A 57,671-nucleotide genomic window follows, 5' to 3' on the forward strand; every position below is an offset into this window, starting at 1 on the left:
GCCGTTGTGCCGTGTCAGTGGAGGCGCATTATAGGGAGTTAATTCCCGCTGACAAGCATAAATTTAAAAAAAGTTTTCGTTCGCTTAATTTTCAGTCGCAACGGCCGCTAATCGGTCGATTTGCACTTTAATTGAGCGATTTCGCGGGCAAAACTCGCCACATGCTGCCAGTTGGTATAGACAACTTCCTTAGTGGGATCCGTTTCGCCACCGGTCATCTTCATAATCAGTTGAATCATCAAGCGGTCATACCAACGATAATGTGGATAACGCAACGCACCGGCAAATACCGCGCACTGATCTGGCTGCCACGGTGAAGAGAGCAAAAATTTACGGGTATAGTTATTGGTTTGCGGAGAGCTTTTCTCAGGCTTACGTGCAACAAGGTTAACGGAGTAGAACGCGCTCGGTAGCGCATTCAGCTGCTGCAGGTGCTTTTTCACGAAGCTCGCCAGCGCCGGGTGGAAATGGCCGTAACGGATAGATGCACCAATCACCACGCGCTCGTAGTTATCCCATTCAATATCTGGCGTACGGTTCAGGTTCACCACATCAGCATAGACACCAAGCTCTTTCAGCTCGGACGCCAGATAAGAGGCGATTTCCCGCGTTTGCCCATCCCGGGTCGAAAATAGAATCAATGTTTTCACGTCACACTCCCTTATTCGCGCCAGAAAGTTGGGGTAAACAGTACCAACAATGTGAAGACTTCAAGGCGACCAAACAGCATATTCGCGATGAGGATCCACTTCGCCACCGGGTTCATGCTCGCGAAGTTATCAGCAACTACGCCCAGCCCTGGCCCCAGGTTATTCAGCGTGGCGACAACGGAAGCAAAAGCAGAAAAGTCATCCACGCCTGTGGCGATAATCGCCAGCATGCTGACAATAAACACCAGCGCATAAGCAGAGAAGAACCCCCACACTGCTTCAAGAATACGTTCCGGCAAAGCGCGATTCCCCAGCTTAATGCTGTAAACCGCATTCGGGTGCACCAGACGTTTCAGCTCGCGGTTACCCTGTTTGAACAGCAGCAATATACGGATCACTTTCAAACCACCACCGGTAGAACCCGCACAGCCACCAATAAACGCCGAACACAGTAGCAACACCGGCAAGAACAGCGGCCAACGCGCAATACTGTCAGTGGTAAACCCGGCAGTGGTCGCCATCGACACCACCTGAAAGAAAGCCTGGTTCACCGTCGTTACCGCAGAGCTGTAAACATCGTGGAACCACAGCACCACGGTGCAGATCACTACCAGCGTCAGTTGCACGCCGATAAACATTCTGAATTCAGGATCGCGCCAGTAAACTTTCAGGCTGCGCCCGCTCAGCAAAGAGAAGTGCAGGCCGTAATTACAGCCGGAGATCAATAAGAAGATAGCAATGATGGTGTTAATGGTGGGGCTATTGAAATAACCCACGCTGGCATCATGTGTCGAGAAGCCGCCAATGGCGATGGTCGCGAAGCTATGGCCGATGGCGTCAAAAGCGGGCATCCCGGCAAACCACAGCGCCAGCGCGCACGCTACAGTCAGCAACACATAAATAAGCCACAGCGTTTTTGCCGTTTCGGCAATACGCGGGCGCATTTTGTTATCTTTCAGTGGCCCTGGCATCTCCGCGCGGTAAAGCTGCATCCCCCCCACGCCCAGAATCGGCAGTATCGCGACCGCCAGGACAATGATCCCCATACCACCAAACCATTGCAGCATCTGGCGGTAGAAGAGGATGGCATGCGGCAACGAATCCAGCCCCACCAGCGTGGTGGCTCCGGTTGTCGTCAGACCAGAGAAGGATTCAAAAAAGGCGTCGGTCACCGTCAGGTTCGGGCTTTCCGAGAAAATAAACGGTAGCGCACCCACACTCCCCAGCACGGTCCAGAACAGCACGACGATCAAAAAGCCTTCGCGGGATTTCAGTTCCTTTTTCTCCCGACGGTTTGGCCACCACAGGATGGAGCCAATGACCAACGCAGCGAAAAAGGTCTGGGTAAATGCACGACCCGCACCATCGCGGTAAATAAGGGCTACCAGTCCGGGTAAGATCATCGTTCCGGAAAAGAGGATAACCAGCAGTCCAACGATTCGGGTTATGGCGCGAAATTGCATCTCTGCCGCTTCCTTAGGTGTTCAGAAAATCAGGTGGGGGATTATTCTTCAGTTTTTAACAATTGCAATGCGCCACGACTAAAATCCGCAAGCCTTGCTGAAAATGCGTCCAGTCTGCTGTGAGGAAGCGCCACTCGCAGATGCACGGAGGCCTGATACTCGCTTGCGACAATTTTCCCCTCAAATTGCCCAAGCAGCGTTTCAACTCCGGCGAGCTGTGCGTAATCGCACCACAAAGTATATTCGGTTAATGGCATTTTGCGGACGGTGGTTAACAGGCTTAGCGCCTGCTGCACCCCGCCGCCATAAGCTTTCACCAGCCCACCGGTTCCCAGCAGCACGCCGCCATAATATCGCACAACTACGGCGGTAATTTCGCCGACACCGCTGCCCATTAACTGCGAGAGTATCGGTTTACCCGCCGTGCCTGCCGGTTCGCCATCGTCAGAAAAGCCTAACTGCTGCGAATCATCCGGCGCGCCAGCGACCCACGCTACACAGTGATGACGCGCGTCCGGATGTTCCGCCCGAACCGCGTCAACAAACGCTTTTGCTGCGTCAACACCGTCCGTATGCGCCAGCAGCGTAATAAAGCGGCTCTTTTTGATCTCCTCGCTAAAGGTGACCGGTGCCGCCGGGATCAGCCAGCTCTCCATTACGCCAGCTTCTGGTCCCGCGTCATGTTTTCAATACCGTTTTCGTGGATAACCACGTTATCTTCAATACGAATGCCGCCAAACGGTTTCAGCGCATCAATCTTCTGCCAGTTAAAGTGCTTGCTGAGCGGGCCCTCACGCCACGGCGCTAACAGCGACTCAATAAAGTAAATACCCGGCTCGATGGTCAGCACCATGCGCGGTTCCATCACACGCGTGCAGCGCAGATACGGATATTTCGATGGCGCAGCCAGATGCGTACCGCTGTCGTCTTGCATAAAACCAGCGACATCATGCACTTGCAAGCCAAGCGGGTGACCAATACCGTGCGGCATAAACGGCCCGGTAATGTCCTCCTCAACCATGGCTTCTTCACTGATATCGGTGATGATTTGGTGGCGACGCAGCAACTTCGCGATGCGCTGATGGAACTGCACATGGTACTCCACGTAATTGACACCCGCTTTCATGGTGGCAATCAGCGCCAGTTGTTCATCATTGACGTCTTTCACCAGTTGCGCGTAATCGGTGTCGCTGTTCGCCGCCCAGGTACGGGTCAGGTCAGCGGCATAGCCGTTGTACTCCGCGCCAGCATCCAGCAAGAAACTGCGCATTTCCGCCGGTGCGCGATGGTCGAGCCTGGTGTAATGCAGCACAGCGGCGTGTTCGTTCAGCGCCACAATGTTGCCATAAGGCACGTCAGTATCGCGATGGCCGGTGGCGGTCAGATAGGCGAGGTTGATGTCGAACTCGCTCATGCCGGACTGGAACGCCTCATGCGCGGCGCGATGACCAATCACCGCCGTCTTCTGCGCTTCACGCATGCACGCCAGTTCATAATCGGTTTTATACGCGCGGTAATAGTGCAGATAATCAATCACCCCTTTCGGGTTGATATTGCTTGCCGCGATATCAAGACTCAACGCGCGTTCCGCAACAGGCCCAATATAAGCGATGTTGCCACGTGCGGCTGGCAGTTGGTTGCCAATACCGTCCGCTTTTGGCAACGCAATAACGTCAATCTCTTCGGTCCAGAAACTGGTAGGCAGCGGCTCTACGTTGTGCCAGTAGTCCACCGGCAAGTAGAACCACAGCTTCGGTTTATTCACGCCATCAACCAGCAGCCAGCAGTTCGGCACCTGCGTTACCGGCACCCAGGCTTTAAATTGCGGGTTCACTTTAAACGGATAAGGGTGGTCATCAAGAAAGACGTTAAACAACTCGCCGGAGTGAATAAGTAATGCGTCGAGTTTAAACCGCGCCAGCACATCACGGGTACGTTCCTGCAAAGTAACAATATGATTTTTATAAAGTTCAGCCAGTGAGTCCATCGTTTTTCCTTCTGTTTCTTGTGACCTCAAGTTTTCGCATCTTAGCACACCTGCCCGCAACTGAGTGATTTCCGCCGAGCGTGATCGGCGCTGCATTTTTTTAATGAGTTGTTTGCATTTTATTAACATAAAAACCACACTCCGCTTCATCTGGTACGACCAGATCACCGCTGGATTCAGGAGACTGACATGCTCTACAAAGGCAATAACCTGTACCTCGACTGGCTGGAAGACGGCATCGCCGAACTGGTGTTCGATGCGCCTGGCTCAGTTAACAAGCTTGATACCGCTACCGTCGCCAGCCTTGGCGAAGCGTTGGGCGTGCTGGAAAAGCAATCAGATTTAAAAGGGCTGCTGCTGCGCTCGGAAAAAGCGGCCTTTATTGTCGGTGCCGATATCACCGAATTCCTCTCCCTGTTCCTGGTTCCGGAAGAACAGTTGAGCCAATGGCTGTACTTCGCCAACAGCGTCTTTAATCGTCTGGAAGATCTGCCCGTTCCGACGATCTCCGCCGTAAATGGCTATGCCCTCGGTGGCGGCTGCGAATGTGTGCTGGCAACAGACTACCGCTTAGCCACGCCGGATCTGCGCATTGGCCTGCCGGAAACCAAACTCGGCATTATGCCGGGCTTTGGCGGATCGGTGCGCATGCCACGTTTGCTGGGTGCCGATAGCGCACTGGAGATCATCGCCGCCGGGAAAGATGTCGGCGCGGAACAAGCGCTGAAAATCGGCCTGGTCGATGGCATCGTCAAACCGGAGAAATTGCGCGATGGCGCGGTGGCGATCCTGCGTCAGGCGATTAATGGCGATCTCGACTGGAAAGCCAAACGCCAGCCGAAACTGGAGCCGTTGAAGCTGAGTAAAATCGAAGCCGCCATGAGCTTTACCATCGCCAAAGGCATGGTGATGCAAACCGCCGGAAAACATTACCCGGCGCCGATCACTGCGGTTAAAACCATTGAAGCCGCCGCCAGATTTGGCCGCGAAGAAGCGCTGAAGCTGGAAAACCAGAGTTTTGTTCCGCTCGCACATACCAACGAAGCCCGCGCGCTGGTCGGCATTTTCCTCAATGACCAGTATGTAAAAGGCAAAGCGAAGAAACTCACCAAAGATACTGAAACGCCAAAACATGCTGCTGTGCTGGGTGCTGGCATTATGGGCGGCGGTATCGCTTACCAGTCGGCCTGGAAAGGCGTGCCGGTATTAATGAAAGATATTAATGAGAAATCCCTCGCGCTTGGCATTAATGAAGCTGGTAAGTTGCTGAATAAGCAGCTTGAACGCGGCAAGATCGATGGCCTGAAGCTGGCGAACGTGATTGCCACTATTCAGCCAACGCTGGAATACGCTGGTTTTGAGCGTGTCGATGTGGTGGTTGAAGCGGTGGTAGAAAACCCGAAAGTGAAAAAAGCGGTGCTGGCGGAAACAGAAGACAAGGTTCGACCGGATACCGTTTTGGCCTCCAACACCTCCACCATTCCCATCAGCGAACTGGCAAGTGTGCTGAAGCGGCCGGAAAATTTCTGCGGCATGCACTTCTTCAACCCGGTGCACCGTATGCCGCTGGTTGAGGTCATTCGCGGCGAGAAAACCTCTGACGACACCATCGCGAAAGTGGTGGCCTGGGCGAGCAAAATGGGCAAAACGCCGATTGTGGTCAACGACTGCCCAGGTTTCTTTGTGAACCGCGTGCTGTTCCCCTACTTTGCCGGTTTCAGCCAGTTGCTGCGCGACGGCGCGGATTTCCGCAAAGTCGACAATGTGATGGAAAAACAGTTCGGCTGGCCGATGGGCCCGGCTTATCTGCTGGATGTCGTCGGCATTGACACCGCACATCACGCACAGGCAGTGATGGCGGCTGGATTCCCGCAGCGGATGCAGAAAGATTATCGCGATGCGATTGACGCGCTATTCGACGCTAACCGCTTTGGACAGAAAAATGGCCTCGGTTTCTGGCGCTATAAAGAAGACAGCAAAGGCAAACCGAAGAAAGAAGAAGACAGCGCCGTGGACGGTATGCTGGCGGAAATCAGCAAAGGCAAACAGGATTTCAGCGAGGACGACATTATCGCGCGCATGATGATCCCGATGGTCAACGAAGTGGTGCGTTGCCTTGAAGAAGGCATTATCGCCAGCCCCGCAGAAGCAGATATGGCGCTGGTTTACGGCCTGGGCTTCCCTCCGTTCCACGGCGGTGCGTTCCGCTGGCTGGATACGCTCGGCAGCGCGAAATACCTCGATATGGCGCAGCATTATCAGCACCTTGGCCCGCTGTATGAAGTGCCGGCCGGGCTGCGTGAAAAAGCGCGCCACAATGAACCTTACTATCCTGCGGTTGAACCTGCGCGCCCGGTGGGCGATTTGAAAACGGCTTAAGGAGTCACAATGGAACACGTTGTCATTGTCGATGCGATTCGCACCCCGATGGGCCGTTCAAAAGGCGGCGCATTTCGCAATGTGCGGGCGGAAGATCTTTCCGCTCACCTGATGCGTAGCCTGCTGGCGCGTAACCCGGCGCTGGACGCCACCGCCATCGACGACATTTACTGGGGTTGTGTGCAGCAGACGCTGGAACAGGGCTTCAACATTGCCCGTAACGCCGCGCTGCTGGCTGAGATCCCACATTCTGTACCCGCCGTAACGGTTAACCGTCTTTGCGGCTCCTCAATGCAGGCCTTACACGATGCCGCGCGCATGATCATGACCGGCGATGCGCAGGTTTGTATGGTCGGCGGCGTGGAACATATGGGCCATGTACCGATGAGTCACGGCGTTGATTTTCATCCGGGCATGAGCCGTAACGTCGCGAAAGCGGCGGGAATGATGGGGCTTACCGCGGAAATGTTATCGCGCATGCACGGCATCAGCCGTGAAATGCAGGATGCCTTTGCCGCTCGCTCCCATGCCCGCGCCTGGGCCGCGACGCAATCCGGTGCGTTTAAAAATGAGTTAATCCCTACCGGCGGTCACGATGCGGACGGTGTACTGAAACAGTTTACCTATGACGAAGTGATCCGCCCGGAAACCACAGTCGAAGCACTGTCAACGCTGCGCCCGGCCTTTGATCCGGTAAGCGGCACAGTTACCGCTGGCACCTCTTCCGCGCTGTCAGACGGTGCATCAGCCATGCTGGTGATGAGCGAGAGCCGCGCCCGTGAGCTAGGTCTTAAGCCGCGCGCGCGCATTCGTTCGATGGCGGTGGTTGGCTGCGATCCGTCGATCATGGGCTATGGCCCGGTTCCGGCTTCTCAACTGGCGCTGAAAAAAGCCGGATTGACCGCCAGCGATATCGACCTGTTTGAGATGAATGAAGCGTTTGCCGCGCAGATCCTGCCGTGTATTAAAGATCTGGGCCTTATGGAGCAGATCGATGAGAAGATCAACCTCAACGGCGGCGCGATTGCGCTTGGTCACCCGCTGGGCTGCTCAGGAACACGTATCAGCACCACGCTGCTGAACCTGATGGAACGTAAAGACGCACAATTTGGTCTGGCGACCATGTGCATCGGGTTAGGTCAGGGGATCGCTACGGTGTTTGAACGCGTTTAGCGCTTCAGGCAGGAAAAGTGCTATCTCAATACCATGAACGCCAGAGCAAGGCAGCAACAGAGCGGATCCCCAGCACGCAGCCGGGGTGAGCAAAAGCAGCCAGCAGTGCGGATGGCGATTAGGGCAAAGAGAAAAGATCTGTCAAGCCATTGGTGCCAGAGCAAAGCGGCAACTGAGTGAATACCCGGCAGCATAGTGGTATGTAACCGGGGTGAGCGAAAGTAGCCAACACGCGATGGCGTCAAGGGTAAAAGAAGGTTTAGTTGCCGTTCTTCCCGCCTGTCAGGGGCGGGTTTTTTATTTCTGTTATCCGGCAGGCAACCACCGCATAGAGTAAAGAGAAAAGGCGATATCAAAGCCGCTGGCGGCAGATCAGGGCAGGACTAAATCATTCCCCGGCAGCATAGTGAACTATGTGGCCGGGGAAAGCGAAGGCAGCCAGCGCGGCCAGAGTGACAAAGGTGAAGACAGGCTTAGATAAACGCAAACGCATCGCCAAACAGGCGATCTTCACGCGCACCGCGCTCATTACAGAACAGATCGCGGGCAATTTTCGCCATCTCGAAACGGCCTGCAATATAGATATCGTGCTCGGCCAGCGAACCGAAATCCTGCAATACCGCAGCCAGCACGGTGCCAGAGCGGCCGCGCCAGCCCGCTTCCGGCTGCTCAACGACGGGCACAACACGTAGATTCGGATGATCTACCGACAACGCTTCCAGCTCGCTTAAATCGTAGAGATGTTTCTCTTCGCGACCACCCCAGTAAATGGTGATGTCACGATTCGGGTTTTGCGCCAGAGAGGTCAGCAAAATAGAGCGGACATACGAGAAGCCGGTACCACCGGCAATCAGCACCATCGGACGCTCTTCATCGTCACGCAGCCAGGCATCGCCGTGCGGAATATCGATAACGATTTCCCGATCTTTCAGAATGCGATCCATCACCGCCATCGCGTAGAGATTCAGCTCAGACGCGCCAATATGCAGTTCGATAAAATCATGCTGATCCGGCGTCGAGGCCATCGAGAACGGGCGCTTGTCTCGCTCATCCATCACCACCATCAGATACTGGCCCGCGCGGAACGAAAAAGTCGCCTCCGGCACTAAACGGACACGATATACGGTATCAGTGATGGCCTCTACCGAGGTCACTTTACAGCTTAAGGTTGTCATGCGCTCTCTCTGTCGGGTCTATTTTCGTCGTTCAGTATGGCCAGTTCATCCCAGATGGCGTCGATTCTTGCCGTAACTTCCGGGTCTTTCTTGATGGGGCGGCCCCATTCACGCTGGGTCTCGCCCGGCCATTTATTGGTGGCATCCAGTCCCATTTTGGAGCCCAGTCCGGAAACCGGCGAGGCAAAATCCAGATAATCAATCGGCGTGTTTTCCACCAGAACCGTATCCCTCGCAGGATCCATTCGGGTGGTAATCGCCCAAATAACGTCATTCCAGTCGCGGGCGTTCACATCGTCATCGCACACGATCACAAATTTGGTGTACATAAACTGACGCAGGAAAGACCAGACGCCCATCATCACGCGCTTGGCGTGACCGGGGTACTGTTTCTTCATGGTGACTACCGCCAGGCGATAGGAGCACCCTTCCGGCGGCAGGTAAAAATCAACGATTTCCGGGAACTGCTTTTGCAGGATCGGCACGAACACTTCGTTTAGTGCCACGCCCAGCACTGCCGGCTCATCTGGCGGACGGCCAGTATAAGTGGAGTGGTAAATCGCATCTTCGCGCTGCGTAATATGGGTAACCGTAAACACCGGGAAATTATCAACTTCGTTGTAATAACCGGTGTGATCGCCATACGGCCCTTCCGGCGCCATCTCACCCGGCTCAATATAGCCTTCCAGCACGATTTCTGCACTGGCGGGAACTTCAAGATCGCTGGATACGCACTTCACCACTTCGGTTTTTGTGCCGCGCAGAAGCCCGGCGAAAGCATATTCAGAAAGCGTATCCGGCACCGGCGTTACTGCACCAAGGATGGTTGCCGGATCGGCGCCCAGCGCCACAGCAACCGGGAAACGTTCGCCAGGATGCGCTGCCTGCCACTCCTGGAAATCGAGCGCACCGCCGCGATGGGAAAGCCAGCGCATGATTAATTTGTTTTTACCGATCAGTTGTTGGCGATAAATACCCAGGTTCTGCCGCTCTTTGTGCGGGCCACGCGTCACGGTCAGCCCCCAGGTGATCAGCGGCGCGGCGTCTTCGGGCCAGCACTGCATAATCGGGATGTTGCGCAGATCCACGTCATCACCCTGCACTACTTTTTGCTGGCAAGGAGCACCGCGCAGACGCTTTGTCGGCATGTTCAGCACTTGCTTAAACTGCGGCAGTTTATCAAAGAGATCGCGAAAACCTTTTGGCGGCTCCGGTTCTTTGAGAAACGCCAGCAGTTTGCCCACGTCCCGCAACGCGCTGACATCCTCTTGCCCCATGCCCAGCGCTACGCGGCGCGGCGTGCCAAATAAGTTGCACAGCACTGGCATGGTGTAGCCTTTGGGATTTTCAAATAACAACGCCGGGCCACCCGCACGCAGCGTGCGGTCGGCTATTTCCGTCATTTCCAGATAAGGGTCAACCGGAAGAGTGATGCGTTTCAGCTCGCCCTGCTGCTCAAGCAGGGTCAGGAAGTCGCGTAGGTCGTTGTATTTCATGCGGTCTATTATCGCCTCCAGGTAAGGGCATATTATACGGTGTTCGCCCGGCGGTTGCTGTATTTTTGTTAAATCTGCGTGAATTACAACGACATCTTTTGGCGCAGGTTATAATCAACTTAGCCATCATGCTGCGGTTTTGATATTCTTGCGCCCGAACTTACGGAAAAGAGTCATTATGCGATCCTGGTATCTACTTTACTGCAAACGTGGCCAGCTCCAGCGCGCCCAGGAACACTTAGAACGCCAGGCGGTCAGCTGTCTGACGCCTATGATTGCACTGGAAAAAATGGTGCGCGGCAAACGCACAACAGTGAACGAACCTCTTTTCCCGAACTATTTGTTTGTGGAGTTTGATCCTGAGGTGATTCATACCACCACGATCAACGCCACGCGCGGCGTCAGCCATTTCGTCCGCTTTGGTATGCATCCGGCAACCGTTCCGCAATCCGTTATTCAGCAACTTTCACTCTATCAGCCAGAAGGGATTACCGACCCTGACACGCCTTATCCAGGCGATGATGTGGTGATCACCGAGGGCGCACTCGAAGGTTTACAGGCAATCTTTAAAGAGCCGGACGGCGAGGCGCGCTCCATGCTCTTACTCCACCTGCTTAACAAGCAGGTACTGCAAAGCGTCAAGAACACCGATTTTCGCAAGGCGTGAGCGTCGCGTTAAAAATCCACGCCGAATAATCGCCGCACGTTCTGATCCGTTACTGAACCCAGCCACTGAGCCTCTTCCCCACGAAGCCCGGCAACTGTGGCAAGAATATGCCCCAGCAGTGCCGGTTCATTACGCCGCGACGCAGGCTTTGGTTTGAGATCGCGCGGCAACAAGTAGGGCGCATCGGTTTCAATCAATAGCTGCCCGGCGGGGATCAGCGGAACCACTTCACGTAATTCCAACCCGCGACGTTCATCGCACACCCAGCCGGTAATGCCTAAGTAAATACCGCGATCGAGACACTCTCGTGCTTCCTGCGCCGAACCGGTGAAACAGTGCAGCACCGCACCGGGCAACTTATCCAGCCACGGATCCAGCAGCGCCAGGAACCGTTCATGCGCATCGCGGCAGTGCAGAAACACCGGCATGTTTAGCTCAGCGGCCAGCGACAGCTGCGCACCGAAAGCGTACTCCTGCTCCTTCGGCGTCGAAAAATTACGGTTGAAATCCAGCCCACACTCACCCACGGCAACGACTTCCGCTGTAGCTGCCAGCGTGCGGATCGTCTCTGCGGTTTCATCGGTCCAGCCACTACTGTCATGCGGATGCACACCGGCAGTGGACCAGCAATGACGATAGCGTTGAGCAAGTTGCTGTGCCTGCTGGCTTTCATGCAGGTTAGTTCCGGTAATGAGCATACCCGCCACACCCGCCGCTTGCGCCCGTGCCACGATCTCATCCCGGTCTTTTGCAAACTGGCTGCTGGTTAAATTCACACCGATATCAAACATGTTTTTTCCCATACAACAACCGCCCTGACGGGCGGCTGGTAATTACTCTTCGCTGGTTTCTGTTTCGTTCTCTTCATCCGGAATGCGGCGCTTGCCGACGTAGAAGCGAGCAAAAAAGACGCCGACTTCGAACAGGCAATACATCGGTATTGCCAGTAAGGTCTGCGAGAAGACATCCGGTGGCGTTAGCAACATACCAATAACGAACGCGCCAACCAAAACGTACGGACGTTTTTGCCGCAAGTCCGCAGGCGTGGTCACGCCCATCCAGCACAGCAGCACGATAGCAACCGGCACTTCAAACGAGACGCCGAAAGCCATAAACAGCGCCATCACGAAGCTAAGATAACTGGCAATATCGGTAGAAACCTGCACGCCTTCCGGCGCGGTGTGTGTCAGGAAACCGAAGGCCAGCGGGAACACTACGAAATAGGCGAATGCCATGCCGATGTAAAACAGCAGCGAACTGGAAACCAGCAGCGGCACCACCAGACGACGTTCATGCTTGTATAACGCCGGAGCGACAAACGCCCAGACCTGATACAAAATGACCGGCGCGGAAAGGATCAGCGACACCATAAAGGTCAGTTTGATCGGCGTAAAAAACGGCGAGGCCACGTCGGTGGCGATCATCGTCGCGCCCAATGGCATCTGCTTGATGAGCGGTGCGGAAACCAGTTGATAGATATCATTCGCGAAGTAAACCAGCGCGAGGAAAATCACGATAACGGCGATAATGCAGTTCAGCAGACGCTTACGCAGCTCAATAAGATGTGCGATCAGCGGTTGGGTATCGTCTACAGCCATGTTCAGGATTTATCACTTGAAGAAGGTGTGGAGTCGGAAACCGGCGAGGCCGTTTGCACCGTGGTAGTCACCTGCGGCGCTTTTTTCGTTTCTGCAGCATCGGGGACTTGCTGTGGCGAACTGGCCTGATTTTCAGCGGCGGCAGGCGTAACGCCTTCATGCTGCGCTTCGTTATCTTTCACCACCGGGTTATGGATGGTATGAGCTTCATCACTGGCTTTTTCGGCATCGTTAGCGCTATAGGAGCGCTTCATTGATTCCGCCGCCTGGCGCAGCTCATCCATCGACTGCTTTAACTCTGGCGTCAGGTTTTCCAGACTCGCTTTTTCCACCTTTTTCAGGCTGTCCTGGAACTCCTGCAGCTTCAGTTCCTGCGTCAGTTCATTCTGCACCGTCGTTGCCAGCGAGCGCAGCGCGCGGACCCAGCCCGCTACAGTGCGCACAGCCACGGGTAGCCGTTGCGGCCCTAATACCACGAGGCCAATGATGAAAACGAGTAACAGTTCGCCAAAACCTATATCAAACACGAATTACACCTGCTCTTTGTCGTGACGTTTTTCGTCTTTTTTAGCGTCGTCGGATGTCTTGCTGTCGGAAAGAGACGTTGCCGTAAAATCCGCATCTTGTGCCGATTTATCCTGCTTTTCCTCTTTATCGTCATCACCCATAGCTTTTTTGAAGCCTTTGATGGATGCGCCAAGGTCTGAACCTATAGAACCGAGCTTTTTGGTGCCAAACAGCAGCACCACGATGACCGCAATAATCAACAACTGCCAAATGCTGATACCACCCATACATAGTCCTCTGTAACAGATGATGTTAAAAACAGGCCCCAGTATACACTTTATCCATTAAGCTGCCTCTTTGTTGACAGCTTCTGTGCACCAGGCCCACCCGGGCGGCGTTTCGCTTAACGTGTTTTATACCAACCCACAAACCAGGCCAGAACGCCACCTACCATTAGCCATGCAGGCGTTAAACCCCACTCTGGTCGATTAATCAGTAACAGCGTACCGCTCAGTAAGAGCGTCGCGCCAATACCAAACAGATAGCGTGATTGCCCCTGGCGCACATGGTTTGCCTGTAATTCACTGGCAATCTTATCCACGCTTTGCTGCAAATGCTTGCCTTGCTGCAACCCGTTGTAGATCAGTTCAGGAATTTCCGGCATTTTCTCGATCCAGAATGGGCCTTTCTCTTTCAACGCTCTGACCAGCGCCGGAATACCCACCTGATCTTTGATCCACGTTTCAAGGAAAGGTTTCGCGGTTTTCCATAAATCCAGTTGCGGATAGAGCTGACGGCCGACACCTTCGATATAGAGCAATGTTTTCTGCAACAGGACCAGTTGCGGCTGCACTTCCATATTAAAGCGACGTGCCGTATTGAAGAGGTTGAGCAGCACATGCCCAAAGGAGATTTCCGCCAGCGGCTTTTCAAAGATCGGCTCACACACGGTGCGAATGGCAAACTCGAACTCTTCTACATTGGTATCCGGCGGAACCCAGCCTGAATCCACATGCAGCTCCGCCACTTTGCGATAGTCGCGGTTAAAGAAGGCAATAAAGTTTTCCGCCAGGTAGCGCTTATCTTCTTTGTTCAGCGAACCGACAATACCGCAGTCAATACCGATATATTGCGGATCTTCCGGGTGATCGTAGCTGACGAAAATATTGCCAGGGTGCATGTCGGCATGGAAAAAGCTGTCGCGGAAAACCTGGGTGAAAAAGACCTGCACACCGCGTTCGGCCAGCAATTTTAAATTGGTGCCGTTTTTCTCCAGCGCCGCCACATCGGAAACCGGAATGCCGTAAATACGCTCCATTACCAGCATATTTTGGCTGCAATAATCCGAGTAGATTTCCGGCACGTACAGCATTGGGCTGTTTTCAAAGTTGCGGCGCAACTGGATCGCGTTAGCGGCTTCACGCAGCAGATCCAGCTCATCAATCAGCGTCTTCTCATACTCGCGCACCACTTCACGCGGGCGCAGGCGACGACCGTCCGGTAACAGGCGTGGAACCCAGCCCGCCAGGCGGTAAATCAGTTTCAAATCCGCTTTGATCACCGGCAGAATGTCCGGGCGGATGACCTTAATCACCACCTCTTTTCCACTCTCTTTCAACCGCGCTGTATGCACCTGCGCAATGGACGCAGAGGCCAGCGGTTCGATGGCGAAGTCATCAAACCAGGTTTCCACCGGCAGATCACCCATCGCTTTTTCAATCTGCTTTTTAGCGAGATGACCATCGAAAGGCGCAACGCGGTCCTGCAACATTGCCAGTTGATCGGCAATCAGCGGCGGGAATAGATCACGGCGAGTAGACAACATTTGCCCGAACTTAATCCACACCGGCCCCAGTTCCTGCAAGGCAAGACGCAGGCGTTCCCCAAGCAATTTTTCTTTGTGCCGGTTTGGCATCCAGAACAGCGTCCGCCGCCATAACCGCAGCGGCAGAGTGATACGCATTTTGGGAATGAGCTCATCAAGCCCGTAACTTAAAAAGGTTTGGATGATGAAATAGAGGCGCCGTAATTCTCCAGGCGTCATTTGCCCTCCAGTTTATCCAGGCGTTTGGCTAAGGCATCCGCAGCCCTTTCCACAGCAGCCGTTTCTTCAGCAAACCAGGCAACTTCCAGTGCGCCCGGCGCAAGGCGCCACTCTTCCGTCAGCACTTCAGCGACATAGCGTTGCTGGCGTTGAAAACCGTGTTGCAGAAAGCGTGCCCCGCCGCGAAGGAATTTACTGATCCCCTCAGCGGCGATATCGCCTGTCCATGGTGCGAGGATCTCGGCAGGATCGAATTCCGCCAAATCCATCAGCGAAACCAGGTTTTGCACCACCTGGATATCGCCCTGCACTTCCAGCTCGCCGCTGCGAATAAGCGCAGTCAGCTGCTGGCGGTCACGCAGCTTCGGCAGTACCCGCAGTTGCGTAATCACGGAACAGTCGGCCTCACCTTCCCACTCGCCTAATACATCAATCTGGCGCTCACTGAACACCAGCACAAAGGGGGAAGAGAACTCTTGCAGCACTACGCGCAACACCTTGCCATGCAAACGCTGGCGCGCGGGTTTCAGCGCGCCTTCACGGTATAAAAACGTATTCAATACACGTTCAATTCCGGCGGCAACCATCGGCTTAAAAGGCATACGCACTCCTGTCAGAATTTGTAGCCACGGTGCAGAGCAACGATACCGGCCGTCATGTTGTAGTAATCGACGTTTTCGAAACCGGCGTCCTGCATCATCGCTTTCAGGGTGTCCTGATCGGGGTGCATACGGATGGATTCAGCAAGATAGCGATAGCTTTCCGCGTCGTTTGCTACCAGTTGACCAATACGCGGCAGGACGTGGAAAGAGTAAGCGTCATAGGCTTTGCTCAGCGGTTCAATAATTGGCTTGGAAAATTCGAGCACCAGCAGGCGACCGCCCGGTTTCAAAACGCGGAACATGGAGCGCAGCGCTTTCTCTTTTTCCGTCACGTTACGCAGACCAAACGAGATGGTGATGCAGTCGAAAGTATTGTCCGGGAACGGCAAGGCTTCAGCATTTGCCTGCACATACTCTACGTTACCAATCACGCCGAGGTTGCGCAGTTTTTCGCGCCCCATTTTCAGCATCGAGTCGTTGATATCTGCCAGCACAACCTGGCCGGTTTCACCCACCAGGCGGGAGAACTTCGCCGTCAGATCGCCCGTACCACCGGCCAGATCGAGAACTTTCTGACCGCGACGCACGCCGCTGCAATCAATGGTAAAGCGCTTCCATAAACGGTGAATGCCCATCGACATCAGATCGTTCATGACGTCATATTTTGACGCGACCGAATGGAAGACATGCGCCACCATGTCGGCTTTGTTTTCTTTGGCGACGGTCTGAAAACCAAAGTGTGTTGTCTCTTTTGAATCTTCCGCCATCTTAGTGCCTGCTATTCAAGAAATTGTTTGTGAAGTGTATCAGATTGGAGGCGATTGCCCTACGATTCAACCACCCGAAGAAGCCTTCGATTCGGGCTCCTCGTCCGCGGCCATGCTCTCTAATGCATTGTCTTCAAAGCAATCGAGGGAATCGTTTTGCCCGGAACGCAAACGAAACTCTTCGTCCTGATCCTGTGCTTGCGCCGCCAATTCCGGATTAATCTCGCGTTTGATTTCGACACCGAGCCCGCGAAACGCCTCGGCCTGGGCCAGCAGATTGCCGCGCCCGGAACTCAGTTTTTTCATTGCCTGACGATAATTGTCCTGCGCTTTATCCAGACTCTGGCCAATGGATGACATATCGTCAACGAACAGGCGCATTTTGTCATACAGGCGGCTCGCCCGCTCCGCGATCTGCTGCGCATTGCGGCTTTGGTGTTCATAACGCCACAGGTTGGCGATGGTGCGTAGCGCCACCAGCAGTGTCGTCGGGCTGACCAGCATAATATTATTTTTCAGCGCTTCGGTGATCAGTTCGGGTTGCCTGTCGAGCGCAATCAAAAAGGCCGGCTCCACCGGGATAAACATCAACACATAATCCAGGCTGCGCAACCCCGGCAGTTGCTGGTAATCCTTACGACCAAGCAAGCGAATATGGTTGCGTACCGAGGCGATATGTTCCTGTAACGCGCCTTCGCGCGTAAAGTCGTCGTCGGCATTGAAGTAACGTTCATAGGCGACCAGCGTCATTTTGGCGTCGATCACCACGTCTTTGCCCTGCGGCAGACGCACGATCACATCCGGCTGCATTCGCGCGCGATGGTCATTTTCAATACTGACCTGAGTTTCGTATTCATAACCTTCACGCAGACCAGAGGCTTCCAGCACGCGTGTCAGCACCACTTCCCCCCAGTTACCCTGGGTTTTGTTATCGCCTTTCAGCGCGCGCGTCAGGTTAATCGCTTCCTGCGCCATCTGGGCATTGAGCTGTTGCAGGTTGCGAATTTCATGCGCCAGCGTATGCCGTTCACGCGCTTCCTGACCAAAACTCTCCTGCACCTGGCGACGAAAGCCATCAAGCTGCTCGCGCAGCGGCGTTAGCAGACCGTTCAGACTTTGTCGGTTTTGTTCATCGACGCGGCGATTGCTCTGCTCAAAGATGCGGTTAGCGAGATTTTCGAACTGCTCGCTCAAGCGCTGCTCGCTGCTGTGCATCTGGCGCAGCTTCTCTTCGGCATGTAACTGGGTAGCTTCCAGTCGGGTCGTCACTTCGCGCAAATCAGCTTCCAGCGAGCTATTGATATGTTGCAGGCTGCGCAGCTCGTTATTGAGCAGCTCGCACTCTTCGCGCCAGTGTTCGTTTTGGGTTATCTGCTGCCGGGCGGCGCTCAGTTCGCTAAAGACATCTCGCTGCTCCGCGAGCAGATCCGCCTGCTGCTGCGCCCCGCGCCAGCTTGCTGCCAACCAGCCGACCAGTAAACCCGCCAGCGCAACGGCTGCCATGACGATGATTGAAGTGTCCACCACGTCCCCTTAGTGATAACGCATATAGCGGAGGATTGTGCTGTATAAACGTCCAGTTTGGAAGGGGTTTTCCTGCGAAGCAGTACGCAAAAAGAAAAGGCCGAACGCGTCGGCCTTATCAAACGGGAAGGTGAATTACAGAAGACGACGCGCCGCTTCCACCACGATTTTCACCGCGTGGCTTTCGGTCTGCTTCATGGTTTCCGCATTCGGGATCTCTTGCTGGGTGCGGTTTACAATCACACCGGCAACCATACCGGCACGCAGCCCCTGGCTTGCGCACATGGTCAGCAGCGTGGCGGATTCCATTTCATAGTTCATCACGCCCATGGATTGCCACTCTTCCATGGAACCTTTAAAGCGGCTCACCACGCGGCCAGAGAAGGTGTCGTAACGCTCCTGGCCTGGGTAGAAGGTGTCAGAAGAGGCAGTCACGCCGATATGTTTCGTTGCGCCAATCGCATCCGCTGCGGCAACCAGCGCGGTAGTGCACTCAAAATCCGCCACCGCCGGGTACTCCATCGGCGCAAAGTGCAGGCTCGCGCCATCAAGGCGCACGGACGCGGTGGTGATCAGCACGTCGCCAACATTGATGTGCGGCTGAATCGCACCGGTGGTGCCCACACGCAGGAAAGTGCGGATGCCAAGCTGCGCCAGTTCTTCTACGGCGATAGAGGTTGACGGGCCGCCGATGCCGGTGGAACAAACGATAACCGGTTTGCCATCCAGCTCTGCGCGCCAGCTGGTGAATTCGCGGTGGGATGCCAGTTTGACCGGCTTATCCATCAGCGCGGCGATCTTTTCCACACGCTCCGGATCGCCAGGGACGATGGCCAGCGTAGCCCCTTGTAAATCGTTTTTGGTGAGGCCGAGATGAAAAACATCAGACTTGGACATAACAGACTCCTCTGTGGTCGGTTTTATCAGTAGAGGCAAAAAGATACTTTACAGAAGGCACGGGCATAATTTCGTGACTGACATCACCATGAATGAAACTGATTGCAGTTCATTTCCAGAAATTAGTGACTTACATCACATTAACACGACACATCCCACAACTCAGCAGCAAAGATAGTCTACGGCACGGTGATTTGCGCGCGCGGCAGGCCTTCCCGTCTATAGTTATTGAAGCGCTAAAAAAGGTATGGAGAATGCCATGACAACCAACAACACACCAGGCTTTGCACCTGCGGCTTCACCCCTTGCTTCAACCGTTGTTCATACGTCGGAAGACGCCTTAATCGCAGGCGAAACGTCTATTCCGACCCAGGGCGAAAATATGCCCGCTTTTCACGCCCGACCGAAAAATGCCGAAGGTCCCTTGCCGATTGTCATTGTGGTACAGGAAATTTTCGGCGTGCATGAGCATATTCGCGATCTGTGCCGACGTCTGGCGCTGGAAGGCTACCTCGCCATCGCGCCGGAGCTCTATTTCCGTCAGGGCGATCCGAATGATTTTGCCGATATTCAAACCCTGCTGAGCGGCCTGGTAAGCAAAGTACCGGACGCGCAAGTGCTTGCCGATTTGGATCACGTCGCCAGCTGGGCGGCGCGTAACGGCGGGAACGCTCACCAACTCTTAGTGACCGGTTTTTGCTGGGGCGGGCGTATCGCCTGGCTGTATGCCGCGCACAATCCGCAGTTGAAAGCCGCCGTCGCCTGGTATGGCAAGCTGGTGGGGGAAAAATCACTTAATTCTCCGCGCCATCCGGTGGATATTGCCACTGAACTTACCGCGCCAGTGCTCGGTTTATATGGCGCGCAGGATACCGGCATTCCGCTGGAGAGCGTGGAAACCATGCGCCAGGCGCTGAGAGCCGCGAACGCCAAAGCGGAAATCATCGTCTACCCCGAAGCGGGCCACGCGTTTAATGCGGACTATCGTCCGAGCTATCACGCAGAATCCGCCGCTGATGGCTGGCAGCGGATGCTGGCATGGTTTGCGCAGTACAGTAAAAAGTGACGGTGTGCGCCGGAGTAAATGCCCGGCGCACCTCATGCTGTTTCGAGACGCCAGCCCTGGGTCAAACGTACCGCCACGACCTGTTTGCATTGCAGCGGCGCATGATGAAAGGCACTCAGCGTTTGCCCATCGCGCAGGCGTAAATCAAGCAAATAGCGCTCGCCCTGATAAATGCAGCTTTGGACCTCAGCGCTCAGTCCCTCACTCGTTACCTGTACATGTTCGGGGCGAACCAGCACTGGCTGGTGAAGATCCGCGCCAGTATGCGCCAGCCCAGCATGCATTTGCGCGCCATCCAGTTGCTGTACCCCGGCGGGCGTCGCCAGCATCAGCACACTCCCCTTACCAATAAAACGCGCCACCCAGCCATTCTGCGGCTGCTGATACAGCGCCTGCGGTGCGCCCCACTGCATCAGTTCGCCCTGGTGCATCACCGCGATATGGCTGGCGAGCGCCATCGCTTCCGCCTGATCATGGGTGACATAGACAAACGTTGCGCCAGTGCGGCGATGAAAATCACGGAAAGTCTGTTCCATGGTGGCACGAAGATGGCGATCGAGGTTTGCCAGCGGTTCATCAAGCAACACCACTTGTGGCTCCGCGACCAGGCAGCGCGCCAGCGCCACGCGTTGACGCTGACCGCCGCTTAACTCTTGCGGCGAACGTGCGGCGTAAGCACCCAGTTCAACCACCTCCAGCGCGTCCATCACCTGCTTGTGACGCGCAGCGCCGTTCACATTGCGCAGCTTTAGCGGGTAGCCCACGTTCCCGGCAACCGTCATATGCGGCCACAGCGCATAAGACTGAAAGACCATCCCCATATCGCGCTGCTCCGGCGGAGTGTGCAGCGTTTTATCTGCCAGCAGACGATCGCCCAGCCATAAGCGCCCTTCGCTCAAGGTCTCAAGCCCCGCAAGAATACGCAGCGTGGTGGTTTTGCCGCAGCCGCTTGGCCCCAACAGGGCGGTAAACGCCCCCTGTGGAATGGTCAGATTGATATCCCGCACCACGGTCTGGCCGGCAAATGCTTTGCTTAGATGTTCCAGTCTCAGCTCTGCCAAGGGATCACTCCTTTTGGTAAATAGCGGCCAAGCGCGCTGAGTAGCAGCATCACCAGTGCCACCAGAATGACAACCAGCACGGAAAGCGCAGATGCCAGCACCTTATCGCCGCTCTCATCAAGGTTAAAAATCACCACGCCCAGCGTCTCTTTCCCGGCGCTCCACAGCAGCGCCGAGACGGTGAGTTCATTCACCGCTGTGAGGAATACCAGCAACGCCCCGGCAAACGCCGCCGGTGCCAGCAACGGCAGGACGATATGGCGCAGTCGCCGGGAGAAGTTCGCCCCAGCCAGGCTGGCGGCTTCTTCCATTGCGGGATCCAGTTGCAGCATGCTGCTGTGCACCGGCTTCAGGCAAACCGTGAGGAAACGTGCGAGGTAGGCGAAAAAGATAATGCCCAGCGTGCCGCTAAGGCTGATATCGATCAGCGGCAATGGGCGAGCAAACAGCAGAATACAGGCAATCGCCAGCACCACGCCGGGCAAGGTATAGGGGATGTCGATAATTAAATACAGCCAGCGCAACGGCCGGTTCGGGTAGCGCACCAGCAGCCACGCCAGCGGCAGGCTGAGCAACATCAACACCACAGCCGCCGAGATCGATAAAAACAGGCTGTTGCTGAGCGCGCGTAACGTGGCGCTTTGCGCATCAAAGATCCCTCGCCAGGCGGCAAAGGTAAGCGTTTCACTATTCAGCGCGACGCCAAGCGTCGGCACCAGCGAGGTGGTAATTAGCGCCACTAGCGGCGCGAGCAGGATGGCACACAGCATTGCCGCCAATAATAACTCGACCGCCAGCCGCCATTTGCCGAGGGTGAAACCCAGCGCGCGCCCCGCCATGCCAATCAACGGCAGCGCATAACGCCGCTGCATGTGGCCTTGCAGCGTGACAATGCCAATTGCCAGCATCCCCATCAGCACCGACAGCGCCGCCACGTCGTTCAGCATCGCCGGGCCAAAGCTGGAAAGCGTCTGATAGATATACACAGGCAGTACAAAGTAGGAAATCGGGATGCCCAGCATCGCCGGAATACCAAAATTACCGAGCGCCGAAACAAACGCGATCGCCGCCCCGGCCCACAATGCAGTACGGCACAGCGGCAACACAATGTCGAAGAACACCCGCCACAGCGATGCGCCGTGTAATCGTGCGGCTTCAATATGCTCTTTTGGCAAACACTGTAGCTGGGTGCGCAGCGCCAGAAACACCAGCGGCGCATGCTGAATGCCGAGCAGCAATGCGATGCCTTCTGCCGAATAGAGCGGGTTGCTGCTGCCAAACCCCGGCGCAAGACCAATGCTATTAAGCAAGATGCTGCCCGGCCCCAAAAGTTGCAGCCAGCTTAACGCGGTGACCTGCGGCGGGATCATCATCGGCAGCATAAACAGAAATACCCACAGCTGTTTGAGGCGGATATTGGTCAGCGCCAGGCAAAAAGCGAACAGGCTACCCAGCAGCAGTGACAGCAGCATGCCCAGCCCACTGGTATACAGGCTGTGCCACAGCGCAAGCCAGGTGGAAGGGTTGCTCATCACACGCCACAAACTGCTGTCGCTGCCGTGGCGCCCGTCAACCAGCGCAGAGACCAGCAACCGCAGGCTGGGCAGCAGACTCAGTAGCGCAACAAGAAACAATAACAGCCAGAGCAGCCCTTTTGCCGGGCCGCCGCTGGCGTGCTGGCGCAGCGTCATACTGGTCATCAATTAGCGGTTTCCGAACAGGTCGGCAAAACGCTTTTTATTGGCTTCCGTCTCGGCCAACGCTTTTGCTGCATCAAACGGCATCAGCTTGATGCTGTCGCGCGGCGGGAACCCGGCCGGAACCGGCAAGGTGGCGTCGGCGGGCAGATAGCCCTGCTGGAGCACCAGTTTTTGCCCCTCATCCGAGAGCACAAAGTCGATAAACGCTTTCGCCGCCTGCGGGTTTTTCGCGTTTTTCATCATCGCTACCGGCTCGGTAACAATGCTGACGCCCTCTTTCGGGAAGACGAACTCAATCGGTGCGCCTTTGGCTTTTTCGCGGATCGCCATGTAATCCACCAGCACGCCATAGGCTTTGCTGCCGGACGCAATCGCGCTCATCACCGCGCCGTTACCGCTTTGCGGCATCGCACCGTTCTCTTTTAGTTTCTCGTAGTATTGCCAGCCGAGCGCCGGATCGTTCATCAGCGTCGCCTGATGGATTTGCGCCGCGCCGGAATAGAGCGGGCTTGGCAGGGTGGTCATGTTTTTCAGCTCCGGTTTGAGCAGATCCTGCCAGGAGCTTGGCTTAACCGGGGCTTTGCTGTGATAAGCAATACCAGTGGTGATCAGTTTGGTGCCGTAGTAGTAGCCCTCTTTGTCATACAACTGCGCATCAAAACGCGTCGCTTGCGGTGATTTATACGCCGCCAGTAGATTTTGCTGTTTCAGGGATTCCATGGTCACGCTGTCGGCAATCAGCAGCACGTCCGGGGCGGCGCCACCGGCGGCTAACTCTGCCTGCAAACGCGCGGTCAGCTTGGTAGTTCCGTCGCGGATCCATTTCACTTCAATGTCCAGGTGCGCTTTTTCAAAGGCGCTGACGGTCATTTGCGCATCTTCATTGGGCTGGCTGGTATAGAGCGTCAGAGTGGATTTGGCGAAAGCTGACGTACTGATGATGGCCAGCAGTACCGCTGCCAGCACACTTTTCTTACTCATGGTTCAGTCCCCTGTGTTTTCGTTGCGACGATTTAAACAAGGGAGTTTGACAAAAATGTTACCGAAGCGATGTTGGCTTGTTACAGAAGAATGACGCGCCGCCGGTTTCATACCGGGCGGCGCGGTAAGGCTTACTGCTGACGCAGGTTCTGCGCGGCTTTCACCATATTCGCCAGCGCGCTACGGGTTTCCGGCCAGCCGCGGGTTTTCAGGCCGCAGTCCGGGTTCACCCACAAACGTTGTGCCGGGATACGCTGCGCGGCTTTTTGCAGCAGTGCTTCGATCCACTCGACACTCGGTACGTTCGGCGAGTGAATATCGTACACACCCGGGCCGATTTCGTTCGGGTACTCAAACTCTTCGAACGACTCCAGCAGTTCCATATCCGAGCGCGAGGTTTCAATGGTGATCACATCGGCATCCAGCGCGGCGATGGAATCCATGATGTCGTTAAACTCGCAGTAACACATATGGGTATGGATCTGCGTGTCATCTTTCGCCACCGCCGCGTTGATGCGAAAAGCTTCCACGCCCCAGGCCAGATAGGCGTCCCAGTCGCTGCGACGCAGCGGCAAACCTTCGCGCAGAGCCGGTTCATCAATCTGGATAATGCCAATCCCTGCCGCTTCCAGATCCGCCACTTCATCACGCAGTGCCAGCGCAATCTGTTTGGCGATGGTTTCGCGGCTCACGTCTTCACGCGGGAACGACCAGCAAAGAATGGTCACCGGGCCGGTCAGCATCCCTTTCACCGGTTTATCGGTCAGCGACTGCGCGTACTTCGCCCACTCGACGGTAATCGCTTCCGGGCGGCTGACGTCGCCGATAACCACTGGTGGTTTTACGCAGCGGGAGCCGTAGCTCTGCACCCAGCCGTTTTGTGTAAAGACGAAGCCATCTAGGTTTTCACCGAAGTACTCCACCATGTCATTACGCTCGGCTTCGCCATGCACCAGCACGTCTAAGCCCAGACGCTCCTGCTCGACAATCGCCTGTTTGATATGTTCGGCGATACCAGTGCGGTAATTACCCGCGTCGAGATTGCCTTTTTTGAAATCCAGCCGCAGGCCGCGAATCTCAGTAGTCTGCGGGAAAGAGCCGATAGTGGTGGTCGGCCAGGCAGGCAGCTTAAAGCGCTCGCGCTGGGCTTTCGCGCGCTCGGCGTACGGGCTGTTACGCTGGCTGTCCTGCGCGGTGATCGCCGCCAGACGCTGCGCTACTGCCGTGTTGTGAACGCGCGTAGAGTGGCGACGCGCCTGAATCGGGGCGCTCCATTCCACCAGTTTTTCCGTATTACCGCTGTTCAGCGCATCGCGCAGCAGCGCCAGTTCCTGGCATTTTTGCAGGGCGAAGGCGAACCAGCTTTTCACTTCCACATCCAGACGCGTTTCGACACTCAGATCGATCGGGCTGTGCAGCAAAGAACACGAAGAGGCAACCCACAGCGGACGTTTACCGACCACTTCGTTGATTTGCGCATATTTCTCGGTGAGATCGGCGCGCCAGACATTACGACCATTCACCAGACCGGCAGAAAGCAGCCAGTCAGCAGGCAGACGCGAGTGCAGCTCGGCCACGTTGTCCTTGCCGTGTACTAAATCAACGTGCAGCCCCTGCACCGGCAGCGCAGTGATCACATCAAGGTTCGGCGTCACGCCTTCAAAATAGGTGGTCAGCAGCAGCTTCAGCTGGCCGGAAAGCGCGTCGTAAGCTGGTTTAAACGCATCCAGCCAGGCTTGTGGCAACTCCAGCACCAGCGCCGGTTCGTCGATTTGTACCCACTCAATACCGCGTTTTGCCAGCTCGCCGAGCACCTGTTTGTAGACCGGCAGAATGTCGTTCAGCAGGCTTAAACGATCAAACTGTTCGCCTTTCACTTTACCCAGCCACAGGTAAGTGACCGGGCCCAGCAGCACAGGTTTCACCTTGTGGCCGAGCGCCAGCGCTTCGTCTACTTCGTCCAGCAGTTGCGTCCAGGTCAGTTTGAACTGCTGGCCTTTGCTGAACTCCGGCACCATGTAGTGGTAGTTGGTGTTGAACCATTTGGTCATTTCCGCCGCTGCCGCCGGTTCGCCGGTTGGCGCGCGGCCACGGCCAATGCGGAACAGGGTGTCGATATCTACGGAACCGTCGTTGTTCTGATGACGAGCCGGCACATTGCCCAACAGCAGGCTGGTGGTCAGAACATGGTCGTACCAGGCGAAATCGCCCACCGGCAGCAGATCGATACCGGCCTCTTTTTGCTGCTCCCAGTGGCGGGCGCGCAACTCGCGCCCTACCGCCAGCAGCTCTTCACGGGAGCTGTTGCCCGCCCAGTAGCTCTCTTGCGCTTTTTTCAGCTCGCGACGCAGGCCAACGCGAGGGAAACCGAGGGTGTGATTAAAAATTGTCATTTTTAGCCTCTTCAATTGGGTTAATCCAAAGGATTTCGGATTAAGGGAAGGCGGCAAGTTCATGAATCCCCAGGAGCTTACTGAAGTAAGTGACTGGGGTGAATGAGCGCAGCCAACGCACCATTAATTCGAAAGACACAGGATTTTTAGACGTCCAGATGTTTACACATCCATATTGTGTAGGTACTGTATATTCCTCAAGCGCAAAATGTTCATGCCGGAGTGAAGGACTTTCATGATCGAAATTAAACACCTGAAAACGCTACAGGCGTTACGAAACAGCGGGTCGCTGGCGGCAGCGGCGGCAACGCTGCATCAAACGCAGTCCGCGCTTTCCCACCAGTTCAGCGATCTGGAACAGCGCCTTGGCTTTCGTCTGTTTGTGCGGAAAAGCCAGCCGCTGCGCTTTACGCCGCAGGGTGAAATTCTGCTGCAACTGGCGAATCAGGTGCTGCCGCAGATTAGCCGCGCGCTGCAGGCCTGCAATGAGCCGCAGCAAGCCACGCTGCGCATCGCTATTGAGTGCCATAGCTGTATTCAGTGGCTGACACCTGCGCTTGAGAACTTTCGCCAGAACTGGCCGCAAGTGGAGATGGATTTCAAATCCGGCGTCACGTTTGATCCGCAACCTGCGCTGCAACAGGGCGAGCTGGATCTGGTCATGACCTCCGACATTTTGCCGCGCAGCGGTCTGCACTATTCGCCGATGTTTGATTTTGAAGTGCGTCTGGTGCTCGCCCCCGATCATCCGCTGGCGGCGAAAGCGCGCATCACGCCGGACGATATCGCCAGCGAAACGCTGCTGATTTACCCCGTACAGCGCAGCCGCCTGGATATCTGGCGTCACTTCCTGCAACCGGCGGGCGTGAGCCCGTCGCTGAAAAGTGTTGATAATACGCTGCTGCTGATTCAGATGGTTGCCGCGCGGATGGGCATTGCGGCGCTGCCGCACTGGGTGGTGGAGAGTTTTGAGCGCCAGGGTCTGATAGTGACCAAAACCCTGGGCGAAGGATTGTGGAGCCGGCTGTACGCCGCCGTGCGCGACGGCGAGCAGCGTCAGCCAGTAACGGAAGCGTTTATTCGCTCAGCGCGGAACCACGCTTGCGACCATCTGCCGTTTGTGCGGAGCGCGGAGCGACCCAGCGGCGATGCACCCACAGCGAGGCCATTATCACCGCACCACCAATAATAAAGCTCGGCCAGTGCGGTTGTTCCTGCCAGATCGCGAGGTTAACCAGTAACCCGGCGGGAACATGCACATTGTTCATGATGCCGAGCGTCCCGGCGTCCACCTGTGTGGCGCCGTAGTTCCACATAAAATAACCCAACCCGGATGCCACCACGCCAAGCCACACCAGCACGCTCCATTGCAGCGTCGTGGTCGGCAATTTCTGCGGATTACCCATCACAAACCACGCCACAACGGCGACCACGAATGCGCCAAGATAAAACCAGGCGAACGCGTTGTGTTGCGGCATCGGGCGCGTCTCCATCAGGCGTTTGTAGCCGACCATACCAATGGCAAAGCTGATATTCGCCAGTTGCACCAAAATCAGGCCAATCCAGAAGTGATCGCTCACTTTGTCGTAGCGAATAATCGCCGCGCCAATTACCGCCAGCCCGGCGCTCAGCGCGTAGCTCCAGCGCAGCCCGCGCTTACTGAGCAGATCGTAAATCAGGGTGACATACAGCGGCGTGAAAACGGTAAACAACAGGAATTCAGACACCGTCAGGTAGAGATACGCCTGGAAGCTGAACAGGTACATAATGCCCAGCTGCAGCGCGCCCACCAGCATATACAGGCCAATGGTCTTGAGGTTATGCCCACGCGCACGCAGAAACGGTAAAAAGACCAGCGCCGCCAGCCCCACGCGCATCAGCACGGAGAAGTAGCTGTCGACATGGCCCGCAAGGTATTCGCCAATCAGGCTAAAAGAGAAAGCCCACAAAATAGTGGTGATGATGAGTAACGCCACAATGAATGTCTCTTCGATGAGTGGACAGGCATTGTAGCGAACTCAGTTGCGCAAAGTTTGAGTATTTAGTTGACGAGTGGTTAATTTAAGACCACTCGTCAATCTTATTCGAGGAACAGCTTACGCAGGTAATGCGGTACGGCGTTATCGGCGTTGGTGCCAATCACTTCCAGCTCCGGGTGCAGTTCTTTCAGGCGCTGGTGAGCGTTACCCATAATGCAACCTTTGCCCGCCATCGACAGCATTTCCGCGTCGTTCATGCCGTCACCAAAGGCGATGCACTCTTTCAGGCTATAACCCAGCGCGCCGGCGACCGCTTCCAGCGCATGGCCTTTCGACACGCCGCCCGCCATCACTTCCAGGCAGGTTAAGGTAGAGAAACTGACGTTCACGCGATCGCCCCAGCGGGCGTTGATGGCCTGCTCCAGCGGCAGCAGTTTTTCATGGCTTTCACATGTGAAGAAGACTTTGCTGATCCCTTCCGGCTCAAGCAAACCCGGCTCATACAGCGAATACTGGAACACCGCTTCTTTAAAGAAACGCATCTCATCCGGGCGGTGGCGGTTCATGAACCACTCATCGTTGCGGTAGACATTGGTAATGATATCCGGCTCGTTATGCACCACGCCGAACAGATCGGTGGCGATGTCGCGATCCAGGTTATGGGTGAACACCAGATTGCCATCGGTGTCGTGTACCCGCGCACCGTTGGAGGTGATCATATAGGCTTTAATGCCCAGATTGTCGCGGATTTGCCCGACATCCACATGGTGGCGGCCGGTGGCGAAGACGAAGTTGACGCCGCGCGCGGTAAGCAGTTTTAACGTTTCTTTGGCAAAGGGCGACAGTGTGTGGTCGGGGGAGAGCAATGTGCCATCTAAATCAGATGCAACAACCTGGTACATAAGAAAATTTAACCTCAATAATTCATCAGTTATGCCGGTCGAAGAATTCGACGATGGCGTTGAGCGCGACCGAGCGCATGGCGTCCTTTTCAAAAAGGATCTCATGGTACGCGCCTTGTATGACCAGCGGTTTCCCCCCTTCACAGGGGTGGCCCGCTGCGGCGCGTCGTTCACAGAAGCGTTGATGCATGCGGTTATCCACCACGTGCTCCTCTTCTGCCTGAATAATCAATGTCGGCGTGGCGTCTTTTTCCGCCCCCGCCAGCGCGTGTTCACCGGCGAGGATCCCTTCGCGTACCCAGTGCCAGGTGGGCCCGCCAACGCGAAGCTGCGGTTCATCGGCATAAAAACGCAAATTACGGCGATAGCGCTCGCGGCTGTGGGTTAACACGTTTATCGCGAACGGCAACGGGCGCCAGCTCCCGGTGCCAATAGCGTAACCTTCACGAAGACTCGGGTAGCTTTCAGCCCAGTCCAGCAACGGGCGCACCATCCATTCTGGCAGGCGAATGATAATGCCGAACATGGGCGCGCACAGGGCAATCGCATCGCAGGCTTGCGGATAGCGCTGCAAAAACAGGGTGGAAATGGCACCACCCATCGAATGGGCAAGGATATAGCGTTTGCGCCACGGCCCGCTGGCCACTTCCTGATCCCAGAACGCCGCCAGATCGTCGACATAATCGCTGAATTTCACCACATGGCCACGATGCGTGTCCGGCAACATTCGCCCGGAACGCCCCTGGCCGCGATGATCGATAATCAACACGTCATAACCGAGGTGGAACAGGTCATACGCCAGCTCTGCGTATTTTACGTAGCTTTCGATGCGGCCGGGACAAATCACAATAACGCGGTCGTTACTTTGCGCGCGAAAACGGACAAAACTGACCGGCACATCGTCCACGCCGGTAAAGACCGCTTCTTCCCGCGAACGCCAGAAATCCATCAGCGGTCCCATGGTAAAAGCCGCGAACGCTTTTTCTCTGGTTTCCCATGTCGATTTGTGCCGAAACATTGGGATTTCGCCCCTTTTAGCCATGTAAAATCGTTTTTTTGTGACCAATAGCAAATTCCGCTGCCAATAGCGTATTGTGGCATAAAAACCGATATCCAGGGAGTTTCTCATGACCTTCGAATGGTGGTTCGCCTACCTGCTGACATCCTTAATCCTAAGCCTGTCCCCCGGCTCCGGCGCGATTAACACCATGTCCACGTCCATCAGCCACGGTTATCGCGGCGCGGCGGCGTCGATTGCCGGGCTACAAACCGGTTTAGCCATTCACATCGTGCTGGTCGGTGTCGGTTTAGGCACATTATTTTCACGCTCGGTGCTGGCCTTTGAAGTGCTGAAATGGGCGGGCGCGGCTTATCTGATTTGGCTTGGCATCCAGCAGTGGCGCGCCGCGGGCGCTATCGATCTCAATACGCTGGCAAAAACCCAAACGCGCGGGCGTTTGTTTAAACGCGCCGTATTCGTCAACCTGACCAATCCGAAGAGCATTGTTTTTCTCGCCGCACTGTTCCCGCAATTTATCGTCCCGCATCAACCGCAAGTGATGCAGTACGTGGTGCTCGGCGTCACCACCATCGTGGTGGATATCATTGTGATGATTGGCTACGCCACGCTGGCGCAGCGCATTGCGGCATGGATCAAAGGCCCGCATCAGATGAAAGCGTTGAACAAAGTGTTTGGTTCGTTGTTTATGCTGGTCGGCGCGCTGCTGGCATCGGCAAGACACGCCTGAAAAGAGAGCCGGATAGCGGCTATCCGGCGTTTATCGCTTAGCGGGAAATAATCAGGTGGATACCAAAACCGGCGAACAGTGCGCCAGCAAAACCATCAATCCACTTCGCCAGACGCTGATAACCCCGACGAATTTGCGGTAAGGCGAACAGGCTGGCGACCACGGTAAACCAGGCAAAGGTTTCCACCGCAATCAGCATAAAAATACCCCAGCGCGCGCCAGCGCCCACGCTATCGCCAACAAACAGTGAAAACACTGAGCCAAAGTAAATGATCGCTTTCGGGTTAGCGAGATTGGTCAGTAACCCTTTGATAAAGCTGCGTCCGCTGGCGGCCAGCTCAACCTGCGGCGCATCGCTGCTTTGCGGCCCTTTCTTCAGCGCGCCGCGCAACATCTGGTAGCCCATCCAGCATAAATACAGGCCGCCGCCGACCATAATGATGTTATGCAGCCACGCCATTTTTGCGAGGATCAGGTTCAGGCCGAGCAGTGCCACGCCGGCCCAAATCATGACGCCGGTGGTGATACCGAGCACGCCCATCATCGCTTCTTTGCGCGAGCGGCTGACGGCGGTTTGTGAAACGAAGAAGAAATCGGGGCCGGGGCTCATCAGTGCGACGATATGCACCAGCGCCACGGTGAGAAATAACATCAACATAGATAACTCGCGGGAAAATAGTTCAGGGGGAAACCATCCTCCCATTTTTTTCGCAGGCTGACTACTCTTCTTCGCCGTCAACATGTGCGCGGATCAACGCCATAAATTCCTGGCCGAAGCGTTCAAGTTTGCGCGTACCCACCCCGTTGACACTAAGCATCTCACCGGGAGAGAGCGGCATCTGTTCGGCCATTTCAATCAGCGTGGCGTCGTTAAAGACCACGTACGGCGGAATATTCTCTTCATCGGCGATCGCTTTACGCAACTTGCGCAGCTTGGCGAACAGCTTGCGGTCGTAATTGCCAACCGCCGCTTTCTGCATCACTTTCGGTTTCAGCGCCACCATACGCGGCACCGCTAGCATCAGCGGGACTTCACCGCGCAGCAGCGGACGCGCCGCTTCGGTGAGCTGCAACGCCGAGTGCTGAGCAATGTTTTGTGTGGCGAAGCCTAAGTGAATCAGTTGGCGGATCACGCTCACCCAATGTTCGTGGCTCTGCTCGCGACCAATTCCATACACCGGTAATTTGTCGTGACCAAACTCGCGGATGCGCTGATTGTTCGCCCCACGTAGCACTTCCACCACATAGCCCATACCGAAACGCTGATTCACGCGGTAAATAGCCGACAGTGCTTTTTGCGCGTCCTGCAATCCGTCGTACTGGCGCGGCGGATCGAGGCAAATATCGCAGTTACCGCAGGGCTCCTGGCGACCTTCGCCAAAGTAGTTCAGCAGCACCAGACGACGGCAGGTTTGCGCTTCGGCAAACGCGCCCATCGCATTGAGCTTGTGTCGTTCGATATCCTGCAACGGCCCGGCGGGCTTCTCTTCAAGGCAGCGGCGCAGCCACGCCATATCCGCCGGATCGTAAAACAGCATCGCTTCCGCAGGCAGGCCGTCACGCCCGGCGCGACCGGTTTCCTGATAATAGGATTCGATATTGCGCGGAATGTCGAAATGCACCACGAAGCGCACGTTGGGCTTATTGATGCCCATACCAAACGCCACCGTCGCCACGACAATTTGCAGGTCGTCGCGCTGGAACTGTTCCTGTACGCGCGCCCGCACCTCGTTTTCCAGCCCGGCATGGTAAGCCGCCGCGCTAAAACCACGGCTTTGCAAACGGGCGGCGGTGTCTTCCACTTTCGCCCGGCTGTTGCAATACACGATGCCGCACTTGCCGCGCTGCTCCTGCACATAACGCAGTAGCTGATCGAGCGGCTTAAATTTTTCCATCAGCATGTAGCGAATGTTCGGGCGGTCGAAGCTGCTGACCTGAATCAGCGGATCGTGAAGCCCCAGCAAACGCTCGATATCGCGGCGGGTTGTGTCATCGGCGGTGGCGGTAAGCGCCATAAACGGCACGGAAGGCAGCATCTGGCGTAACTGGCCCAGCGCGGCGTATTCCGGGCGGAAATCATGGCCCCACTGGGAAATACAGTGCGCTTCGTCCACGGCCAACAGCACCGGATTCCACTGGCGCAGCTGATCGAGGAAGTTGTCGAGCATCAGGCGCTCGGGAGCGATATAAAGCAGGCGAATCTGGCCGTTGCGACAGCCGTTGATCACCTCAAACTGCTGTTCGCGGCTCTGGGTAGAGTTCAGGCATGCTGCTGCAACACCGTTTGCCAGTAGCTGATCGACCTGATCTTTCATCAGCGAGATGAGCGGTGAAACCACCACCGTCAGGCCATCTAATACCAGCGCCGGAATTTGGTAACACAGGGATTTCCCGCCGCCGGTCGGCATCACCACCAGGCAGTCGCGGCCGCTGAGTACGGTGTCGATAATATCCTGCTGGCCCGGGCGGAATTGCTGGTAGCCGAAGGTCTCTTGCAGAACCTGTTTCGCCAGCGATTCCTGATTCAATACTTCCGCCTGTGCCACTCTGACCCCATTTGCCTGAAATAAAAACAGGCGCTATTTTCAGCGCCTGAGAGAGAAACTGCAACGCTTAAAACAGATCGTTAAGCATCACGCCCACGCCGACACGTGTCTGATTGAAATTGTAGTCAATCAACGATTCGCCGTACCCGCTGTAGACCTGCGTATAAAGACGTACGTGTTTAGTCACTGGGTAGCTTAGACCGAGTTCAGCGCCGCCGTAACCGGTATTCCAGTTATATTGTCCTTTTGCGCTGAGGATCGCATCGCCCAGCTGGTAGCCAATTTTCAGCTGGTAATAACCCATATATTTGGTGATATCCGGGTTGTCATCAACCGATCCCACCACATACCAGGGTTTGACTTCCACCAGCCAGTTGCCGCTTTGCGCCATCAAGCGCGTATAGGCGCGGTTCCAGCTGCGTGAAGTCGGGTCGGAACGCCCGTTCGAATCGTGGTTAAAGCCAAATTCCACGTCGCGCAGCGTCCAGCCAGCAAATTCGTAATCAGTGGCGAAACCAAGGAACAGTTGCGGTTCGTAGTTGGTTTCACGGAATGGAGAAGACTCTCCGCTGTTTGACAACTGCCACCAGGATTTTTGCGTGTAGGACCCACCGAACACCGAGTTTGGCCCCAGAATCCCGCGCCAGAGAGGGAACGCCAGGCTGAGCTGGAACTTCACTTCATCTTTGCGCGCATTATCCGCCCAGTTATAGGAGCGAATCGCTTCTTTGTTCAGATCGCTGGTATCGGTGTAGATAACGTAGTTGGATTCATAAGGGTAGAGCGTGAACGGATTGTCGTGCTCCTGCAATAAATTGGCGATGATGCTGCCGCGCACGGCAGGCGCATCATGAACTTCTTTTACCGTCGCTTCTTGTGCGTAAGCCATAAACGGCAGTGCAAGCACTGCGAAAAACCAACCCAGAGAGGTCCGCATCGGTTTGCTGCTCCAAATCATATTGTTGAATTGACGAATTTCCCCGCAAGTATTCTACATATTTATTGAGTCACTGCTCATGTATCGGTTCCGAAAGTGGAAATCAACAATCGATAAGCATAAAATCAACATTTCATTAACTCATCGGATCAGATAGCCATGTCAGTTGTTCTCACAGCGGAAGAAGTCCTGAAAACGGTCGGCGAGATATTCGTGTACCACATGCCGTTTAATCGTGCGTTAGGGCTGGAGCTGGAGCGCTATGAAAAAGAGTACGCGCAGCTGAGTTTCACTAACCAGCCTATGATGGTCGGCAACTGGGCGCAAAGCATTTTACACGGCGGCGTGATTGCCTCCGCGCTGGATGTCGCCGCGGGTCTGGTTTGCGTGGGCAGCACGTTAACCCGCCATGAAACCATTAGCGAAGAGGAGCTGCGCCAGCGTTTAGCACGGATGGGCACGATCGATTTACGCGTCGATTACCTGCGACCGGGTCGCGGCACGCGCTTTACCGCCAGTAGCAGCTTGCTGCGCGCGGGTAATAAAGTTGCCGTCGCGCGCGTAGAGCTGCACAACGAAGAACAGCTCTACATCGCCAGCGCGACCGCCACCTATATGGTGGGGTGAGCCGGTCAGAAAAATCGGGTACCATGAGGATTCATTTCAGCTACGAGCTTTCCCGATGGATGCAAAACAGACGCGGCTGGGCGTGCTTCTTGCCCTGGCCGCATATTTTATTTGGGGCGTTGCCCCGGCTTACTTCAAAACGATCTGGTTCGTTCCGGCCGACGAAATTCTGACACATCGCGTGATCTGGTCCTTCTTCTTTATGCTGGCGTTGATTAGCGTTAGCCGCCAGTGGAGCAGCGTGAAAGCCCTGCTGCAAACGCCGAAAAAGATCCTGCTGCTGGCGCTCTCTGCGGTACTGGTAGGGGGAAACTGGTTGTTGTTTATCTGGGCGGTAAACCATAACCATATGCTGGAAGCGAGCCTGGGCTACTTTATTAACCCGCTGGTGAATATTCTGCTGGGGATGCTGTTTTTGGGCGAACGTTTTCGCCGCATGCAGTGGCTGGCGGTGCTGCTGGCGGCGATCGGTGTGCTGGTACAACTGTGGACATTTGGTTCGCTGCCTATAATCGCGCTTGGCCTGGCCTTCAGCTTTGCTTTTTACGGCCTGCTGCGCAAAAAGATTGCGGTGGAGGCACAAACCGGCATGTTGATAGAAACGCTGTGGCTGCTGCCGGTAGCGGCGATTTGGTTGTTCGGCATTACCGACAGCCCGACCAGCCATATGGGGCAAAACAGTCTGTCGCTTAATCTGCTTTTAATGGCCGCAGGTGTCGTAACCACGGTGCCGCTACTCTGTTTTACCGGTGCGGCAACGCGTCTGCGCCTGTCGACGCTCGGCTTCTTCCAGTACATCGGCCCGACATTGATGTTCGTGCTGGCGGTGCTTTTTTACGGCGAGCATCCCGGTGCGGATAAAATGGTGACCTTCGGCTTTATCTGGGTTGCGCTGGCTATCTTTGTCCTCGACGCGGTTTATACGCAGCGCGGGTTACGCAAAAAAGCCTGATTAAACACATGGGCGGAATAGCCGCCCAATACCTACAAAAATTTAGAGGTAAGGATTTACCCAATCGCGTAATGCGCAATGGAATGCTATGTTTGCCCCTTCGTCATTACGTTATTCAGGATGAATCAGCGATGATCCGCAGGATTTTTTTGCCATCGGGCAAAACGTGCCTCGCGCGTGGGCCGTATATCCTTATATTTTTACTTCTGCATATTCTCTTTTTAGTTGTCGCCTTTAATGTGGCCGAACTGCCTGTTCTGCCGCTGGTGTGCTTTCTGCTTTACACCTATTTAAAGCTAAATATTAACGCGCAACGCTGCAGAGATAGCGGTGCCAAAGGCCGCTATGTGGTCATTTTTTCATTGCTGGTCTACCTGGCCTCGCTGGCGGTTGCCGCCACCGGTGTTGTCAGCGATGTAGAGTGCGTGAGCTTAGGTATCAGAATCTATTTCGGTTACGACGTGCTGGTATTTTTCGTCTTTATGCTCGCACCGACGCAGTTAAAGCAACAAATTAATTCGACGGACCACGTGTCTATTTCAGGAGGGGAAAATGAGTAACATCAACACTTATGATTATAAAAGCGACCATTCATTAAGCGACAAATGGAAGTATCGTTTCGCATTCTATGAGAAGAATGGCTACCCCTCTTTTTGGGGGATGAGCCCGGCATGGAAAAACGCCTATAAAGAAATGACTTTCGGGCAGAAGATAAAAGTCTCTTTCAATTTCTTCGCCTGGTTTTTTTCTATTATCTATTTGCTGATCCTTGGTTTGTGGAAGAAAGCCCTGTTAGTTTTAGTTATCAACATAGTCGTTATCGTGGTTGCGGTTATTTTTAACATTGGCTTCCTGGGTTATATGGTCAATGCCATCATCGCCTGTCGGGCCAACATCTGGTATTACGATTTAAAAGTGAAGGGCAAACAGGACTGGAGCCTGTAATAAAAAAGGTTCAGCGTGATGCTGAACCTTTTTGTTTTATAGCCAGTTACGGCGCTTGAAGTAGAGATAAGGCGCGAGCCCCGCGAGGATCATAAAGATGATTGCGCCAGGGTAGCCAAAGCTCCAGTGCAGTTCGGGCATAAATTCAAAGTTCATGCCGTAACTGGAAGCCACCAGCGTCGGCGGCAGGAACACGACCGATACCACCGAGAAGATCTTGATGATGCGGTTCTGCTCAATATTGATAAAGCCCATCGCCGCCTGCATCAGGAAGTTCACTTTCTGGAACAACGATTCGTTGTGCGGCAGCAGGGATTCGATATCGCGCAGGATCTCGCGCGCCTGCTCAAGCTGACCGGCCGGTAAACGCGCCTTACGCACCAGGAAGTTCAACGCGCGCTGGGTATCCATCAGACACAGGCGCACCTTCCAGCCGATATCTTCCTGTTCCGCCAGCGTCGAGAGCGCGTCGTCATACTCGTCGCCCTGCTGGCCTTCCATAATGACGCGGCTCAGCTTTTCCAGATCGCTGTAAATGTTTTCGATTTCATCCGCCAGTTGCTCAATTTTGGTTTCGAACAGATCCAGCAGCAGTTCATAAGCGTTACCGTCGACCATCTCCTGGCTGCGGGCGCGCATACGGTACAGGCGAAACGCAGGCAGCTCGCGCTCACGCAGGGTGAACAGGCGACCTTCGCGGATGGTAAATGCTACGGTTGAGTTGCCTGCATGATCTTCAGCATCTTCAAAAAAGAAGAAGGAGTGGATGTGCAGGCCGTCTTCGTCTTCAAAAAAACGCGCCGACGCCTCAATGTCTTCCAGTTCAGGTCGGGTGGCCAGGTTCTGGCCCAATTCCGTTTGCACGCGGGTACGTTCTTCATCGTCCGGCTCGACCAAATCAACCCAAACAGAGCTGGCGAGATGTTTGATTTCGTCAGCCTCAAGGCGGGTTAAACGATTGTTTTCCAGTTGAAATGCGCTCAGCATAGCCGGGACTCCCAATGCAAAAAATATCGGACAGTTCGGTGGGCACACAGAGAAACAAATTGGGTTTCAGACCATTAAACAGCCTGACTCAGCGCGACGGGGAATACAGCGGGTCGCTGACAACCTCTAAGGCCATCAGCATGAGGAGATAGCCTTAGGAGTTGTTCCTGAAAACCAGGAAATTGAGCCAGTATCTACTGGGTGTGTCCAAGGCGAATGTCCTCTTAGCGTGATCGTGCGCGCATGTTACGCCAGCACTCAGAAGGCGTCAACACGCAACGAAACGCTAAAGAGCAATATTTGCCCTTCAGCGTATAAGGCTAGCAGAATATTACAAAATAATGATATTTTTCTGAAAGTTACACGGTTTCGAGCTTGGCGTAAGCCGCCACCAGCCATTTGATACCCTGCCCCTGGAAAGCCACCTGCAAACGGCTGTGCTCACCGCTGCCTTCCATGTTCACCACCGTGCCTTCGCCAAATTTGGCATGGCGCACGCGCTGGCCAAGTTTATAACCGGTATCGCTTTGCGCCACCGGCGTACCCATGCGTTGATGGCTAACCGGGCGGCTGATGCTGGCGCGCAAACGCACCTCTTCAACACACTCTTCAGGCAACTCGCCAATAAAGCGCGACGGGCGGTGATACACCTCTTTACCGTACAACCGGCGCGTTTCCGCATAGGTTAAGGTCAGTTTTTGCATCGCGCGCGTCACGCCGACATACGCCAGACGGCGCTCCTCTTCCAGCCGCCCGCCTTCATCCAGCGACATCTGGCTGGGGAACATGCCCTCTTCCATGCCAACAATAAACACCTGCGGGAACTCCAGCCCTTTCGCCGAGTGCAGCGTCATTAACTGCACCGCATCCTGCCAGGTATCCGCCTGCCCTTCGCCCGCTTCCAGTGCGGCGTGGGAGAGAAATGCCTGCAGCGGCATTAAATCTTCGTCTTCTTCGTTGTAGCTGAACTGGCGCGTCGCGGTGACCAGTTCCTCTAAGTTCTCGATACGCGTCTGGCCTTTTTCGCCTTTTTCCTGCTCGTACATCATGCGCAGGCCGGAATCGCTGATCACCCGGTCGGTTTGCACATGCAACGGCATATCCGCCGTTTCCTGTGCCAGCGCGTCAATCAGTTCCAGGAAACGTTGCAGCGCGCTCACCGCGCGGCCCGCCAGCGCTTTTTCCTGTAACAACTCGCGCGTTGCCTGCCATAAGGTCAACTGGCGATCGCGCGAGGTTTGGCGCACCACGTCCAGCGTACGGTCGCCGATGCCGCGCGTTGGCGTATTCACCACGCGCTCAAAAGCGGCATCATCGTTGCGGTTGGCGATCAGGCGCAGGTAGGAGAGCGCATCTTTAATTTCCTGACGTTCGAAGAATCGCATACCGCCATAAATCCGGTACGGCATGCTGGCTTGCAGCAGCGCCTCTTCCAGCACGCGCGACTGGGCGTTGCTGCGATAGAGAATGGCGCACTGCGAAAGCTGGCCGCCGTTATCCTGCCAGGCTTTGATACGGTTGACGACATAACGCGCTTCATCCAGTTCGTTAAAGGCGCAGTAGAGTGAAATCAGCTCGCCATCGACGCCATCGGTCCACAGCTTTTTACCCAGGCGCCCGTTGTTGTTCTCAATCAGGGCGTTCGCCGCGCTGAGAATATTGCTGGTCGAACGGTAGTTTTGCTCCAGGCGGATCGTCTGCGCGCCGGGGAAATCTTTCAGGAAGCGCTGGATGTTTTCCACCTGCGCACCGCGCCAGCCGTAAATGGACTGATCATCGTCGCCGACGATCATCACTTTGCCGGTATCGCCCGCCAGCAGGCGGATCCACGCATATTGAATGTTGTTGGTATCCTGGAATTCGTCCACCAGGATATTGGTAAAGCGTTCGCGGTAGTGCTGCAAAATATGCGGCTTGTTGAGCCACAACTCATGGGCGCGCAGCAGCAGCTCGGCGAAATCGACCAGCCCGGCGCGATCGCAGGCTTCCTGGTAGGCCTGGTAAACTTTCTGCCAGGTCTGTTCCACCGGGTTACCGAAACTTTGAATATGGTGCGGACGAATGCCTTCGTCTTTCTGGCCGTTGATGTACCACATCGCCTGGCGCGGCGGCCATTGCTTCTCGTCGAGGTTCATCGCTTTGATCAGACGCTTGAGCAAACGCAGCTGATCTTCGCTGTCGAGGATCTGGAAATCCTGCGGCAGGTTGGCGTCCATATGGTGCGCGCGCAGCAAACGGTGCGCGAGGCCGTGGAACGTGCCAACCCACATCCCGCCCTGCGAAGTGCCCATTAACTGGCCGATACGGTGGCGCATTTCCGCCGCCGCTTTGTTGGTGAAAGTCACCGCCATAATGGAGTATGGCGAGCAGTTTTCCACGGTCATCAGCCAGGCGATACGGTGTACCAGTACGCGCGTCTTACCGCTCCCCGCCCCTGCCAGCACCAGCATATTGCTGCGCTCGGCGGCTACGGCGTCGCGCTGTTTGTCATTGAGGCTGTCGAGCAGATAAGAAACGTCCATTGGCACCGCCGCGAAATATTACTGGGAATTTATACAGAACAGCTGGTGATTATATCAGCGTAGTGAGGGATGCCAACCGCGAAATTTCCACATGCGGCAGTAACCGGCTGTCGCTGGCTTGCAGCAGATCTGCGCCTTCCGGCTTGATCCAACAAGCTTGCATGCCGCAGCGCACCGCGCCGGCAACGTCGGTGGTCAGATCATCCCCCACATGCAGGATATCGCCAATCGCCACGCCGAGACGCTCAGCCGCAAGATGATACATATCGCTAAAAGGTTTTGCGCGCCCGTCCGGCCCGGCACGCAACACGAATTCAAAGTAGTCGCCCAGGCCGAACAACTCCGGTTGCGCGTTACCGTTGGTGATCGCCACCAGCGGCCACTTTTTGCCGAGCTTCGTCAATGTGTCGTGGGTTTCCTCTGGCACATCAATGCGGCTGCGCCATTTGGCAAAATTGACCATCGAAGCATTTGCACCGGCGGCGGCTTCTTCTACGGTCAGACCGGCATCCAGCATCGCGCGTTCAACGGCACGCCGGCGCCACTCGGTGACATCGTGGTAAATATCCGGTTCAGTTTCCCGCAGCGACTGGCGCAGACGATGGAATTCACTGTTTTCCAGATTGCTTAACGCCGGGTGATAACGCTGCACAAACGCCAGCGCTTCCTGTTCTGTGCGCTGGATAACCAACCGGTTGTCGTAAAGGGTGTCGTCCAGGTCGAAGGTGATCGCAGAGATCTGACCTAATGGGCGGTAAAAACGCATTATTTCCCCCGTTTGGCGCGCGGGTGCGCCGCATCGTATACCGAAGCAAGGTGTTGAAAATCAAGATGAGTATATATCTGAGTGGTGGACAGATTAGCGTGACCGAGCAGCTCCTGCACACCGCGCAGATCGCCGCTCGATTCGAGCATATGGGTGGCGAAAGAGTGGCGCAGCTTATGAGGATGCACGTGGCTGTTCAACCCTTGCTTAATGCCCCACTCAGCGAAGCGCTTTTGCACATTACGCGCGGAAATACGTTTGCCGAGCTTCGACAGAAACAGCGCATCGTCTTGTGCGCCGAACAGACCGCGTAAATCAAGCCAGTGCTCAATCCAGACGACCGCGTTGCGGCCAATCGGCAAACGACGTTCTTTACTGCCTTTGCCCAGCACCCACACTTCGCCGCTTTCCAGATCCAGATGTTTAATATCCAGATTCACCAGTTCAGACAAACGCAGACCCGCGCCATACATTACTTCAAGCATTGCGCGATCGCGCACGGCGAGCGGATCATTAAGATCGATATCCAGCAGCCGGTTAACATCATCAACGTCGATGTTTTTCGGCAGATGGCGCGGCGCTTTTGGCGCGGAAATGCCTTTTGCCGGGTTTGCGGGTAACTCGCCCTGGCTGACCATCCAGTCAAAGAAACTGCGCAGCGCCGAAAGCCGCAGCGCCAGGCTCACGGCCCCCAGCCCTTTGCGTCGGCTGCGCACGGCAATAGCACGCACCATCGCAGCATCACATTGTTGCCAGCTTTTCAGACCCGTTTCTTCGGTCAAAGCAATAATGGCATCAAGCTGACGCTGATAATTTAAAAGCGTGACAGGACTGAGCTGGCGTTCAACGCCCAGGTAGCGCAGAAAACGGGTGACGAATGAAAACAGCGGAGAATCGGTCATACGCGCTCAATCCAGCGCTCCAGCAGATCCGGCAGCATCTGCGCGATCTCTTCCAGCAACTGCGTGCCTTGTCCCGGTTGATAATGGTGAACGTCGCGACTGCTGAACAACACAACGCCCAGCGCGCCATCCTGCCCCATCAGCGACATCGCGACGGAGCCAATCGCTTTCGCTTCCGGCAACAGCAGCAGTAACTCCGGCCCGTTTAGCGGCCCAAGATAGTGATGCTGCTGGCCAAGGCGCTGAATACGCAGCGGTTCAAACGCCTGTCGGGAGAGCGCAAGATGGGTAAATTTCGACGGCGCGCCAAGACGCCAGCGATCGGGAAACAGGCGGATAGTGGCACCAGCCAGCCCTAAATCACGCGCCCAGCGATGGAAACGGTTGAGCATTTCGTCAAGGCTCGGCGCAGACGCCAGCCGTCCCTGTAAACGCAGCAGACGATAAAACAGACCTTCGTTAGCGCTGGCCTGCTCCATCAACAGCGTCATGTTCTCTTCCAGTGCATTGATGTGATTGCGCGAACGCGCCATGTGCCATTCCACCAGTGAAACGGTGTCGCGCACCGCATGCGGTACGCGCATCTGTTCCACCAGCCGTGCATTGCGGATAAAGAAATCAGGGTTACGCAGCAGATAATCAACGACATCGCTGTCATCCAGCTGTGTAAAGGTGTCCTGTAGTTCTTCCCCTGGCTGCTTCATAACTGAATAAACCCGTCGTAGACATGTGCCGCCGGGCCAGTCATATACAGTGGTTGGCCCGGGCCTTTCCATGCGATATCAAGTCGACCGCCTGGTAATTCCACGCGAACATTTTCCGCCAGCAACCCCTGCGAGATACCGACAGCAACCGCTGCGCAAGCACCGCTGCCGCAGGCCTGGGTTTCCCCGGCGCCGCGCTCATAAACGCGCAGGCGAATGGTGTCCGGTTTAACGACTTGCATAAAGCCGATGTTCGCACGCTCAGGAAAACGTTCGTGGCTTTCCAGAACCGGCCCCAGCGTTTCAACGGGGGCAGTGTTGACGTCGTCCACCTGAATCACGCAGTGCGGGTTGCCCATTGAGACAACGCCGCACAATACTGTTTGCTCTGCCGCGCGCATAATATAGGTCTTTTCCGCTTTGTTCGCGCGAAATGGCACCTGCGACGGTTCAAAGTTCGGCTCACCCATATTCACGCGAACCAGCTCATCTTCCGTTACGCTCAATACCATACGGCCGTTTGCCGTACTGACGCGGATATCACGTTTATTGGTCAACCCTTTCAGGCGAACAAAACGGGCGAAGCAGCGCGCGCCGTTGCCGCACTGCGACACTTCGCTGCCATCGGCATTAAAGATCCGATAGTGAAAATCAAGTTCAGGATCGTAGGGAGGCTCAACCACCAGCAACTGGTCGAACCCTACGCCAAGATGGCGATCCGCCAGACGACGGATCAGCTCCGGGGAAAAAAAGACATTCTGCGTTACCGCGTCGACGACCATAAAATCGTTGCCAAGGCCATGCATTTTTGAGAACTGCATCATCTACTCCATTTGCGCGGATACAGAACGGTAACGTCAGTAATTCACCTGCGTCGGCGAGCCGTCATCACCACGATCGTTTTTATCCGGCGTGGCCGGCTGAATCGTGCTGGTTTGCGTTTTGGTTGGCGGCGGCGCGTTTTTATCTGCGGGCGGGAAGTAGAGTGGGCCTTTCAGACCACAGCCCGTCAGGCTAAACAGAGTCAGCAGTACGGCCAGCGTGCGAAACACATCTTTCATTATAAGTTGCCTGTAAGTTCGTTCTTTCTGCTTTCTATCATCGCAGGAGAAGACACAAAAGCAAGAGTTTGCGCGTTTAGGGCATCGGGAAATGTTTCGCGTTATACTGCTGCCATCATAAAAAACGGGATAAGAGAATGAACGACAGTGAATTTCATCGCCTCGCAGACAGCCTGTGGCTGACCATCGAAGAACGCCTGGATGACTGGGACGGCGACAGTGATATCGACTGCGAGATCAACGGCGGCGTGCTGACCATCAGCTTTGAAAACGGCAGCAAAATCATTATTAACCGCCAGGAACCGCTACACCAGGTCTGGCTGGCAACCAAACAGGGCGGCTACCATTTTGACCTGAAAGGCGACGAATGGGTGTGCGACCGCAGCGGTGAAACATTCTGGGATCTGCTGGAACAAGCGGCGAGCCAACAGGCGGGAGAAACCGTCAGCTTCCGCTGACATTCATTGCCCGGTAACATGCCGGGCAAATCGCTTAAGAGAAATACTGCTGCAACAACGGCGCATCGTTATCCTGGTTTGCCGGCGTCGCGGTGCTAATCGCCTGATTACGGAACGGAATCACCTGCGCGCGACCTTCAACATTCACAATCTGATAGAACTGCGGCAAGTTGAAGTTGATAAAGCTCGAACCGTAAGTAAAGCGATCGTGAGATGAGGAATAGAAACGGCTGACATCACGCACCAGCTCTTCTTTGCTGCCTTCGCAGTGGTGATAGACTTCCGCGCGGTTGCTCTCATCCAGAATATAGATGTTAAAGCCCTCTTCACCGGTCTCTTCAAAGAAGAATTGAATAATCCCTTCACTGGCAAAACCATCTACCACCGCAGGTAACTCAACGTGATTGGTTTCCACCTGCACTGAAAGGCCATGCAACTTGTTGTGAGAAATCGCGCCGTAAAACTCAATCGCGTTTTCCAGTTTCTGCACCGAGACATTGAGACGTTCAAAGAACAGTCCCCAGGTCTGACCGGCAACACGCAACGCTTTGAAACGCCCGGTTTCCTGGCGCGTGCTGGAGAGGCGCAGCTCAACGCATTCTGACACCAGTTGCTGTACACGGGTGCGAATAAGACCACGTAAATGCTGGCTGTAGCAGAACACTTCAACGCTATCCGGCGGCGCAGCGTCCTGATGCATTTTACCCAGAATGGTTTTCAGCGCTTCGATCATCGCCTGCTCGCCGTTGAAATGCAGGGTTCGCACTTCATTCCACGAGTTACGATAGAGCAAATCTACGCTGCCAACGAGGCAATTTTGCTGTTCGCCGAAGCTGAACACATCAAGTTTGCGGAAATCAAAATGCACCACCTGGTTACGGAACGCCGCAGTTGGGTCGTACTCCAGGTTAACAATGATCGCCAGGTGACGGATTTCACAAGGGCTGTAGAGCGCTTTTGGCGTCGGGGCAGGCAGCCGCAGCGGGAAGTGGTGGGAAACATCCGCCACCATCTCCTGCAACTTCGGCAAATCAACAATGCCGTTGCCTTTAATAAACAGGTGTGTACGTGAAGTCAGCAGACCGTTAAACCACGCCCAGGCGACCAGCTTATTAAGGTAGCGGTTATATTCCAGCGGCTGATGGCTGACGATCGAATCCATATTTGGCGCGCGGTTGTAAAGATACCAACCTGTACGGTTGGCACGGCCCGGCGGCACATGAATAAAGGTTAAATTCGGTTCGGAGAGATCCGGTGAAATTTGCGGGTTCACCAGCGTTACTTTACCCGGCAGCGCTTCAAATGCCGCGTACAGTTTACGGGTTAATACGCCGATATCCTGCGGGCTGGCGGAAACGCTCAGATTGTTGCGACGCGCAAAGCGAATCAGGTTGCGGTAACTCTGCATCATCGCGTCGAGCAGTTCGTTGTGCGCTTCGCGTACCTGATCGATTTTCCAGTTTGCGCGGTTATCCAGCATCGCTACACGCGCGTCATCCCAGCCCCACTCTTTTACCAGCTGCGAAATCACTTCGCGACGCCAGCCAACGCAGGCGCGCTCGCGGCTCAGTTTCTCGCAGACTTTTAAATAGAAACATCGGCGAGCAAGATCGAGGCGTGCGGTGTCTTCAATCGCGATCAGGTATTCCGTCACGCGCTCCAGCATCATGCAGTAGTGATCGAGACCAAACGAGACAATCTCGCCATCATGCAAACGCTGTTTGATATCTTTCGCCAACAGACGCGTGTTGGGGTATTCCCAGGAATAAGCTTCCAGCAGCAGCGTTTTCAACACCGCTTTGTACGGTGAATCAATACTTTTATAGAGCTGCCACAAGCTGGCACCGAAGTACTCTTCCGCCGAAAGCGAGCTCAGACCACCCAGATCCAGCCATTCGTTCGGCGTTAAAACGCCCTGCGCATAGAGCGTCATAACGTAGTCGTCGTAATGCTCTTCTTCGTCTCCCGGCACCATATTCCACAGAATACGTTTACCGGCCAGGCGTACGGCGGTGCGGTAAAATTCGTCAAGCAACAGGATATGCTGCGTTGAACCGCAGTCCTCACCACCGAGACTGCCGCTTTCATTGTGGCGGAAACGGTTTTCATCAATCAGGAAGAAGCTCACTTCCACGCCGAGCGAGGCCGCCCAGCTCTCCAGCAGGCTGCACTTACGTTGCAACAGCTGGCGCTCTTCATTATCGAGCCAGGATTGATGGCAGACCCAGATATCCAGATCCGAGGAACAGCTTTGCCCAACCGATGAGGTACTGCCCATAGAATAGACGCCAGTGATCGGCAGTTCGCCTTTTGGCGACGCCTGCGGCGGCATACCACGGTGCATCTCAAGTTCGTTCAGGTAGTGAAGTTGGTTTTCATCAGGCGTGTAAAAGCAAATGCCCTGGGGAACGTTACCTTCAAGGTAACCCGGCATCAGCGGATGGTGGTAATGCAACAATGTAGGCAGCAGACTGTAAACCTGCTGGAAAGCAGGCCCCATGGCAGCAAGCGCGCGATCCACACGCAATTGATTGATGGCATCCAGTCTCTGTTTCAGAGTCTCAATATAGAGGTACAAGACATATCGCCTGATGTTTACAGAAAATCCAAAATAACCGTCACCTTTTTTCGCCCTTTATCTTTATAGGGGGAGTGACGAAAAAATGGTCTAAAACGTGATCAATTTAACACCTTGCTGATTGACCGTAAAGAAAGATGCGCTACAAACCAGTGTAGCAGCAAACGCTCTCTGTAAAGTCCGAATTACAGCCCGGTTGCGCCTGTATTGCAGAGGTGTCGCCTTCTCGCACCCATGCAATCTACCGCGAGCACTGACACCCTAATGCAACAATGTTAGGATGGTCAACGGACGATAACGACGGTAACAAGCATGTTAGACAATGTTTTAAGAATTGCCACACGGCAAAGCCCTCTTGCGCTCTGGCAGGCACATTACGTTAAGGGACGCCTTGAGGCGAACCACCCAGGGCTAACAGTTGAACTGGTGCCGATGGTCACTCGCGGAGACGTGATCCTCGATACACCGCTGGCAAAAGTGGGCGGTAAAGGCCTGTTTGTCAAAGAACTCGAACTGGCACTGCTTGAAAACCGTGCCGATATCGCCGTGCATTCAATGAAAGATGTACCGGTCGATTTCCCGCAAGGGCTTGGCCTGGTGACCATCTGTGAGCGCGACGATCCACGCGACGCTTTTGTATCAAATCGCTATAACTCGCTGGATGAATTACCCGCTGGCAGCATTGTCGGCACCTCCAGCTTACGCCGCCAGTGTCAGTTAGCGGAGCATCGCCCGGACCTGGTGATCCGCTCCCTGCGCGGAAATGTCGGCACGCGTCTTAGCAAGCTCGACAACGGTGACTATGACGCGATTATTCTCGCGGTTGCCGGTCTTAATCGCCTTGGACTGGGTTCCCGCGTTCGCGCTGCGCTGCCGCCGGAAACCTCGCTGCCAGCTGTCGGCCAGGGCGCGGTAGGTGTTGAGTGTCGCCTGGACGATACGCGTACGCGTGCCCTGCTCGCGCCGCTCAACCACGACGACACCGCCGTTCGCGTGAAAGCCGAACGCGCCATGAATACGCGTCTTGAAGGCGGCTGCCAGGTGCCAATTGGCAGCTATGCTGAACTGATTGATGGCGGGATCTGGCTGCGCGGTCTGGTTGGCGCGCCAGATGGTTCCATCATGGTACGCGGCGAACGTCGCGGCCGTCTGGAGGATGCCGAGCAGCTTGGTATCTCACTGGCGGAAGAGTTACTCGATAATGGCGCACGCGCCATTCTGGCCGAAATTTATAACGGAGACGCCCCCGCATGAGCATTCTGGTCACCCGCCCGTCCCCCGCTGGGGAAGAATTAGTGAGCCGACTGCGCACACTGGGGCTGGTGGCCTGGAGCTTTCCGCTGATCGAATTCACGCCGGGCCGCGAGTTGAGTTCACTCCCCGCCCGGCTTGTCGCGTTAACCGCAGACGACATGGTGTTTGCGCTGTCGCAACATGCCGTTTCCTTCGCTCACGCGCACCTGCAACAACAAGGTCTGCGCTTTCCGGGCGAACCGCACTATTTCGCGATTGGTCGCACCACCGCACTGGCACTGCACACCGTTAGCGGGATTGACGTGCGCTATCCCCTCGATCGGGAAATCAGCGAAGTGTTGCTACAATTACCTGAATTACAAAGTGTTCAGGGCAAGCATGCGCTAATCTTACGAGGTAACGGCGGGCGCGAAGTGCTGGCGGAAACGCTGGCGGCGCGCGGCGCCGACGTTGAGTTTTGCGAGTGCTATCAACGCAGTGCGAAATGTTATGACGGCGCGGAAGAAGCGATGCGCTGGCACACGCGCGGCGTGACCACGCTTGTGGTCACCAGCGGCGAAATGATGCAACAACTGTATTCACTTATTCCTCCCTGGTATCGGGAGAACTGGTTACTTCGCTGCCGCCTGGTGGTGGTAAGTGAACGTCTGGCGCACCTCGCCCGGGATCTGGGCTGGCAGGATATTCAGGTCGCTGACAATGCCGACAACGATGCGCTGCTTCGCGCATTACAATAACTCTCATAATGGGAAGCCATAATGACGGAACAACAACACTCCTCCGCTGAGGTTGAAGAGACCAAAGCGGCTGACGGCGCAACGCCGCCGCCGGAGAAAGCAGAGAAAAATGCACGCGCTAACAGGACCAGCCTTGCACTCGGCGCGATCGCCATCGCGATTGCACTGGCATCTGGCGCAGGGCTTTATGGCTGGGTGAAACAGCAGACCGCAACCCTGAACAACAACAATGGCGAACTCGCCGACCAGGTGATTGCACTACAGCAATCGCAGGATAAGCAGCGTGCGGAGCTGGAAGGCGTAATCAAGCAGCAATCCAGTGAGCTTGCAGCGGCCAAACACCAGAATGACGTGCTGGCAAAAGAGCTGAATGAAGTGCAGCAGAAAGTGGCGACCATTTCCGGTTCCGACGCCAAAACCTGGCAGTTGGCTCAGGCTGATTTTCTGGTGAAACTGGCCGGTCGCAAACTGTGGAGCGATCAGGATGTCACCACCGCGGCGGCACTGCTGAAAAGCGCCGATGCCAGCCTCGCGGATATGAACGATCCGAGCCTTATCACTGCCCGCCGCGCAATTACGGACGATATCGCCAGCCTTTCCGCTATCACCCAAGTGGATTACGACGGCGCCATTCTGAAGTTAAATCAGCTTTCCAACCAGATTGATAACCTGCGTCTGGCGGACAATAACGATGATGACTCCCCGATGGACGCCGACAGCAGTGAACTGTCCGGCTCCATCAGCGAATGGCGGGTAAACCTGCAAAAAAGCTGGCAGAACTTTATGGACAGCTTTATTACCATTCGCCGCCGTGATGAAACAGCCGTACCGCTGCTCGCGCCGAATCAGGATATCTATCTGCGTGAGAACATCCGTTCGCGCCTGCTGGTTGCCGCGCAGGCCGTTCCGCGCCACCAGGAAGAGACTTACAAGCAAGCGCTGGATAATGTCTCCACTTGGGTGCGGGCCTACTACGATACCGATGATGCCGCGACCAAAGCGTTTCTTGAGGAAGTGGACAAGCTGAGCCAGCAAACCATCGCCATGGATTTGCCGGAATCACTGCAAAGCCAGCCGATTCTGGAAAAACTGATGCAGACGCGCGTACGTAATCTGATGGCTCAGCCAGCGCCAGCCGCTCCTGCTGAACAGCCACCTGCACCTGCCGCGCCTGCAGCCCCTACAGCGCAAGGAGAGTAACCATGTTAAAAGTGTTATTGCTCTTTGCACTGTTGATCGCCGGGATCGTGCTTGGCCCTATGCTTGCCGGGCACCAGGGGTACGTGCTGATCCAGACCGATAACTACAACATTGAAACCAGCGTTACCGGGCTGGTCATTATTCTGGTGCTGGCGTTGGTGGTTATCTTCGCTCTCGAGTGGGTGCTGCGCCGCATTTTCCGTACCGGCTCGCATACGCGTGGCTGGTTCGTCGGCCGTAAGCGCCGTCGCGCCCGTAAACAGACTGAGCAGGCGCTGCTGAAACTGGCGGAAGGCGATTATCAGCAGGTTGAAAAGCTGATGTCGAAGAATGCCGATCACGCTGAGCAACCGGTGGTTAACTACCTGCTGGCGGCAGAAGCGGCGCAGCAGCGCGGCGATGAAGTGCGTGCGAACCAGCATCTGGAACGCGCCGCAGAGCTGGCGGAAAACGATCCGATCCCGGTAGAAATCACCCGTGTGCGCCTGCAACTGGCGCGTAACGAAAACCATGCCGCGCGTCATGGCGTGGATAAGCTACTGGAAATCACTCCCCGCCACCCCGAAGTACTGCGTCTGGCGGAGCAGGCTTACATTCGCACCGGCGCGTGGACGTCGCTGGTGGATATCATCCCGTCGATGGCAAAAGCCAACGTTGGCGACGATGAACACCGCGATCTTCTGCAGCAGCAGGCGTGGATCGGCATGATGGATCAAGCGCGTGCCGATCAGGGCAGCGAGGGGCTGAAAACCTGGTGGAAAAACCAGAGCCGCAAAACCCGCCAGCAGGTGGTATTGCAGGTAGCCATGGCTGACCATTTAATTGAGTGTGACGATCACGATACTGCGCAAGAAATCGTGCTTGATGGTCTGAAGCGCCAATATGACGATCGCCTGGTACTGGTCATCCCTCGCCTGAAAACCAATAACCCGGAACAGATCGAAAAAGTCCTGCGCCAGCAAATCAAAACGCAGGGCGATCGCCCGCTGCTGTGGAGTACGCTGGGGCAATCGTTGATGAAGCACGGTGAATGGCAGGAAGCTTGTCTTGCGTTTCGCGCCGCGCTGAAACAGCGTGCGGACGCGTTTGATTATGCCTGGCTCGCCGACTGCCTCGATCGCCTGCATCAACCGGAAGAAGCCGCCACCATGCGCCGTGACGGTTTGTTACTGACGCTGCAAAATAACCCGCCTCACTAACACTCTGATTCGAGTTGCAGTAAAGCCAACGCACCTGCAACTCGAAACATGGAGTGTTACGCCATAAAAAAACGCCTGCCGGAATACTCAGGCAGGCGTTAAAACAGGTCTTTGACAACTAAATGGGTGCTTCACTCAACGTTATGTCCATGGTGTTTGATGAGGCCGAAGCGACATCTGTCTGTGGACGATAAGCACCGTAAACGGCTCTGCATCATTCCTGAGTTTATGAAGCCTGAAGGCGAACATAAGAGATGGAATGAGCATCTACGCGTATATTATTGCACATACCGTGCCATAACTGCATTAACTAATGTTACAGCGCGCAAATTTTTAAAATATCAGGAAATTCAGCGTTTCTTGCCCCGCCACCACGGCTTAACCGTCTTTCCTTAAAGTCAAAGTGTCGCTGCATAGCGACAAATAGCAGACTAATTACTATAGCTATTTAAAATCATAGGATTACATGTCACCGTTAAGCGACACGCCAGATGCAGATTGTCGTCCACGAGCAACACAGGCAAAAAAGGGATGGAAAGACGAGCAATGCAGAAGAAGTGGCAGAAAGTCAAAAACAAAAAACCCCGCTTACGCGGGGTTCAAAATTGGTCGGCGAGAGAGGATTCGAACCTCCGACCCACTGGTCCCAAACCAGTTGCGCTACCAAGCTGCGCTACTCGCCGTTTTACTGCTTTTTGAATTTTTTGTTCAATCTAAGTTGTGGTGCGAGGGGGGGGACTCGAACCCCCACATCCTAAGGACACTAACACCTGAAGCTAGCGCGTCTACCAATTCCGCCACCTTCGCATTCCACGAAACTTGTACTGCAAAATAATGGGGTGGCTAATGGGACTCGAACCCACGACAACTGGAATCACAATCCAGGGCTCTACCAACTGAGCTATAGCCACCACTGTAAATCTGTTCACGCGGTATCGTGATATTTCACGAACCACCGCAGCTCAAGCGCCGGGTTTAAATGGCGCGCCCGACAGGATTCGAACCTGAGACCTCTGCCTCCGGAGGGCAGCGCTCTATCCAGCTGAGCTACGGGCGCGTAGCGCCGTTGCGGGGGTGGATAGTACGGACTTCGGGCGCGGCTGTCTAGTGCTTTTTTTAAAGAAAATGCGCGTTTGGTTATGCTTTGCGCATTTTGCCTCTTATTCACCCACCCGTTGCGTAACAGCATGCCGATGGAAGCCAAATACCTTATACGCCACCGTTACCGCAGCGAGGAAGATAATGCCGACAAACAGCGACATACGCGTGTCATCGTTGAAGCCCATCCCCACCAGCACGCAAATCAGAAATGCCATGGTTAACCAGTTTGCCCACGGGAACAGCATCGAGCGGAACGGATGGCTGGCAATCGCTTCTTTATGGGCTTTACGGAAACGCAACTGACTAATCAAAATCACGAACCACGGCACCATGCCTGGCAACACGCTGGCGCTGTATACGTAAACAAACACCCGCTGTGGGTTCGGAATCACGTAATTCAGGCAGGAGCCGACCAGCAGAATAATAATGGAAATGGTCACACCCATCGCCGGAACGCCGCTTTTGGACACTTTCGCCACCACCGCCGGCAACTGGCGGTTCTTCGCCAGCGCATAAAGCATACGACCACAGCTATACATACCGCTGTTACAACCGGACAGCGCCGCCGTCAGCACAACAAAGTTAATGATACCTGCCGCCGCAGTGATACCGATTTTGGCAAAGGTCAGCACAAACGGGCTGCCATTGGTGCCAATTTCATTCCACGGGAAGATGGTAACAATGACAAAAATGGCACCCACATAGAAAATCAGAATGCGCCACAGCACCTTGCTGACCGCGCTACGTAGCGTTACTTGCGGGTTTTTCGCTTCACCTGCGGTGATACCAATCAACTCGACACCCTGGTATGAGGCCACAACGATACAGAGCGCGGTTAAAAAGCCCTTCCAGCCGCCGGCAAAGAAACCGCCATGTGCGGTCAGGTTGCCAAAACCGATAGAGTGACCACCATTACCAAAGCCGAAGAAAATCACGCCCAGGCCCACGACAATCATCACGATAATGGTGGTGACTTTGATCATCGCAAACCAGAATTCAATTTCACCATACAAACGCACTGCAGCCAGGTTGGCCAGGGCGACCAGCCCCACCGCAATCAGCGCGGGTATCCACTGCGCAAGATCCGGGAACCAGAACTGGACATACACGCCAATCGCGGTGATTTCCGAGATGCCAACCGCCATCCACATAAACCAATAGGACCAGGCGGTGAGATAGCCAAAAAACGGGCTCATATAGCGATGCGCATAAACCGCGAAAGACCCGGCGACCGGCTCCAGAAACAGCATCTCGCCCATCGAGCGCATAATAAAGAAGACGAAAATCCCGGCGATAATATACGCCAGCAATACCGACGGGCCTGCCCATTTCAGCGTACTGGCAGCCCCCATAAACAGGCCTACGCCTATGGTGCCCCCGAGGGCAATTAATTCGATGTGACGAGACTCCAGACCACGCTGAAGCTCTGGTTTGTTTTCGGCCATAAATCCTCTGTTGTGTTTGCTTCTTTCTTTGCCCGCTCTGCGGGTTATTGTTATGAGTTTTTCCTCAGCTCATAACAGGCCATGCTGCACCGACCCGGAAATGGTTGGCGCAAAAAACACCACGGCACTGCAATGAGTGAGCGAATGGTTTCTTAAAATGAGGAAAATGGCAAACGATGTATAAAAAAAACAGGTGTAATGCACAATAAAACAGCAACAGGAAGGAAAAAGGCAGCGCATTACGCCGCCGGGGGAGAGTCAGAGTTTTCCGCTGTAGTGCCAGCGCAGATAACGCAGCAAGCGTAACTGGCGTTTCAGCCGCGTCGGTTGCGACAATAAGCGATACAGCCACTCCAGCCCTGATTTCTGCCAGAGTTTCGGCGCGCGCTTCACATGGCCGGTAAAGACATCGTAAGTGCCACCCACGCCCATATACAGCGCATCCGGCCAGACAGCACGGCAGTCGCGCATAAAAATCTCCTGTTTTGGCGAGCCCATTGCGACGGTGACGATTTTCGCCCCGCTATCGCGGATCCGCTCAAACAGCGCTTGTCGCTGCGCCGGACTAAAGTAGCCGTCCTGGCTTCCCACAATATTCACCTGCCATTGCGCACGCAGTTTCTGCTCTGTTTGTGCCAGCACTTCAGGTTTGCCACCGACCAGAAACACCGGTGTGCCCGTTTTTCCTGCCCGTGCCATCAGTTGTTCCCAGAGATCGGCCCCCGCAACGCGAGAAACCTGCGCCTGCGGGAATTTCTTGCGCAGCGATCGTACGACGCTGATGCCATCGGCGTATTTATATTCCGCCGCCTCAATCAACGCGCGAACTTGCGCGTCATCTTCCAGCGTCAACATTTTCTCGGCGTTGATCGCCACCAGCGTGCCCTGCCTGATTTGCCCGTCCGCACAGAGAAAATCCAGCGCGTGTTGCATATCGCGCCAGCCAACCAGTTTCAGACCGCGCAGGTCATACAGCGGCGCTGCCGTCTTATCCGTCATGTTAAATCCTTTTCACACCTGGGAGAGGGGTTTCACTACGCGCGTATCGCGACGATGTATAAGTCCTGCACTGTCAAACAGCCAGTACAGCAGTTTCGCCATCAGCAGGCAGAAGCCGAAAATAGCAAGGAAGAACACCACCCGCGAAGCAAACGCATCCAGCCCTTCGCGCGCCAGCACAATCATGTTGAAAATAGCGCCAAAGCAGAAACTATGAAGAATTGCGGCCTTATAACGGTTGGTTTCCCGGTTTCCTAAAGTATATAACCAGTCGAACCATTTAATGATCAGGCCTACCACCACCGCACCCAGCGGGATAAACCACGCGCCGCCCATCACCACTAACGAACCAATCAGCGTGGGCGAAATTGCCAGCCCGGAGTGATTGTTCAGCACTTCCCAGGTGAAGTAATTCGCCGTGTTGAGCACAATGCTAGGCCGCGAAGGCCATAACCAGGAAGGGATAAACACGTAGAAGTCGCGCACAATCGGCGCCAGCCCCTGAAAATCAATCTTGTCGTAGTTTTGCAACAGCAGCGACAAGTTTTCCCACGGCGAGAAGGTATCGCGCGTCAGGTATAAAAAGGTGTAAAACGCCTCGTCGCCGCTGACATTTAAGCCATAGCGTTTCAGCGCCAGCCAGAACATACCGACAATCCCCAGCACGCCCGCAGCCGCCAGCATCCAGAGCGAAATCCAGCCGCGAATAATGCCGATAAACAGGAAAATCGCGAACGCGATAATGATATTGGCGCGCGTACCGCCAACAATCATGTAGGTCAGCAGGCCAAACGCTACGGTGCTGACCAGAAAGAACAGCCACGCCTGCACACTCTGACGCAGAAAGTAGACCACCAGCATCGCCGGAATAAAGAAGTAGAAGAAACGTTTTAACGCGACGCCGGACACTTCGCTGGAGAAGATCTGACTATAGGAGTGCAAGCGGAATAACAGGAAGCCGTTGTGCATAAAGAAGATCCCCACGCTCACCAGCGCGATGATCATCAGCACCACCCATGTCAGATGCGCTTCCACCCGGTTAATAGTGAACAGAGGGCGACGTGTCACCTGTTCGGCTTTCGCCCGCAACCGCGTTTTGTACGTCACGTAATAGATGCCATAGAAACATGCAGCCGCCAGCAATGACTGCATCATAATTCCCGGCGGTGCCACGGCGACGTTAAAACGGAACACCAGCACGCAGGTCAGCGGAAAACCAAAGAAAAAGGTCAGCAGAAACAGCAGCGAAAAGAAAACGTTAAAATTAAACCGCACACGGCGGAATTCAAACCAGGTCAGCGTGGCGATAAACAGCGTCGCCAGCAGCCAGATGATAAACAGTCCGCAAAACTCAAGTGGGCTCATCCGACGATCCCCGCAGCCATACGCAGCGTTTTATGCCAAAGCGTAATGTAATTCGGGCTAAAGAACGTAATGGCATGCTTATCCACTGCCACCAGCTGCCGCCGTGCTTCGCGGATCACCGCTTCGCTTAGCGCATCGCTGGTAAACAACACCGGAATATCTTCTGCCACCATATCGCGCCAGAACGGATTCTCCCGGTTCAGCACGCAGGGAACGCCAGCCTGAATTAGTAAGCAGAGCGTGCCAATCCCCTGCTGACGGGCGAAAATAAAGTAACCTAAATCGCATTGCGCCAGCAGTGCCAGATAGGCGTCAAAGTCCATTTTTTCGCTCAGAATACGCAAGTTATCTGCGCTAAATAGAGCCAGACCGGCGTTGCGGACCGCGGTGATATAGCTGTCGTTATTCGCCGGATAACCCATCGGTACAATGATATTAACCGTGTCGCCAAACTGGCGGTGAATCGCTCGCAATGCAGCAATGTGCTCGTTGCTCGGGTCGCCGGAGTTACCCACCAGAATCGTCAGTTTGCCTTCCCGTTGCAGTTCGTGCGCCATGGTATTCAGCGCCGGATCCATACGCGTTGGGAAATAGAGCAGCTCGCCGCGCACGCCAGGGTTACGTTGCCCGAACCAGGCCAGATCGCCACGGGTAGCAAAAATGCAGCCCACCCGGCGTTGCGCTAAACGGCGCAGCGGATAAAAAAGACGGAATTTGAGGCTACGCGACACTTCATACAGATCGGCGCCCCAGGCATGCCAGTAGAACTGTTCGCGCTTGATAGCACCGCGCAATAACGCCAGCCAAAGGCCGAAGTTGAACTGACCGTGAAAGAAAAAGCGTTGCTGGCGATCGGCTTTTGCGCGCGCAACAACGGCCTTTGCCAGCGCGTTTTTATCGGCATAGAAGTGCAGCGTTAATTCCGGATACGCCGCGCGTTGCCCTTCGTCGCAGCCAACAACCATAAATTCACGGGCATACGCGCCCGAAGCCGCAAGGTTTTCGTTAAAAAACCGCAGAACAGTCTGGTTATGGTGTGGGATATCCGATCCCAGTACGTGAATCAATGCAGTCATGCCTTCTTACGCCAAATCAAAAAAGCGCCGCAACAAGCGGCAAAATAACAAATGTAGGTCGCCATATAGGCCTGCGCCGCGCCGATAGCGCCATGCGCCGGGATAAGCACGCGCGAAAAGAGTGTTAACAGCGCGAACTGGCTCACTTCCGCCAGAATATAAAAGCGCAGCGACGCTTTGGCGATAACCAAATAACCAAATACGTAAGCGCCCACTTTCAATACATCCCCGACCAGCTGCCAGGCAAACAGATCGCGCATCGCCGTGAATTTGTCAGAAAACAGCAGCCAAATCGCCACATCGCGTAGCAACCAGACGCAAAGGCTTACTGCCGCTACCGCCGGTAACACAAAACGCAGCGATTTCACGATTTCACGCGAGATCTCTGTTTTTGTGGTCAATCTGGACAATGTTGGCAACAGATAAACGCTGAACGAGGCGGTGATAAATTGCAGATAAGCATCGGAGATACTGCTGACCCCTTGCCAGATCCCCACGTCATCCCAGCTGTAATGTGCTGCCAGTTGGTTTCGCATCATCACGTAAGCGAG

Annotated in this window: 54 protein-coding genes and 4 tRNA genes (1 of these 58 running past the window's edge); 15 read left to right on the forward strand and 43 right to left on the reverse strand. The window is 55.1% G+C overall.

Features of this window, described 5'->3' with window-relative positions; all coding sequences use genetic code 11:
* Window positions 1-107 precede the first annotated feature (107 nt).
* From hemG to pepQ, 4 genes are read right to left on the reverse strand one after another with little or no spacing between them, the layout of a single operon-like run.
* A complete protein-coding gene (gene hemG, locus RT644_RS21735; protein ID WP_020456051.1) occupies window positions 108-650 on the reverse strand; it encodes a menaquinone-dependent protoporphyrinogen IX dehydrogenase in 543 nt (180 codons plus the stop codon).
* A gap of 11 nt (window positions 651-661) precedes the next feature.
* The gene (gene trkH / locus RT644_RS21740; RefSeq protein WP_020456050.1) at window positions 662-2,113 is read right to left on the reverse strand and encodes a Trk system potassium transporter TrkH; all 1,452 of its coding nucleotides are present in this window, start codon (window positions 2,111-2,113) and stop codon (window positions 662-664) included.
* 41 nt (window positions 2,114-2,154) lie between these two features.
* Window positions 2,155-2,769, reverse strand: coding sequence for an IMPACT family protein (locus RT644_RS21745; protein WP_271064694.1), 615 nt, complete (start codon window positions 2,767-2,769; stop codon window positions 2,155-2,157).
* Window positions 2,769-4,100 (reverse strand): Xaa-Pro dipeptidase, encoded by a 1,332-nt coding sequence (gene pepQ / locus RT644_RS21750; protein ID WP_313628070.1) that lies wholly within the window; start codon window positions 4,098-4,100, stop codon window positions 2,769-2,771. The genes RT644_RS21745 and pepQ overlap by 1 nt, the downstream gene beginning before the upstream one ends.
* A 189-nt stretch (window positions 4,101-4,289) precedes the next feature.
* Between pepQ and fadB the strand changes: the two genes are divergently transcribed.
* Together fadB and fadA are read left to right on the forward strand one after the other, a co-directional pair.
* A complete protein-coding gene (fadB, locus tag RT644_RS21755) occupies window positions 4,290-6,479 on the forward strand; it encodes a fatty acid oxidation complex subunit alpha FadB (RefSeq protein ID WP_313628071.1) in 2,190 nt (729 codons plus the stop codon).
* A gap of 9 nt (window positions 6,480-6,488) precedes the next feature.
* Window positions 6,489-7,652 carry an acetyl-CoA C-acyltransferase FadA gene (gene fadA, locus RT644_RS21760; RefSeq protein ID WP_020456046.1) on the forward strand — a complete coding sequence of 388 codons (1,164 nt, stop codon included), beginning with the start codon at window positions 6,489-6,491 and terminating at the stop codon, window positions 7,650-7,652.
* 473 nt (window positions 7,653-8,125) lie between these two features.
* Here fadA and fre read toward each other — a convergent pair whose 3' ends face one another.
* Complete coding sequence (fre, locus tag RT644_RS21765; RefSeq protein WP_313628073.1) at window positions 8,126-8,827, reverse strand: NAD(P)H-flavin reductase; 702 nt, start codon at window positions 8,825-8,827, stop codon at window positions 8,126-8,128.
* A complete protein-coding gene (gene ubiD / locus RT644_RS21770; RefSeq protein WP_170956385.1) occupies window positions 8,824-10,332 on the reverse strand; it encodes a 4-hydroxy-3-polyprenylbenzoate decarboxylase in 1,509 nt (502 codons plus the stop codon). Before ubiD ends, fre begins: the two co-directional genes overlap by 4 nt.
* Window positions 10,333-10,501: 169 nt before the next feature.
* On the opposite strand from ubiD, the gene rfaH reads away from it, so the two are divergent.
* Window positions 10,502-10,990: a transcription/translation regulatory transformer protein RfaH gene (rfaH, locus tag RT644_RS21775; RefSeq protein ID WP_017459761.1), complete on the forward strand. Its 489-nt coding sequence runs from the start codon at window positions 10,502-10,504 to the stop codon at window positions 10,988-10,990.
* Window positions 10,991-10,998: 8 nt separating this feature from the next.
* On the opposite strand, the gene tatD is transcribed toward rfaH, so the two are convergent.
* The 9 genes from tatD to udp all read right to left on the reverse strand — a co-directional run bounded on the left by tatD (window position 10,999) and on the right by udp (window position 18,929).
* Window positions 10,999-11,781, reverse strand: a complete 783-nt coding sequence (tatD, locus tag RT644_RS21780) for a 3'-5' ssDNA/RNA exonuclease TatD (protein ID WP_313628075.1) — start codon at window positions 11,779-11,781, stop codon at window positions 10,999-11,001.
* A 42-nt stretch (window positions 11,782-11,823) separates the two neighbouring features.
* Complete coding sequence (gene tatC / locus RT644_RS21785; RefSeq protein ID WP_020456043.1) at window positions 11,824-12,588, reverse strand: Sec-independent protein translocase subunit TatC; 765 nt, start codon at window positions 12,586-12,588, stop codon at window positions 11,824-11,826.
* A 2-nt stretch (window positions 12,589-12,590) separates the two neighbouring features.
* Entirely contained in the window at window positions 12,591-13,115 is a 525-nt protein-coding gene (gene tatB, locus RT644_RS21790) for a Sec-independent protein translocase protein TatB (RefSeq protein WP_045512964.1), read from the reverse strand.
* Between the two features lie 3 nt (window positions 13,116-13,118).
* Window positions 13,119-13,382, reverse strand: a complete 264-nt coding sequence (tatA, locus tag RT644_RS21795; protein ID WP_020456041.1) for a Sec-independent protein translocase subunit TatA — start codon at window positions 13,380-13,382, stop codon at window positions 13,119-13,121.
* A 116-nt stretch (window positions 13,383-13,498) separates the two neighbouring features.
* Entirely contained in the window at window positions 13,499-15,139 is a 1,641-nt protein-coding gene (ubiB, locus tag RT644_RS21800; protein ID WP_020456040.1) for a ubiquinone biosynthesis regulatory protein kinase UbiB, read from the reverse strand.
* Window positions 15,136-15,741, reverse strand: coding sequence for an SCP2 domain-containing protein (locus RT644_RS21805; RefSeq protein WP_020456039.1), 606 nt, complete (start codon window positions 15,739-15,741; stop codon window positions 15,136-15,138). Before RT644_RS21805 ends, ubiB begins: the two co-directional genes overlap by 4 nt.
* Before the next feature lie 11 nt (window positions 15,742-15,752).
* Window positions 15,753-16,508, reverse strand: coding sequence for a bifunctional demethylmenaquinone methyltransferase/2-methoxy-6-polyprenyl-1,4-benzoquinol methylase UbiE (ubiE, locus tag RT644_RS21810; RefSeq protein WP_020456038.1), 756 nt, complete (start codon window positions 16,506-16,508; stop codon window positions 15,753-15,755).
* A 66-nt stretch (window positions 16,509-16,574) separates the two neighbouring features.
* Entirely contained in the window at window positions 16,575-18,032 is a 1,458-nt protein-coding gene (gene rmuC, locus RT644_RS21815; protein WP_044489543.1) for a DNA recombination protein RmuC, read from the reverse strand.
* Between the two features lie 135 nt (window positions 18,033-18,167).
* The gene (gene udp / locus RT644_RS21820; protein ID WP_020456036.1) at window positions 18,168-18,929 is read right to left on the reverse strand and encodes a uridine phosphorylase; all 762 of its coding nucleotides are present in this window, start codon (window positions 18,927-18,929) and stop codon (window positions 18,168-18,170) included.
* 259 nt (window positions 18,930-19,188) lie between these two features.
* On the opposite strand from udp, the gene RT644_RS21825 reads away from it, so the two are divergent.
* A complete protein-coding gene (locus RT644_RS21825; protein ID WP_020456035.1) occupies window positions 19,189-19,995 on the forward strand; it encodes a dienelactone hydrolase family protein in 807 nt (268 codons plus the stop codon).
* A 32-nt stretch (window positions 19,996-20,027) separates the two neighbouring features.
* Here the strand turns inward: RT644_RS21825 and RT644_RS21830 are convergent, their stop codons facing one another.
* The 4 genes from RT644_RS21830 to metE form a co-directional block, all read right to left on the reverse strand.
* Window positions 20,028-21,056: an ABC transporter ATP-binding protein gene (locus RT644_RS21830; protein ID WP_045512962.1), complete on the reverse strand. Its 1,029-nt coding sequence runs from the start codon at window positions 21,054-21,056 to the stop codon at window positions 20,028-20,030.
* A complete protein-coding gene (locus RT644_RS21835; protein ID WP_313628080.1) occupies window positions 21,044-22,756 on the reverse strand; it encodes an iron ABC transporter permease in 1,713 nt (570 codons plus the stop codon). Before RT644_RS21835 ends, RT644_RS21830 begins: the two co-directional genes overlap by 13 nt.
* Before the next feature lie 3 nt (window positions 22,757-22,759).
* Window positions 22,760-23,737, reverse strand: a complete 978-nt coding sequence (locus RT644_RS21840; protein ID WP_313628082.1) for an ABC transporter substrate-binding protein — start codon at window positions 23,735-23,737, stop codon at window positions 22,760-22,762.
* A 131-nt stretch (window positions 23,738-23,868) separates the two neighbouring features.
* The gene (gene metE, locus RT644_RS21845; RefSeq protein ID WP_313628084.1) at window positions 23,869-26,130 is read right to left on the reverse strand and encodes a 5-methyltetrahydropteroyltriglutamate--homocysteine S-methyltransferase; all 2,262 of its coding nucleotides are present in this window, start codon (window positions 26,128-26,130) and stop codon (window positions 23,869-23,871) included.
* Window positions 26,131-26,365: 235 nt separating this feature from the next.
* Here metE and metR point away from each other — a divergent pair, with 235 nt between their 5' ends.
* Window positions 26,366-27,319 carry an HTH-type transcriptional regulator MetR gene (gene metR, locus RT644_RS21850; RefSeq protein WP_313628086.1) on the forward strand — a complete coding sequence of 318 codons (954 nt, stop codon included), beginning with the start codon at window positions 26,366-26,368 and terminating at the stop codon, window positions 27,317-27,319.
* Here the strand turns inward: metR and RT644_RS21855 are convergent.
* The 3 genes from RT644_RS21855 to pldB all read right to left on the reverse strand — a co-directional run bounded on the left by RT644_RS21855 (window position 27,207) and on the right by pldB (window position 30,029).
* A complete protein-coding gene (locus RT644_RS21855; protein ID WP_045512956.1) occupies window positions 27,207-28,106 on the reverse strand; it encodes a carboxylate/amino acid/amine transporter in 900 nt (299 codons plus the stop codon). The two genes, metR and RT644_RS21855, sit on opposite strands and share 113 nt — an antisense overlap.
* A 104-nt stretch (window positions 28,107-28,210) precedes the next feature.
* Window positions 28,211-29,011 carry a sugar/pyridoxal phosphate phosphatase YigL gene (gene yigL, locus RT644_RS21860; protein WP_020456028.1) on the reverse strand — a complete coding sequence of 267 codons (801 nt, stop codon included), beginning with the start codon at window positions 29,009-29,011 and terminating at the stop codon, window positions 28,211-28,213.
* A 25-nt stretch (window positions 29,012-29,036) separates the two neighbouring features.
* On the reverse strand, window positions 29,037-30,029 hold the full coding sequence (pldB, locus tag RT644_RS21865; protein WP_020456027.1) for a lysophospholipase L2: 993 nt from the start codon (window positions 30,027-30,029) through the stop codon (window positions 29,037-29,039).
* A 109-nt stretch (window positions 30,030-30,138) separates the two neighbouring features.
* On the opposite strand from pldB, the gene rhtB reads away from it, so the two are divergent.
* Entirely contained in the window at window positions 30,139-30,759 is a 621-nt protein-coding gene (gene rhtB, locus RT644_RS21870) for a homoserine/homoserine lactone efflux protein (protein ID WP_020456026.1), read from the forward strand.
* A 37-nt stretch (window positions 30,760-30,796) separates the two neighbouring features.
* Here rhtB and rhtC read toward each other — a convergent pair whose 3' ends face one another.
* The 3 genes from rhtC to pldA form a co-directional block, all read right to left on the reverse strand.
* A complete protein-coding gene (rhtC, locus tag RT644_RS21875; RefSeq protein WP_020456025.1) occupies window positions 30,797-31,417 on the reverse strand; it encodes a threonine export protein RhtC in 621 nt (206 codons plus the stop codon).
* A 61-nt stretch (window positions 31,418-31,478) separates the two neighbouring features.
* Window positions 31,479-33,305 (reverse strand): ATP-dependent DNA helicase RecQ, encoded by a 1,827-nt coding sequence (recQ, locus tag RT644_RS21880; protein WP_045512953.1) that lies wholly within the window; start codon window positions 33,303-33,305, stop codon window positions 31,479-31,481.
* A 67-nt stretch (window positions 33,306-33,372) separates the two neighbouring features.
* Entirely contained in the window at window positions 33,373-34,242 is an 870-nt protein-coding gene (gene pldA / locus RT644_RS21885) for a phospholipase A (RefSeq protein ID WP_044489770.1), read from the reverse strand.
* Window positions 34,243-34,401: 159 nt separating this feature from the next.
* Between pldA and yigI the strand changes: the two genes are divergently transcribed.
* From yigI to RT644_RS21905, 4 genes are read left to right on the forward strand one after another with little or no spacing between them, the layout of a single operon-like run.
* Entirely contained in the window at window positions 34,402-34,869 is a 468-nt protein-coding gene (gene yigI, locus RT644_RS21890; protein ID WP_020456022.1) for an acyl-CoA thioesterase YigI, read from the forward strand.
* Window positions 34,870-34,924: 55 nt separating this feature from the next.
* On the forward strand, window positions 34,925-35,821 hold the full coding sequence (gene rarD / locus RT644_RS21895) for an EamA family transporter RarD (RefSeq protein ID WP_020456021.1): 897 nt from the start codon (window positions 34,925-34,927) through the stop codon (window positions 35,819-35,821).
* An 8-nt stretch (window positions 35,822-35,829) separates the two neighbouring features.
* On the forward strand, window positions 35,830-36,381 hold the full coding sequence (locus RT644_RS21900; protein WP_233500434.1) for a hypothetical protein: 552 nt from the start codon (window positions 35,830-35,832) through the stop codon (window positions 36,379-36,381).
* Entirely contained in the window at window positions 36,374-36,766 is a 393-nt protein-coding gene (locus tag RT644_RS21905; protein ID WP_020456020.1) for a DUF2628 domain-containing protein, read from the forward strand. The genes RT644_RS21900 and RT644_RS21905 overlap by 8 nt, the downstream gene beginning before the upstream one ends.
* Before the next feature lie 36 nt (window positions 36,767-36,802).
* Here RT644_RS21905 and corA read toward each other — a convergent pair whose 3' ends face one another.
* From corA to lptM, 8 genes are all read right to left on the reverse strand, one after another.
* Window positions 36,803-37,753 (reverse strand): magnesium/cobalt transporter CorA, encoded by a 951-nt coding sequence (corA, locus tag RT644_RS21910; protein WP_017459737.1) that lies wholly within the window; start codon window positions 37,751-37,753, stop codon window positions 36,803-36,805.
* Window positions 37,754-37,907: 154 nt separating this feature from the next.
* The gene (ysgD, locus tag RT644_RS23685; protein WP_353609977.1) at window positions 37,908-37,964 is read right to left on the reverse strand and encodes a YsgD/CorL family protein; all 57 of its coding nucleotides are present in this window, start codon (window positions 37,962-37,964) and stop codon (window positions 37,908-37,910) included.
* A gap of 148 nt (window positions 37,965-38,112) precedes the next feature.
* Entirely contained in the window at window positions 38,113-40,275 is a 2,163-nt protein-coding gene (uvrD, locus tag RT644_RS21915; protein ID WP_313628092.1) for a DNA helicase II, read from the reverse strand.
* Between the two features lie 49 nt (window positions 40,276-40,324).
* Window positions 40,325-41,041, reverse strand: a complete 717-nt coding sequence (gene yigB / locus RT644_RS21920) for a 5-amino-6-(5-phospho-D-ribitylamino)uracil phosphatase YigB (RefSeq protein WP_313628094.1) — start codon at window positions 41,039-41,041, stop codon at window positions 40,325-40,327.
* Complete coding sequence (gene xerC / locus RT644_RS21925) at window positions 41,041-41,943, reverse strand: tyrosine recombinase XerC (RefSeq protein WP_313628096.1); 903 nt, start codon at window positions 41,941-41,943, stop codon at window positions 41,041-41,043. The genes yigB and xerC overlap by 1 nt, the downstream gene beginning before the upstream one ends.
* Window positions 41,940-42,647 (reverse strand): DUF484 domain-containing protein, encoded by a 708-nt coding sequence (locus RT644_RS21930; RefSeq protein ID WP_313628098.1) that lies wholly within the window; start codon window positions 42,645-42,647, stop codon window positions 41,940-41,942. The genes xerC and RT644_RS21930 overlap by 4 nt, the downstream gene beginning before the upstream one ends.
* Window positions 42,644-43,468: a diaminopimelate epimerase gene (gene dapF / locus RT644_RS21935; protein ID WP_020456015.1), complete on the reverse strand. Its 825-nt coding sequence runs from the start codon at window positions 43,466-43,468 to the stop codon at window positions 42,644-42,646. The genes RT644_RS21930 and dapF overlap by 4 nt, the downstream gene beginning before the upstream one ends.
* A gap of 36 nt (window positions 43,469-43,504) precedes the next feature.
* Window positions 43,505-43,708 carry an LPS translocon maturation chaperone LptM gene (gene lptM / locus RT644_RS21940; protein WP_020456014.1) on the reverse strand — a complete coding sequence of 68 codons (204 nt, stop codon included), beginning with the start codon at window positions 43,706-43,708 and terminating at the stop codon, window positions 43,505-43,507.
* Between the two features lie 137 nt (window positions 43,709-43,845).
* Between lptM and cyaY the strand changes: the two genes are divergently transcribed.
* The gene (gene cyaY, locus RT644_RS21945; RefSeq protein ID WP_097407604.1) at window positions 43,846-44,166 is read left to right on the forward strand and encodes an iron donor protein CyaY; all 321 of its coding nucleotides are present in this window, start codon (window positions 43,846-43,848) and stop codon (window positions 44,164-44,166) included.
* Between the two features lie 34 nt (window positions 44,167-44,200).
* Here cyaY and cyaA read toward each other — a convergent pair whose 3' ends face one another.
* A complete protein-coding gene (gene cyaA / locus RT644_RS21950) occupies window positions 44,201-46,744 on the reverse strand; it encodes a class I adenylate cyclase (protein WP_269232618.1) in 2,544 nt (847 codons plus the stop codon).
* A 312-nt stretch (window positions 46,745-47,056) separates the two neighbouring features.
* On the opposite strand from cyaA, the gene hemC reads away from it, so the two are divergent.
* From hemC to hemY, 4 genes are read left to right on the forward strand one after another with little or no spacing between them, the layout of a single operon-like run.
* Window positions 47,057-47,998, forward strand: a complete 942-nt coding sequence (hemC, locus tag RT644_RS21955) for a hydroxymethylbilane synthase (protein WP_313628102.1) — start codon at window positions 47,057-47,059, stop codon at window positions 47,996-47,998.
* Window positions 47,995-48,735: a uroporphyrinogen-III synthase gene (gene hemD, locus RT644_RS21960; protein WP_313628104.1), complete on the forward strand. Its 741-nt coding sequence runs from the start codon at window positions 47,995-47,997 to the stop codon at window positions 48,733-48,735. Before hemC ends, hemD begins: the two co-directional genes overlap by 4 nt.
* A gap of 21 nt (window positions 48,736-48,756) precedes the next feature.
* The gene (hemX, locus tag RT644_RS21965; protein WP_313628106.1) at window positions 48,757-49,935 is read left to right on the forward strand and encodes a uroporphyrinogen-III C-methyltransferase; all 1,179 of its coding nucleotides are present in this window, start codon (window positions 48,757-48,759) and stop codon (window positions 49,933-49,935) included.
* A 2-nt stretch (window positions 49,936-49,937) separates the two neighbouring features.
* On the forward strand, window positions 49,938-51,134 hold the full coding sequence (hemY, locus tag RT644_RS21970) for a protoheme IX biogenesis protein HemY (RefSeq protein ID WP_097407606.1): 1,197 nt from the start codon (window positions 49,938-49,940) through the stop codon (window positions 51,132-51,134).
* 606 nt (window positions 51,135-51,740) lie between these two features.
* On the opposite strand, the gene RT644_RS21975 is transcribed toward hemY, so the two are convergent.
* The 9 genes from RT644_RS21975 to wzxE all read right to left on the reverse strand — a co-directional run.
* A tRNA-Pro gene (locus RT644_RS21975) sits at window positions 51,741-51,817 on the reverse strand.
* Between the two features lie 38 nt (window positions 51,818-51,855).
* Window positions 51,856-51,941, reverse strand: a tRNA-Leu gene (locus RT644_RS21980).
* A gap of 28 nt (window positions 51,942-51,969) precedes the next feature.
* Window positions 51,970-52,045, reverse strand: a tRNA-His gene (locus tag RT644_RS21985).
* Window positions 52,046-52,114: 69 nt separating this feature from the next.
* A tRNA-Arg gene (locus tag RT644_RS21990) sits at window positions 52,115-52,191 on the reverse strand.
* 103 nt (window positions 52,192-52,294) lie between these two features.
* Window positions 52,295-53,680, reverse strand: coding sequence for a bifunctional threonine/serine APC transporter ThrP (gene thrP / locus RT644_RS21995; protein WP_269232617.1), 1,386 nt, complete (start codon window positions 53,678-53,680; stop codon window positions 52,295-52,297).
* A 258-nt stretch (window positions 53,681-53,938) separates the two neighbouring features.
* Window positions 53,939-54,679, reverse strand: coding sequence for a lipopolysaccharide N-acetylmannosaminouronosyltransferase (gene wecG, locus RT644_RS22000; protein WP_020456007.1), 741 nt, complete (start codon window positions 54,677-54,679; stop codon window positions 53,939-53,941).
* 12 nt (window positions 54,680-54,691) lie between these two features.
* Window positions 54,692-56,044 (reverse strand): ECA oligosaccharide polymerase, encoded by a 1,353-nt coding sequence (wzyE, locus tag RT644_RS22005; RefSeq protein ID WP_313628109.1) that lies wholly within the window; start codon window positions 56,042-56,044, stop codon window positions 54,692-54,694.
* Entirely contained in the window at window positions 56,041-57,120 is a 1,080-nt protein-coding gene (locus tag RT644_RS22010) for a TDP-N-acetylfucosamine:lipid II N-acetylfucosaminyltransferase (RefSeq protein WP_269232615.1), read from the reverse strand. The genes wzyE and RT644_RS22010 overlap by 4 nt, the downstream gene beginning before the upstream one ends.
* Window positions 57,117-57,671 carry the end of a lipid III flippase WzxE gene (gene wzxE / locus RT644_RS22015; protein ID WP_313628112.1) on the reverse strand. The gene runs 696 nt beyond the window's last position, so only the last 555 of its 1,251 coding nucleotides appear in the window; the start codon falls outside the window, past its right edge — the gene reads right to left on this strand; the stop codon is at window positions 57,117-57,119. Before wzxE ends, RT644_RS22010 begins: the two co-directional genes overlap by 4 nt.

This window comes from Kosakonia sp. (assembly GCF_032104925.1).
Lineage (GTDB): Bacteria > Pseudomonadota > Gammaproteobacteria > Enterobacterales > Enterobacteriaceae > Kosakonia.

Bases quoted from the DNA above. Each gene is read 5' to 3' on its own strand.
- trkH (WP_020456050.1), bottom strand. From the start codon at position 2,113: ATGCAATTTCGCGCCATAACCCGAATCGTTGGACTGCTGGTTATCCTC.
- pepQ (WP_313628070.1), bottom strand. From the start codon at position 4,100: ATGGACTCACTGGCTGAACTTTATAAAAATCATATTGTTACTTTGCAG.
- RT644_RS21805 (WP_020456039.1), bottom strand. From the start codon at position 15,741: ATGCCTTTTAAGCCGATGGTTGCCGCCGGAATTGAACGTGTATTGAAT.
- RT644_RS21835 (WP_313628080.1), bottom strand. From the start codon at position 22,756: ATGACCAGTATGACGCTGCGCCAGCACGCCAGCGGCGGCCCGGCAAAA.
- pldB (WP_020456027.1), bottom strand. From the start codon at position 30,029: ATGTTTCGGCACAAATCGACATGGGAAACCAGAGAAAAAGCGTTCGCG.
- RT644_RS21840 (WP_313628082.1), bottom strand. From the start codon at position 23,737: ATGAGTAAGAAAAGTGTGCTGGCAGCGGTACTGCTGGCCATCATCAGT.
- tatD (WP_313628075.1), bottom strand. From the start codon at position 11,781: ATGTTTGATATCGGTGTGAATTTAACCAGCAGCCAGTTTGCAAAAGAC.
- RT644_RS21900 (WP_233500434.1), top strand. From the start codon at position 35,830: ATGGGCGGAATAGCCGCCCAATACCTACAAAAATTTAGAGGTAAGGAT.
- corA (WP_017459737.1), bottom strand. From the start codon at position 37,753: ATGCTGAGCGCATTTCAACTGGAAAACAATCGTTTAACCCGCCTTGAG.
- dapF (WP_020456015.1), bottom strand. From the start codon at position 43,468: ATGCAGTTCTCAAAAATGCATGGCCTTGGCAACGATTTTATGGTCGTC.
- hemC (WP_313628102.1), top strand. From the start codon at position 47,057: ATGTTAGACAATGTTTTAAGAATTGCCACACGGCAAAGCCCTCTTGCG.
- RT644_RS21905 (WP_020456020.1), top strand. From the start codon at position 36,374: ATGAGTAACATCAACACTTATGATTATAAAAGCGACCATTCATTAAGC.
- hemD (WP_313628104.1), top strand. From the start codon at position 47,995: ATGAGCATTCTGGTCACCCGCCCGTCCCCCGCTGGGGAAGAATTAGTG.
- yigB (WP_313628094.1), bottom strand. From the start codon at position 41,041: ATGCGTTTTTACCGCCCATTAGGTCAGATCTCTGCGATCACCTTCGAC.
- ubiB (WP_020456040.1), bottom strand. From the start codon at position 15,139: ATGACGCCTGGAGAATTACGGCGCCTCTATTTCATCATCCAAACCTTT.
- ubiE (WP_020456038.1), bottom strand. From the start codon at position 16,508: ATGGCGGAAGATTCAAAAGAGACAACACACTTTGGTTTTCAGACCGTC.
- RT644_RS21825 (WP_020456035.1), top strand. From the start codon at position 19,189: ATGACAACCAACAACACACCAGGCTTTGCACCTGCGGCTTCACCCCTT.
- fadA (WP_020456046.1), top strand. From the start codon at position 6,489: ATGGAACACGTTGTCATTGTCGATGCGATTCGCACCCCGATGGGCCGT.
- rfaH (WP_017459761.1), top strand. From the start codon at position 10,502: ATGCGATCCTGGTATCTACTTTACTGCAAACGTGGCCAGCTCCAGCGC.
- thrP (WP_269232617.1), bottom strand. From the start codon at position 53,680: ATGGCCGAAAACAAACCAGAGCTTCAGCGTGGTCTGGAGTCTCGTCAC.
- uvrD (WP_313628092.1), bottom strand. From the start codon at position 40,275: ATGGACGTTTCTTATCTGCTCGACAGCCTCAATGACAAACAGCGCGAC.
- rhtC (WP_020456025.1), bottom strand. From the start codon at position 31,417: ATGTTGATGTTATTTCTCACCGTGGCGCTGGTGCATATCGTCGCACTG.
- metE (WP_313628084.1), bottom strand. From the start codon at position 26,130: ATGACAATTTTTAATCACACCCTCGGTTTCCCTCGCGTTGGCCTGCGT.
- wzyE (WP_313628109.1), bottom strand. From the start codon at position 56,044: ATGAGCCCACTTGAGTTTTGCGGACTGTTTATCATCTGGCTGCTGGCG.
- yigL (WP_020456028.1), bottom strand. From the start codon at position 29,011: ATGTACCAGGTTGTTGCATCTGATTTAGATGGCACATTGCTCTCCCCC.
- lptM (WP_020456014.1), bottom strand. From the start codon at position 43,708: ATGAAAGATGTGTTTCGCACGCTGGCCGTACTGCTGACTCTGTTTAGC.
- hemY (WP_097407606.1), top strand. From the start codon at position 49,938: ATGTTAAAAGTGTTATTGCTCTTTGCACTGTTGATCGCCGGGATCGTG.
- hemX (WP_313628106.1), top strand. From the start codon at position 48,757: ATGACGGAACAACAACACTCCTCCGCTGAGGTTGAAGAGACCAAAGCG.
- metR (WP_313628086.1), top strand. From the start codon at position 26,366: ATGATCGAAATTAAACACCTGAAAACGCTACAGGCGTTACGAAACAGC.
- cyaY (WP_097407604.1), top strand. From the start codon at position 43,846: ATGAACGACAGTGAATTTCATCGCCTCGCAGACAGCCTGTGGCTGACC.
- fadB (WP_313628071.1), top strand. From the start codon at position 4,290: ATGCTCTACAAAGGCAATAACCTGTACCTCGACTGGCTGGAAGACGGC.
- tatA (WP_020456041.1), bottom strand. From the start codon at position 13,382: ATGGGTGGTATCAGCATTTGGCAGTTGTTGATTATTGCGGTCATCGTG.
- wecG (WP_020456007.1), bottom strand. From the start codon at position 54,679: ATGACGGATAAGACGGCAGCGCCGCTGTATGACCTGCGCGGTCTGAAA.
- RT644_RS21745 (WP_271064694.1), bottom strand. From the start codon at position 2,769: ATGGAGAGCTGGCTGATCCCGGCGGCACCGGTCACCTTTAGCGAGGAG.
- rarD (WP_020456021.1), top strand. From the start codon at position 34,925: ATGGATGCAAAACAGACGCGGCTGGGCGTGCTTCTTGCCCTGGCCGCA.
- yigI (WP_020456022.1), top strand. From the start codon at position 34,402: ATGTCAGTTGTTCTCACAGCGGAAGAAGTCCTGAAAACGGTCGGCGAG.
- RT644_RS21930 (WP_313628098.1), bottom strand. From the start codon at position 42,647: ATGAAGCAGCCAGGGGAAGAACTACAGGACACCTTTACACAGCTGGAT.
- xerC (WP_313628096.1), bottom strand. From the start codon at position 41,943: ATGACCGATTCTCCGCTGTTTTCATTCGTCACCCGTTTTCTGCGCTAC.
- pldA (WP_044489770.1), bottom strand. From the start codon at position 34,242: ATGCGGACCTCTCTGGGTTGGTTTTTCGCAGTGCTTGCACTGCCGTTT.
- rhtB (WP_020456026.1), top strand. From the start codon at position 30,139: ATGACCTTCGAATGGTGGTTCGCCTACCTGCTGACATCCTTAATCCTA.
- udp (WP_020456036.1), bottom strand. From the start codon at position 18,929: ATGTCCAAGTCTGATGTTTTTCATCTCGGCCTCACCAAAAACGATTTA.
- RT644_RS22010 (WP_269232615.1), bottom strand. From the start codon at position 57,120: ATGACTGCATTGATTCACGTACTGGGATCGGATATCCCACACCATAAC.
- tatC (WP_020456043.1), bottom strand. From the start codon at position 12,588: ATGGCTGTAGACGATACCCAACCGCTGATCGCACATCTTATTGAGCTG.
- fre (WP_313628073.1), bottom strand. From the start codon at position 8,827: ATGACAACCTTAAGCTGTAAAGTGACCTCGGTAGAGGCCATCACTGAT.